This window comes from Streptomyces sp. AK02-01A (genome assembly GCF_033795305.1).
Classification (GTDB): Bacteria; Actinomycetota; Actinomycetes; order Streptomycetales; family Streptomycetaceae; genus Streptomyces.
Map to the genome: position 1 here is coordinate 344630 of NZ_JARBAE010000002.1, position 56823 is coordinate 401452.

Here is a 56823-nt window from a genome sequence, read left to right on the forward strand (position 1 = left end):
GCACGACGGGGTTCAGCAGCGGCTCGTCGCCCTCGGCATGCTGTTGGGCCGCGCCCGGCGCAGCAGCGACGCCGTACGCGCGGACGAACTGCTGCGCCAGGCCCACGAGCAGAGCCGTGAGGCCCTGACGGAGCTGCGTGAAGTGGCCTGGCGCGTCTATCCGACCGTGCTCGACGAGGCGGGACTCCGGGCGGCGCTGGAGACCGTGGCGGAACGCTCTCCGCTCCCCGTGCGGTTGAGATGTGTCCTCAAGACCGAGCCGACGAAGACCGCGGCGAACGTCGCCTATTTCGTGGTCGCGGAGAGCGTCACCAACGCCGTCAAGCACTCCGGTGCGCCACGTATCGAGGTTGAGGTCCTCGAAGAAGCGCGCACGCTGCGCATACGCGTAAAGGACTACGGTCAGGGTGGCGCGGACCCCGCGGGCAGCGGTCTCCTCGGCCTGGCCCGCCGTCGCCGCGCTCGACGGACTGCTTCACATCAGGAGTCCGCCCGGCGGCCCCACCACCATCACCGCGGAGATCCCATGCGAGTAATCCTTGCCGAGGACTCGACCCTGCTCCGGGAGGGGCTGGCACGGCTCCTCATGGAGGAAGGCCATGAGGTGATCGGATCGGTCGCCGACGCCGATGCGCTGATCGTCGCGGTCTCGAAGGAGCAGCCGGACGTCGTTGTGGCCGATGTCCGGATGCCGCCCTCACACACGGACGAGGGTCTGCGCGCCGCACTGGAGATCCGGAAGCGCTGGCCGGCCGTGGGCGTGCTTGTCCTCTCCCAGTATGTGGAGAAGCGCTATGCGACCGAATTGATGACCGGAGAGTCGGAAGGTGTGGGATATCTGCTCAAGGACCGCGTCGTCGAAGTGGACGAGTTTCTGGACGCGTTGGAGCGGGTCGCCGCCGGCCGGGCGGCCTTCGACTCGGAGGTCGTACGGCAGTTACTGGCCCGTTCCCATCGCACCGATCCGCTGTCCCGGCTCACCGACAGGGAGCAAGGAGTGCTCGCCGAGATGGCGCAAGGGCACACCAACGCGAGCATCGCGCAGCGGCTGCACATCTCCCAGAGCGCTGTCGAGAAGCACATCAATGCGATCTTCGAGAAGCTCGAACTGACCGGAAGCACCGGCTACAGTCGTCGGGTCCTGGCTGTACTGCGCTATCTGGACACGTGAGCCCTGTCCTGCCTGCCCGGCGGGTCAGCCGCAGCAGCCTCCGCCGCAGCAACCACCGCCACCACCGGCCGCCGGGGCAGGGCCCGGGGCGCCGCCCTTGGCGGTTCCGCCAACGGCGACGGTGGAGAGCAGCTTCACGGTGTCGTTGTGCCCTGCCGGACACGACGCGGGAGCGGCGGACTCCGACATCGGTCGACTGAGTTCGAAGGTGTCACCACAGGAGCGGCAGCGGTACTCGTAGCGAGGCATGGGGTCAGGCTATCCGAGGCAGGGATCAGCCATCCGGATTCCGACTATCCGACTCCCACCTGGCCTCTGCCGCCCCTGGCCCTGTGGAGCTGCTCGCGCTCCGCCTGCTCAGGATGGCGGGCCCGCCAGTACGGGTTGTCGTGCGGCAGGCTGCCGCTGACTCTCCCGTACATACCGAAAAACATCAGCATCACGCCGACCACAAAACTGAACAGCACATTCTGGATGCGGAAGGCGAGGAAATTGAAGCCGGTGTCGAGCAGCGCGAGATTGATGAAGCCGCTCGCGATAAAAAGGACGCCGAGGACCATATTCAGAGTCGAAGCGATATTTCCGCCGATCACCATGCCGATGAGAAGCAGGAGGCCCACACAGATGGAGAGCACGCTCAGCGACCCATTGGTGCTCAGGCCCGCGACTCGGGCGCCCCCGGTGTCAAAGAAGCCGATCTTGTCGATCAGTCCGAGGATCCCGAAAACGATGAGAATGAGGCCGGTCACTCCGGCCCCGATGCGGTACACCTGATTGAGCCGGTGATCGACGGGAAGCTGTTCGTCGAGCCTGACATGCCGGCGCCGAGGTGGCCGACGGAGCGCTTGGGTGGCCATGGGCGGCCTCCTTTGGCGGTGCACGGCTAGTGGTGATACGTACGTAGGTCCAGCATCCGTCCACAGCCGGTGGTGGACAACTCAGGCGCGATGCCCGGCCCCCGCTCCGCGCTCCTCGCGGATCTCCGAAACGACATGGGCCACGGTCTGGCGTACCGCCTCGGTCTCCGTCAAAAAATGCCAGTAGTCGGGATGGCGGCCCTCCAGCGCGGCCACCGCCCGGTCCAGCCTGGCCACGGACTCGTCCAGCGGACGGGCATGGCGAGGTTCGGGCGTATTCCGTCCGCTCATGGCCAGCCGTTGTGCGTCCCGGATCGCGAACCGCGTGCGGTCGATTTCCTGCTGCGGATCCTTTGAGACGGCATTGAGTCGTCGCAGCCTGTCACCGGCAGCGGAGACCGCCTCATCGGTGCTGTTCAGCAGGGCTCGTGCCGTACTGAGCAACGCCGTCGCGTCCGCCCATCGCTGCTCTTCCCGTGCCTTGCCGGCTTCCTTGAGTTTCTCCTCGGCCTGGTGCACGTTGCCGGCCGCCTCGTCGGGGACGTGCTGCAGATCCTGCCAGCACGCGGCGGTGAAGCGGCGGCGCAGCTCGCTGAGCACGGGCTCCACCGAGCCGGCACGGTTCGTCAGGGCTTGCGCGCGGGTGCGCAGCGACACCAGCCGTCGGTCGATCTCCTGGGCGCGCTCCGGGAGGCGTTCCGCCTCGACGCGTACGGACTCGGCGTCCCGGACGACCCGGTCCGCGCGCTGGAGTGTCTCCGCCACACCGTGCTGTCCCGCACCCTGGTTGAGTTTTGTCAGCTCGGGGCCGAGCACGGCGAGCCGGGCGGCGAGATCGTCCGCCCGCAGTCCGGAGCCGCGCACGACATCGAGAGCGTTGCTCGCGGAACGGAGTGCCTGCCGGGCCCGCTCCACCGAAGGCGCCAGCCGTGCCAACTGCGTCTCGGCCTTGTCGAGCAGCGGTCCCAGGCCTTGCTCGAACCGGTCCAGCTCGACCTTGACCCGCTCCAGCTCGTCCTTGGCCTTTGTCAGCTCGCCGCGCGCCTTCGACGCGGTCGAGGGCTCAAGATCGTCGCGGTCCAGATCGTGCGCGTCGACGGCGCTGATATAGCCGCGGCTCGCCTCGTCGATGCGCTGTCCCAGCGCCGCGAAGTCGTCCACGGCCTTGCGGGCTCCCGGCGAGCTGTCCACAGCGGTGATGGTCTCGATCGAGATCCGCAGATCGCGCTGGGCGGTGTCCAGCTCATAGAAGGCGGCGGCAGCGGCGTCCTTGGCGGCCTGTGCGTCGGCGCGCTGGCTCTCGCCGCGCCCGCCGAACCAGCGTCGCGTGCCCCCGCCGGCGAAGGCGCCCGGCAGCGCGGCAACGATCAGTGGCACCGGCAGCAGCATCAGCGTGAGGACATCACGGACGGCACTCGCCTTCGCTCCTGTGCGCGGCCGCGTGTGTGTCGCCGTCACATCCCTCTCCCGTGCTCGCCTGCCCGGTCCATTCTCCCACCAGGTAAGGACGAACACACGAGCCGGTTAGTTCGCACTTCGTACAGTGACTTGCCCGTTGTCGCTGCGCGCGTTCAGCACATGGGTGCTGCCGTCGTCGGTCGGAACGCCCACTTGGACCTGGCCGTTGTGGCTCGTCGCCCGCACGGCGTATGGAGTGCCTGACCTGGGCAGATCGATCTCGATCTTTCCGTTGTTACTCACGGTGTCCACCTGGTCGGCCATGCCGGTGAGCCGCGGCCGGACCGATCCGGGCGTGGCGGTCGCTCGCGACCTCCTCGCGGCGGACAGGGCGAGCGGACGCCTCGGCGGCCGATCCGGCCGCCCACCGTCTCGGTGCTGGGATACCCGCCCCTCGCCCCCTGTGCGCCGCGGCCGCATCTCTCGGCTGCTGTCCGGACCTGCGGTTTGCGGGCCTGCCCTCCTGGCCATGTACGCTGTTGCCTCATCCACGGGTGCGTAGCTCAGGGGTAGAGCGCTGCTCTTACAAAGCAGATGTCGGCGGTTCGAAACCGTCCGCGCCCACAGACGGACAAGCGCAGATGAGACCCCCTTCCTTGTAGATCAGAGGAAGGGGGTCTCCTGTGTGTGGAGGGTCCGTATGCCACATACGTTGCACATCGCGACGTGGATCACGCCCGTCCCGGCCGGACGATGCCGAGCCCGGAGCGCACGACGATCCGCTTCCTGTGGTCAGGTGTGAGAAGTCGGGTGTGAGATGTCAGGAGTTGGAGGCGCCGGTGATGTCGACGTCGACCTTGACGACGGCGTCGGCGATGGCCTGTTGGACGGCGGCGACGATGGTGGCCGTGTCGTCGTCTCCGCCGACCGCGGCGGCCAGCGCGGCGATGGCCGCCGTCTGTGCGGCGACGGTCTTCTCCAGGCCGCGGACCCGGGCGACGACGTCCTTGAGCAGGGACTGTGCCTGCCAGGTCGGGTTGGTCTTGACGTCGGGAGCGTCGGTCGGTGCGGCGATCGCGTCGGTGGACCAGACCGCGTCGAAAATGTCCTTCTTGGTGATGCCGGCCATGGTGTCTTCCTCTTCGGGTGGCGTGGTCGGGTTCCAGTTGGCGGGGTGGGTCAGGCGTTCGGCGATGTCGGCTCGCAGATCGACCATGGAGAAGCCACGCGGGTCGATCTTGTCGTTGGACCACTCCAGGTGGCCGATCGCCGACTTGGCCGTCCAGCCGTGCGCTCGGCAGATGGCCGCCTGGACGCGGACGATCGCGTTGTACTGGGCGGCGGGCCAGGGGTCCTTGCCGTCGCCGAGGTTTTCGCACTCCCAGCCGTAGAAACGGGAGTTGCCGTCGACGCCGTCCGCGTTGCCCCTGGTGGGCGGCGTCGGGCGGGAGCCGTAGGACTCGGCGATCACCTGCTCCAGCACCTTGGGATCGCCGCCGCCGGCGTGATTCGTGCGGCCCCAGCCGACCAGATGGACCCGGCCGTCCTTGGCGATCATGCCGTGGCAGAGCGGTCCTGGCAGGGAGCTGTAGCCGTCCCGGACGATCGCGACGCTGTTCGCGGTGCCCTTGGTGACGGTGTGGTGGACGACCGAGCCGTTCACCGGGCCCCAGGCGCCCACCGAGTTGCGGTTGTGGGTCCGCCAGGACCCGACCTCGACAACGACGACGCCTTCCGCCCGGAGAGCGGCGAGCGCCGCCGAGGCGGTCAAGGGTGTGGCCATCAGTTCGCTCCTCGTTCGACAGGCCGGGCGTCGCCGCGCCGACTGGGCCGGTACGTTCTGTTCGCCGGTACGAGCGCGCCCGTCCGACGCCCCGACGCGGCCGCGAAGGCATTCTTCGTCAACGACGCGGCGGCGCTCGCCACGCCGGATCCGTCGACGATGCCGGCGAAAGCGGCCTGGTCGGCTATGTCCGGGCCGCGGCCGATTCCGTACCGAATGGCGTGGTGAACAACCTTTTCCGTTCCGTCAGGCAGGGCCATCAAATGTTCCATTCGTACGTGGTGAGCAGGGAAGTCGGAGGCTCTCGCGTCGGCGAAATCGAAAGCCGGTCCGATATTCTCTGTGATCACCTACTCGGTCGCCGTAGCGGTGGACGCGGCGGCATGGGCGGTCTGTGTCGGCCCGGCCGCGTGGTTCGCGGTCCCGTGAGCATCGCCAGAATGCCCGGGCCCGTCGGGCCGGAGATTCTGGTTGAACTCGAACGAGTAATTCCCTGAATTCGGTGCCGGGAAGCGGAAGCTGTCGAACGGTGCTGGGCTGCCCGTGACGGCTTCCTTGTCTACTCTTACCTGAACTCAGTGTCCGCCACCGGGTGTTACCGGGATCCGGTGGCGGATTTCGTACATGCGTCCGGCCTGCTGAGTGAAGAGGATGACGACGCAGGCCAGTTCAGTATCCGTACTGGTGACTGGTGACTGGTGACTGGTGACTGGCGACCGGAGACCGAAGACCGGTGCCGGCGCGGGAGTCTCACGTCCCGCGCCGGACACGGCGACACGCGCCGGTGCGACGGCCGCACCGGCCATCTGTCAGGTGACGGGTCCTTCCGCCGTGTCCGGCGGCGGTGCGGACGGCGGCCACGGGACCTCGGCCAGCAGTGGAAGGAGCGATTCCTCCTCGTGGTCGAGGTGCGCGTTCAGTTCTCTCGACATCCGGTCCAGCTCGACGCGGAAACGCTGAGGATCGGCGGCGCCGATGTCGGCCAGCAGCGCGGCCAGTTCGCCCTGGACGCGCGCGATCGTACGGTGTTCGTCGCCGAGCCGGCCGAAAGTGTCGGCCAAATCCGGGTGATAGTGCGCGATCCCAGGGAAAAGGTGTGCGTCCTCGCTGGTGTGATGGAATTCCAGCGACTGACAGAACGCCAGACAGCGCTGACGGATCTGCAGTCCGAGGCGTGGCACCGGTGGCTCGCCGTGGCCGTCATACGCGGCGTGCGCGGCGAAATGCGCATCGACCTCCGCGCCCACGTGACGCAACTGGGCGCGCAGCCAGGTGTGGACCTCCATGAGCTTGTCGGCGAGAGTGCTGACCTCACGCGGTTGCTCCCAGGAGTCGGGCTCGGCGCGCTCCAGTATGACGACCGGCAGCGGCCGGGCGGTCCGGGCCTGGTAGTCGGCGTATCCGGGCGCGTCCCGCACAAAGCGCGCGAACAGTTCCTCGCGCCGCGCGCCCTCGGCAGGGACCGCGATGGCCTCGAACACTTCGCTGCCGATCTCCACCCGCACCACGGGATGGACGAGCAGGTTGTGGTACCAGTCCGGGTGGTGCGCGGCGCCGAGGTTGGAGCCGACGATCAGCAGCAGGCCGCCGTCGCGGACATGACCGAGTGGCGTGGTGTGTTCCGTCCCCGACCGTGCGCCGGTGGTCGTCAGCAGAAGGAGATCACCGTCCTTGAAGGGACCGCCGACCTTTCCTTCATGGGCGCGGAACTCATCGATGACCGATTGATTGAAAGACGTGGGCATACGGCTTCGGTTCTCCAGAAAAGGCATGGTCCGCGCCGAGCGCGGTGACGGGTGACGGCGGAATACAACGACGAGCGCGCCGCGCGCGGCGGGTGTCGATCGCGCGCGGATATTCGTCCGGAGACGGACACCGACTGGATACGCGCGGCGACAGACGGCTCCCGAGGTGATGGCCGTCAGGAGGCATGGCACGCCGAGGTCGTACGGGATGTCGGGACCGCGGACGCGCGGGACGACGCGCGGACGCGCTGACGTCAGATACGGGGTGCGGAGTATGGACTCAAGGCGAGATCCCCTGTGAGAGGTGTTCGCCCGATCACCGGCCCGCCCACTGCTCTTCGGCCGGCGTCACGCGACACCGGCTCCATTACATTCATCCGGCGGTTGGCTGTCAACGCGTGGCCCTGGCCGGGGGCGCGCGCCCGGACGCGGGTGGTTCCCGTATCAAGGAGCTCCTCCGCGCGGCACTCGGAGAGCGGCCGGCCTCGCGCAGGACGGTGCGGGATTTCGCGGGCCGGTGCGGAAGGAATCGCGCGGATCACGCGTTCTTCCTTCTATGGCTACTCTTGGACTCATCGGCAGCGGACATATCGGAAGCGCGCTCGCACGGCTGGCGGTTGGCGCCGGTCTGGATGTGGTGCTCAGCAACTCGCGAGGCCCGGAAACCCTCTCCGAGCTTGTCGCGGAGCTCGGTCCGCGAGCTCGTGCCGGCACCGCGCAGGAGGCGGCGGCCGCGGGTGACTGGGTGGTGGTGACGATCCCGCTCAAGGCATATCAGCAGGTCCCGGCGGCGCCTTTGGCCGGGAAGACCGTCATCGACACCAACAACTACTACCCGGACCGGGACGGGAAGCTTCCCGAGCTGGACTCGGGTGAGACGACGAGCAGTGAGCTTCTCCAGCGCCACCTGGAGCGCTCGCATGTCGTCAAGGCCTTCAACAACATCTTCTTCAAGCACCTCGCCGTCCTTCCGCGGCCGTCGGGCGCGGCCGACCGCAGCGCACTGCCGATCGCCGGTGACGACGCCACCGCCAAGGTGAACGCGGCGGAGCTGATCGACACTCTCGGCTTCGACACCGTGGACGCGGGTCCGCTCGCGGAAGGCTGGCGGTTCCAGCCGGGTACGCCGGTCTACGGCGTGCCCTACGCCGAGAAGTCGCCGTCCCAGTTCATGGACGCGCCGGCCGGCCCCGCTCCGGCGGACAAGATCGCCGAAGACCTGGCGGCGGCCAAGCGCTGACACACCGATGACGGATGGGGCCGCCGCGCCGCTGTGTCGCCGGACGCGGCGTTCATGACGGCGGTCCCCTCTCGGTGGACCCTCTTGGCGGGCCGGAAGGCGCACAGGGCCGCGTCGGCCGGCGTGGCGTTCCGCCGTCGCGGCACAGTGCGGCGCCGGCGCCGCTCGACTGGCAGATCATACGAGCGGCCTTGGCGGGAGCCGGGCCTCTTTGGGCGCACACTGGGCCCGTGAGCAACTACCAGGGGCCCGCGACTCTTGTCGCCGGCGACTCCGAGATCGAAGTCGAAGCCACACTGAGCGCGAGTCTCTCCGGCGCGGTGCGCCAGTGGGGCGGCAGCGTCCAGACCAGGGAAGCGGGTGAGGACTTCTACGCGGCTCTGGACAGCGCCGATGTGAAGATCCGTTTCCCCGACGGCCAGGAGGGCACCGTCGTGGCCACGCACACCGCCATCGGCAGCGGTCGGCTGCGGGTCTCGGGAACGGGCGCCATTCCGTTCTGATCCCGAAGACCGGGCACCGTCCCGTTCTTGATCCCACATAACGGAGCGTGCGTACGCGCACCGGCGGCAGCGACAGTACGCAGCCGCGAGACCGCGACAACAGCGACTTAAGCGACACCTTAAGTCGCTGTTGACTTTCTCCGTCCCGAAGAGCCCAATGACGAGGACAAAGGGCTCAATGGCGGCCAAATGGCAGGTTTGGCGTCATGAGCAGTAGCACGCAGTGATGAGCAGCACGCTGTCAGGAGACAGGCGCTGTCACGACCGGGACGACGTCATGAGAAGCATGAGAAGCGGGGGCGGGAAGAAGGACCGCTGATGCAGGTTCCCGCGCCGTTCGCGTACGAACGTGCCACCAGCGTCGACCACGCCATCGGGCTTCTCGATCGGCTGGGAGACGCGGCAAGGCTGGTCGCCGGCGGTCACAGCCTGCTCCCGATGATGAAACTGCGCCAGGCCAACTTCGCGTATCTGATCGACATCAACGATCTCGCCGCGGAGCTGCGTTACATAGAGGTGGAGCCGGACCGGATCCGTATCGGTGCCCTGACCCGCCATCGCGAAATGCTGGAATCCACCGCTCTCGCCGAGACGTTTCCGATCTTCGCGGACGCCGAGCAGATGATCAGCGACCCGGTGGTGCGCGAGCGCGGCACGCTCGGCGGCTCACTCTGTCAGGCCGATCCGTCGGAGGATCTGTCCGCCGTGTGCACGACCCTCGGCGCGAGCTGTGTGATCCAGGGCCGCGAGGGCCGGCGGCTGGTCGCGATGGAGGACTTCCACCGAGGACCGTACGAGACGGCCGTGGGCGACGCCGAGATGCTGATCGAGGCGCGCTTCCCGGTCCGGCCGTACGGTTCCAGCGCGTACGAGAAGGTCGAGCGGCGCGCGGGGGACTGGGCGGTGGCCTCGGCCGGCGCGGCCGTCTGGCTGGACGGTGTGGTCATCGCCGACGCGCGCGTGGGGCTGGCGGCCGTCGGACCGAACAGCATGGGGCTGCCGGAGATCTCGCGCGCACTGCGCGGGCGGCTTCCGTCGGAGGAGCTGTACACGGAGGCCGGTGCGATCGCCGCGGCGTCCTGCGAACCGGTCACCGACCGCCGTGGCAGCGCCGACTACAAACGCCATCTCGTCAGGGAACTGACCGCGCGCGTGCTGCGCCGCTCCGTCGCACGGGCCAGGAGCGACCGGATCGCGAAGAGCGTTCCGGCCGGCGCCTCCGATGATCCGTCCGCGCGGGACGGCGGGCAGCCGACAGCACCCGAAGGACCGGGAGACTGATCAATGCGGATCGACAACGAGTTCACCGTCGGAGTGCCGATCGACGAGGCATGGGAGGCGCTCACCGACCTGGAGGGCATCGCGCCGTGCATGCCGGGCGCGCACCTCACGGGCGTCGACGGTGCGGTCTGCAGCGGCGAGGTGGAGATCAAGGTGGGCCCGGTGATCAGCCAGTACGCGGGTACGGCGCAGCTCGTCGAGAAGGACGAAGCGGCGCACCGGGCCGTGATCCGCGCCAAGGGAAGCGACTCCCGGGGCGCGGGAAACGCGACGGCGCTGATCAACGCGGAGTTGCGGCCGGAGGGCGCGGCGACGGTTGTCACCGTCGCGACCGATCTGGATGTCACCGGCGAGATCGCTCAGTTCGGCAGCGGGATGATCAAGGAGGTCTCGGTGAGGCTGGTGGACCGGTTCGTCGAGAACCTGGAGGCCGAACTGCACCCGCTGACGACCCCGGACCACGGGCCCGGCATCTCCTCGGACGCGGCGAGCGAGCCCGGCCCGGTCGTCGGTACGGGCATGCTGTCCGGCATGGCGTCTCCGGCGCCCGGCGGTACGGGCGAGGTCCGCTCTCCCGGCGCCGCGGCGTCGAGCGGGACACCGGAGGCGGACGGAACCAGCCAGGTGCCGACACCGCACCATCCGGGGCAGCGGCAGCAGGTCGAGCCGCTTGATCTGATGAGCCTCGCGGGCACCTCCATCTACCGGCGTTCCATTCCGATCATCGCCGGCGCGCTGGTCGTCGCCGCGCTGATCGTCTACTTCCTGGTCCACTGACCGGCTACGGCGCGCTGCCGCGGCGGATCGGGTGCGCTCACCGATGGGGCCTAACTCCAGTGGGTCACATGGATCGCGGGACGGAAGCGCCCCGCCGTGACGCCAGCGCTCCGCTGCATCGCCTGGATCGCGCCTGGCGTCGTGAGGAAGCGGATCAGCTCGGACACGGCAGCCGGCGCGCTCGGTCCGTCCAGCGCGAGGCTGCTCCAGACGCCCTTCGCGGGAAGCGGTGGCGCCGTCAGCCGCTTGAGATCGCCGCGCGCGAGATCCTCCGCGACGGCGAAGGACAGACCCAGTGCCACACCCTTGCCGTGCTTGGCCTCCTCCAGTGCGGCGGCATGGCTCTGGAAGATCCGCTGGTGCTCCTCGTCCAGATTGAGCCGGCGCAGGACCGTGGGAACGATTCCGGTCCGGCCGGTGGCCGAAGGGCCGAGCAGCCAGGTCTGCTGCCGCAGCTCGCTCGTGCTCGCGTGCCTCGTCGCGAGCGGATGGCGCGCTCCGACGACGCCTACCACCTGGTAGTTGAGGAACGGCGCGGCGCTGATCGCTTTGTCGACTTCCGCCGGGCGTGGGCCGAGCGCCACATCGACCGCGCGGTTCAGCAGCAGCGTGCTGAACCGCTCCGGGCACTGCACACTCAGCTCGACGTCGAGATCGTCGGCGCGGCTCGCGAACAGTTCGATGAGGCCGGGCGCCGCGTGCTCGGCGAAGAGACTCGACGCGGCGACCCGCAGCAGCCGTCGGCCCGATCCCGCCTGGCTGACCTCAAGCAGGGTGCGGTCCTGGAGTCCGAGCAGTTCCGCGGCCCGGCCGGCCAGTCGCAGCCCGCCGGGAGTGAACGCCAGCCCGGCGCCGGTGCGCGCGTACAGTTTGTCGCCGAGTTCTCCGCGCAGACGCGCGATATGCGTCGAGACCGCGGCCTCGGAGACCGACAGATCCGCCGCGGCGGCCTTGACCGATCCGAGCCGGACGACCGCCGCGAAGGCTCGTAGCTGGGCGGGCGTCATATCTGCCTCCCAGCGAACCGAGCCGGCGGTCTTTCATGGCGACCGCGGCGACGTGCCCCAAATTATCCTCCGTGACGGTGAGCGGCCACAGGACCAGGGCCCGCACCCCGTCCCGGACGGAGTGGCGGGCCCTGGTCGCTGTCCGCGCTCAGGCCGGGACGTCCCGGCTGACGGTGAACCGGGCGTGCAGCTCGCGGGTGTGGTCCACGTGCCGTACCGGACCCGTCAGTACCGCTCCCGCGGTGAGCCGGATGTCGGTACTGGACGCGGCCAGCCGCAGCTCCAGCTCACCCGGCTCGACCACGCGCCGCCCGTCCCGGCCGGTGAAGGAGGCGAGATCGGCGGGTACGGTCACGCCGACCCTGACCCGCTCGTCCGGCTCCAGAGGAATCCGGACGTAGCCGATCAGCCGCTGCACCGGCTGGACGACCGAGGCGACGGGGTCGTGCAGATAGAGCTGCACCACTTCCGCGCCCGGCCGCTCTCCGGTGTTGCGGACGGTGAAGGACAGCTCCACCGAACCGTCCGTGTCCGCCCGGAGCGGGTCGCCTGCCTCCAGGTCCGACCACGCGAACGAGGTGTACGTCAGTCCGTGCCCGAAGCCGAAGGCCGGTGTGGGATCGATGCTGGAGACCTCGCTGACGCGGGCCAGCGTGGCCGCCAGATAGGTGGACGGCTGCGCGCCCGGGAGCCGTGGGACGCTGACGGGAAGGCGTCCCGACGGGTTGATCCGGCCGCTGAGGACTCCGGCGAGGGCCGGAGTGCCTTCCTGGCCGGGGAAGAAGGACTGCACGATGGCGTCGGCCTCGTCGGTGGCCCGGCCGAGGGCGTACGGGCGTCCCGCCAGCAGCGTCACCACCACCGGCGTACCGCTGTCGAGAAGCGCGTCGAGGAGCCGGCGCTGCACACCGGGCAGCTCCAGGGACTCCGCGTCGCATCCTTCTCCGCTGGTGCCCCGGCCGAAGAGTCCCGCCCGGTCGCCGAGGGCCGCGACGACCAGGTCCGCGTGGCGGGCCACGCGGACCGCCTCGGCGAATCCGTCGGTGTCGGCGGAGTCGATGCCCGCGCCCCGCACCGTGATGATCTCGCTGCCGGGAAACTCGGCGGCCAGAGACTCCCGGAGCGTCGGCAGTCCGACGCCGGCCGGTGTGCCCGGGTGCTGGGATCCGACATGGACGGGAAAGGAGTAGCAGCCCAGGACGGCCGTGGGAGTGTCGGCCTGCGGGCCGACGAGCGCGATCCTGCGGGGCCCGTCCAGCGGGAGCGTGCCGTTGTTGCGCAGCAGGATCACCGACTGCTCGGCGAGCCGGCGGGAGATGTCGCGGTGCGCGGCGGAGTTCAGACTGACGGTGCCGCGCAGCGCCTGCGGATCGTCGAGCGCGGCGCCGGCCAGGGCCGGTGGCAGAGGACTCCAGTCCGGATCGAGCAGCCCGAGCTGGGCTTTCTGCGTCAGGACGCGGCGCAGCGCGCGGTCGATCGTCTCCTCGGAGAGTTCTCCGGCGGCGAGCGCGTCCCGCAGTGGCTCTCCGAAGGTCTTCACGGTCGGCAGTTCCACATCGACGCCGGCCGTCAGTGCGGCGACTGCGGCGCCGCTCCAGTCGGCGGCCACGCCGTGCAGCGTCTTGAGGAAGGCGATACCGAAGTAGTCGGCCACCACCGTGCCGTCGAAGCCCCAGGTGTCGCGGAGCAGTCCGGTCAGCAGCTCCTCGTCGGCGGCGCAGGGCACGCCGTCGGTATCGGTGTACGCGTGCATGACGGACCGTACGCCGCTCTCCCGCACCGCCATTTCGAACGGCGGCAGCATCACATCGGCGCGCTCTCTGGCGCCCATGCTCACCGGAGCGAGGTTGCGTCCGCCCCGGGAGGCCGAGTAGCCCACGAAGTGTTTGAGCGTGGCCACGATCCCGGCGGACTCCAGGCCCTGGATATAGGCGGTGGCGGTGGTGCCGACGAGATACGGGTCCTCGCCGATGGTCTCCTCGACGCGGCCCCAGCGCGCGTCGCGCACCACGTCGAGCACCGGGGCCAGGCCCTGGTGGACACCGACCGACCGCATGTCGTGGCCGATCGCGCCCGCCATCCGCCGTACCAGGTCCGGGTCGAACGCGGCGCCCCACGACAGCGGGACGGGATAGGTGGTGGCGCCCCAGGCGGCGAAGCCCGCCAGACACTCGTCGTGCGCCATGGCGGGGATGCCGAAGCGGTTGGCCGCCACGATGCGCTGCTGGGTGCGCGCCAGGGACACGGCGCCCAGTGCGGGATCGACGGGGACCGTCCCGAAGGGCCTGGTGAGCTGGCCGAGGCCGTGCGGAAGCAGCTCCTCCAGAGACGGCGGCTTGTCCATGTCGTGCTGGTGCGGGGCGACTTCGGCGCCGTCGGCGGAAGCGCCCGCCCACAGGCCGTAGAGCTGTGCGAGTTTCTCCTCCGGGGTCATGGCGGAGATCAGTGTCTCGACCCGTTCGGCACGGTGGTCGCGGAGGCCGGGCGCCGGGGCGCCGGACGCGGGGATGTCGGAGGCCGGGGTGCCGGGGCGGGTATCGGCGGTCACGTTGTCGTTCACTTTCCTCCGACGCCCATCAGCCCCTGGACCAGGGCGCGGCGCGCGAACAGGTAGACGAGCAGGACGGGCAGCGTGGACAGGACCACGGCGGCCAGCAGCCCGGGGATGTTGATCCCGTACTGGGTCTGGAAGTTGTACAGCCCGAGGGTGAGCACCTTGGTGTTCTCGGACTGGGTCAGTACGAGCGGGAAGAGGAAGCCGTTCCACGCCTGGAGCGCGGAGAAGACGACGATGGTCGCCAGCCCGCTCTTGGACAGCGGTACGACGAGCTGGAAGAAGACCCGCCGTGTGTCGGCTCCGTCGAGGGCCATGGCCTCGAAGAGTTCGTCGGTGATGTCGCGCATGGTGCCGGTGAGGATGAGCGCGCAGACCGGCAGACAGAACGCGGCGGTCGGCAGGATGACACCGATGAGGTTGTCGTACAGGCCGGCCTGGCTGATGACATAGAACATCGGGACGATCACCGCCTGGGCGGGGATCGCCAGGCCCAGCAGAAAGAGCCGGAAGACCCGCGAGGTGGCCCGGCCCCGGTTGCGCACGATCGAGAAGGCCAGCGGCGGTACGAGGAGCAGCACGATCACCACGACACTCGTCGTGACGATCACGGTGTTGAGGAAGTACTGGCCGAAGCCGTTGGAGAAGTCCTGGACGTAGTTGGTCAGGCTGAAGGTCTTCGGGAACGCCAGCGGACCGTTGGCGCTGTACTCCGCGCGGGACTGTACGGTCGCGCCGAGCATCACATAGACCGGCAGTCCCACCAGGCACAGCCACAACAGGGCGCCGAGCCCGGCGAGATAGTTGGGGCGGCGCCTCATCACAGGCCTTCCTTCGTGCCGGCCATTTTGTCGTAGCCGGAGATCCGTACGACGATCAGCGAGATGGCCGTCGCCACGAGCACCAGCAGCAGCGCGACGGCGGCGCCCGCGCCGAAGTCGAAGCCCTTGAACGCCTTTTGGTACATGTAGTAGGCGCTGATGGTGGTGTCGGTGCCCGGTCCGCCCTGGGTGAGGATCAGCACGGTGTCGAAGGTGGTGAGTCCGCCGACGACCATGAGGATCACCGACGTGATGATCGAGTTGCGTAGCTGCGGCAGCGTGATGTGGAAGAACTGCCGTACGGTCCCGGCGCCGTCGATGGCCGCCGCCTGGTAGAGGACCGTCGGGATCGCCCGTGTCGCGCCCTGGTAGATCAGCGCGTGCAGCGGCGTGAACTGCCACGCGCCGACCAGTACGAGGACACCGATGGCGCCGGTGCGCGTGCCCAGGAGATTGCCGTCCCCGAAGAGCCAGCGCGCCTGCGCGGGCACTCCGAAGTTGGGGTCGAGCAGCGCCCGCCACAGCACGGACACCGCCGTGGCGGACAGCAGCAGCGGGATGAAGAAGACGGCCGACAGGACCGCCCTGTTCCGCTGGGGACCGGCGGCCCAGACGCCGAGCAGGATGCTCAGCGGCGTCTGGACCGCCACGCCCAGCACGGTGAGCAGCACGCTCAGCCAGAGACTTTTGATCATCACCGGGTCGTGGAACAGCGCGGTCCAGTTGTCGAACCCGGCGAATGTCGGCGATCCCAGACCGCTCCAGCTTGTGAAGGACAGCACGGCGACCAGTGCCAGCGGGACGATCGCGAACAAGGCGAAGAACAGGGTGGCGGGCAGGGCCCAGCCCAGGCCGGGGCGGGCGACTCCGCGCCCGCCCGGACCGGGCCGCTGTGACTGCCGCCGTTCGCCCTTCGCCGGGGCGGAGAGGGTAACCATGTCGGACGTCACTCTCAGTTCTGGTTCTCGGCTCAGGCGGTGGTCAGGGCCTGCATGGACGTGATGAAGCCGGCCGCGTCGAGCTGCCCGTTGAAGAACTGCTGGACCGCCACATAGATGGGCGTCATGTTCGCGGGCGGATACGCCTGGTCCCACGAGAGCTGGAACGCGGGAGCCTTGTCGACCAGGTCGAGCTGGTACTTCAGGTACTCCGGGTTGTCCGAGGAGTCCAGGAACTTACCGGTGTTCGTGGTGGTGGGCAGATTGCCGATGGCGAGCTGGGCCTTCACGAACTCGTCCGAATACATCAGCTTGAGGAACTTCGCTATGTCGTCGGCGTGCTTGGTGCTCTTGCGCACCGAGTAGAAGTTGTTGGTGTTGCCGACGAGGTCGGCCGCGTCGCCCTTGCCGCCGTCGACACTGGGGAAGGTGGTGTAACCCAGGTCGTTCTTGGCGAAGTCGGGGCTGGCGTCCTGGTGCGTGGAGTACGCCCAGGAGCCCATCAGCTCGAAGCCCGCCTTGCCGCCGGCCAGCAGGGCCGGGGAGCCGCCGTCGGTGAACTTCACGGAGTCGTAGTTGGTGCCGAACGCGCCCGCGTCGATCAGCTCCTTGAGCATGCTCAGCGCCTTCTTGCTGTCGGCGCTCTCCCAGGCGCTCTTGTCACCGGACAGCGCCTTCTCGAACAGCCCGGGACCCGCCACCCGGTCGTAGAGGTACTCGAACCACATCAGCGTCGGCCACTTGTCGCCGCCGCCGAGCGCGATCGGCGTGACGCCCTTCGCCTTGAGCTTCTTCACCGAGTCCAGCAGCTCGTCCCAGGTCTTCGGCGGCTGCACGCCGGCGTCCGCGAGCACCTTGCTGTTGTTGAACAGCAGGACCGGCTGGGTGCCGCGCATGGGAACGCCGTACGCCTTGCCGTCGACCATGGCCGTGTTGAAGACCGACGGCAGGAAGTTGGACTTCAGCCCCGGGTCCTTCTTGATCAGGTCGTCGAGCGGCATCAGCAGGTCCGCCTTGACGAACGGCTGGATGCTCCCGCCGCCCCAGTTGAAGAACACGTCCGGCGCCTGCGGAGTGCCGATGACGGTCTGGAGCTTCTGCTGGTAGTCCGCGCCCGGGACGGTGTCCAGGACGGCCTTGACCTTGGAGGTCTTGTTGAACGTCGCGACGATCTGCTTCTCCACCTTGTTCGCGGAGTCGCCGTAGACGAGTACGTGGAACTCCCCGGCACCGGAGGAGGAGGCGTTGCCGCCGCAGGCCGCCAGGCTCAGGCCCAGGACAAGCGTCGCGCCGCCGGCGACGGTGCGAAGAAACCGTGCGCGTGTCTTCATCGATCGACCTCTCGAAAGTATCGGCCACATTGCCGAAAGTCTTCTGTCGAGCGACCGTAGGTTTCTCTTCCGGGACGGTCAACAGCGCTGTCGCTGCGCTATCAAACCGTTACAAGCGGCGGTGCCCTATCCTTCAGTCCATGCGTGATGACAGGAGTACGGGCCGAGTCACCCTGGCCCAGGTGGCTTCGCAAGCCGGCGTATCCCTCTCGACAGTTTCGAAAGTCCTCAACGGGCGCCCCGATGTGTCGGCCCCTACCCGTGTGAAGGTCGAGGAGCTGCTGGAGGAGCACGGTTACCGGCGCTCCGCGCCCACGCCTCCGGAGTCACCGCTGGTCGAGATCGTCTTCCACGAGCTGGACAGCACCTGGTCGATGGAGCTGATCAGAGGCGTCCAGAGCGTCGCCAAGGAGGCAGGGCTGAGCGTGGTCCTCACCGAGACCGGCACCCGGCACTCACCGGGAGCCGACTGGGTCGAGGGCGTGTTGCGCCGCCGCCCGCTGGGCGTGGTCCTCGTCTTCTCCACGCTGCCGGACGATCTCAAGAAGAAGCTGTGGTCCCGGGCGATCCCGTTCGTCATCATCGACCCGGCCGGCGACCCGGAACCCGATGTGCCGTCCGTGGGCTCCGCCAACTGGGCGGGCGGGGTCGCGGCCACCCGTCATCTCATCGACCTCGGCCATCGCAGGATCGCCGTCATCACCGGCCCCGAGGACATGCTCTGCTCTCTGGCGCGGCTCGACGGCTTCCGCTCGGCCATGGGCATGGCCGGACTCGACACCGACCCGGCGCTGGTGAGATTCGGCGACTTCCATGTCCGCTCCGGCCATGCGCACGCGATGGAACTGCTGCGGGATCCCGACAGACCGACCGCGATTTTCGCGGGCAGCGACCTCCAGGCACTGGGTGTGCTGGAGGCGGCCCGGGTGCTCGGGCTCCAGGTCCCGCAGGACCTCTCGGTCGTGGGATACGACGACATCCCGCCCGCCCAGTGGTCCAGTCCGGCCCTGACCACCGTGCACCAGCCGCTCGCGCAGATGGCCGAGGAGGCCACCCGGATGCTGCTCCGGCTGCGCCACTCCGACCAGGCCGACGCCCGTATCGAATTCGGCACCCGGCTGGTCGTCAGAGACAGCACGGCGGCCCTGGAGGCCGGGACGGACCGTTAGCGGGACCGGCACGGAACCGGCGGCGCCTGCCGCCGGGTCTCGGTCACACTGGAGGCATGTGCCGCAGCATCAAGACCCTCCGCCCGCCCGTCCTCCCCGAGGAGGCCACCGAGGAGGACATCCGGGCCGCCGCCCTGCAGTACGTACGCAAGGTCTCCGGCTTCCGTGAGCCCGCAGCGCACAACCGCGTGGTCTTCGAACAGGCGGTCGACGAGATCGCCGAGGCGACCGAGAGGCTGCTCAAGGGCATCGAGGTACGCGGCTCGGCGAGGCCGGCGCCCGGGGAGGCTCAGGGAGCCTGAAGCGGCGCGGCCGGGAAAAGTTGGCCAACGGGGCAAGTTTTCTCAGAAGCAGGGGTTTTCCCGCCGGGAAAAGTGCTCCTCCGGGGCAAGTCCGGCCCGTGTGAGGGACAGCCGACGGTCCTCAGACCGGCTGCGCCGACGGACGGCGCATGATGTACGCGGCCAGCGTGCCCGCCGCGAACAGCGCCAGTACGGAGATCGCGGCGCCCACCCAGCTCGCGCCCAGCCACTGGCCGCCGAAGTAGCCGAGGCCCACGCTGTAGCCGGTCCAGGCCACGCCCGCCAGCGCCGACCAGGGCAGGAACTCCTTCACCGTGCGGTGTGCCGCGCCCGCGCCGAGCGAGACGACCGAGCGGCCCGCAGGAGCGAAACGGGCGATGACGACAAGGATTCCGCCGCCGCCGCTGAGTGCCGCGCCGAGGCGTTCCTGCGCGGTGGTGAGCCGGCGTGACCGGGCGATGGCCCGGTGCAGGCGTTCGCCGCCGCGCCAGGCCAGCCGGAAGGCGACGAGATCGCCGAGCACGGACGCGCCGGCCGCGCACAGCATCAGGATGATCAGCGACGGCACCTCGCGAGGCACGTGCGCCACCTTGTCGGCGGCCTCCGCGACCGTGGTCGAGCCGGCGGCGGCCGCCGTGGCGGCCGTGATCACCAGAACACCGCTGGGAAGCACCGGCAGAAACACATCGAGCAGTACGGAGGCGCCTACGACGGCGTATATCCATGGACTGCCCGTCAGCGACCCCAGACTCTCCAGCACCTTGTGACTCCCCGCCCCGTTCTCCGAAAACGCCGCGATGTCGCAAGGGAGCGGCAGGGGCGGCTGCAGCCATACAGCGTACGCCCGTGGGCGGCGGACAGATCGGCCAGGTGTGAAATGAAGCCAGCTCGGAGAGCGCGGCCGGATCATGGAATGTCATGGAATGAGGCCGGTCCGTGGCGCGAAGCCGGTCCGTGGCCCAGGACCGGTCCATGCGTGAACGGCGTGCCATGAAGGAGCGGCGGCCCGTGGGACGGACGGCGGCGCCGTGCGAGCGGCGCCCGGACCCCGGTCGCGGGTCCGGGCGCCGTCACATCGGCGCCGTCCGGTCGAATGTCAGGCGGCGACGGCCGTACGCGTCTCCTGCCTCTCCTCCTCCGAGCCTCCGCCGGAGGAGAACAGCCGGTCCACGGAGAGCGCGCCCGGGCCGGTGAAGACGATCAGCAGGAACGTCCAGGCGAATATCGCCGCCGCTTCACCACCGTTCTCCATCGGGAAGAGCCCCGTGGGCTGGTGGACATTGAAGTAGGCGTACGCCATGGAACCAGAGGCCACCAGTGCCGCGATCCGGGTCCCGAGGCCGAGGAGCACCAGGCCGCCGCCGACGAGCTGGATCACGGCGGCGTACCAGCCCGGCCAGGCACCGGCTGGAGTCGTGTCGTTGCCGAACAAGCCGAAGAGCGTGGCGGCACCGTGGCAGGCGAAGAGCAGCCCGACGACGATGCGAAACAGGCCCAGCGCGTACGGCTGGGCGTCATTGAGGCGTGTGGACATGGGGGGTTGTACTCCTTCGATCAATGGTCTGGACCGATGAGAAGCTCCCTCACGTTAGGCATCCCTAATCAATGCTTGCAAGTTCAACATCCTGTCGGGGATCAATTCGCGCCGAGTGCCGCGCCTGCCCTCGGACCGAGGTCCGCAAGGCGGCGCGTGCCACCGCGTCGGTGTCCGAGAGCATCACCGAATCGACTCCCGGCCGTGCTCCCGCGGCCGTCACCCAGTGCACCCCTTCCGTGGGCACACCGAGAGCGAACCTCCTGGAGTGGATTTCGCCCTCGCGGCCTATCAGGTGGTACGGACGGCGTGTTACATCCACCCCACCGGTTTCGTAACCACCGACGGCGTGCGGCCGGCACTGACCGGTCTTCAGGAGCCGTGACAGCAAGGGATCACGGCTGCGCCGCAGATCCGCCTCCGGCAGCCGGGCCTCCACCAGCGTCCTCGCCCTGACGGCGGATCCGGACACGTCCGGAGACTCGGCGACGAACACGCCGTCCCCTGTCCGTACGGTCATGCGCGGGCCGATCACATCCAGCACGCCCGCCTCGATCAGGGCCGCCATCTCCTCGATACGGCGGCGCGGCGGGCCGATGGAGAGAAAGGCGTTCAATGGTGTGTACCAGCGGTCGAGATGATCGCGGCGGGAGGTGCCGGAGAGACCCGAGTGGTCCACGATCTGCCGCAGCTCATTGCGGAGATCGCGCAGCACGTCCAGCGCGGCCTTGAGCGGACCCGCGACATTGCCGAGCGCCGCCTGTGCCGCGTCCTGGCGCAGATGTGCCATCAGCCAGGCGCGGTGATCCGCCGGATCCCGGAAGGTCCTCCCGCCGTACGGACGCGTGATCGCGTCCCAGGACCAGCGGTCCGCCGGACCGATCCCGGCCTCGTCGAGCGCGGCTGCCTCCTGCGTGCTGCCGTGCGGAGCCCCGAGGAAGCGGTCGAGGAAGCGCTCGCGGAAGCTCGGCGGCCGGCCGGCGGCCGTCATCGCCGTCCCGTAGAAGACCGCCTCCACCTCCTTGGCGACCAGTGGCCATATCTCGGTGAGGAAGTCCGGCGGGTCGCCCTCGCCCGCGCGTTTGCGGAACACCGCGATCACATCCGGGGTCAGCACCAGCGGCAGGTGCCGGCCGGACGGTCCCTTCGCGTTGTCCCCGCGCGCCTGGTACGGAACGCCGCGCCGCGATCCCGCGTAGAGCCGCGGCTCCCGCCCCGAAGGTTGGTATACGAGAACGCCGTCGCCGGTCCCGCGCGCGAAGGTGCCTCCCCGGCCCGCTGTCAGCAAGGCCATGTGGTCGAAGAAGTTGAGGCCGAGCCCGCGCAGCAGAATCGGTTCGTCCGGCTCGATCGCGGAGAGATCGACCTCCGCCGGGTTCGCCGGCGGCACATAACGCAGCCGATGACGGACGGCGTACTCCGCCAGGACCGCCTGGGTCTGTCCGGAAACCACCGGCAGATGACCCTGCGCGAGGACGACGGCGGAGAGGCCGGAAATCGTCGTGCCATTGTCGAGTGTGAGCGTCTGGGTCGGGTGGTGCGCCGAGGACAGAGCGGGCGAATCGAGCGAACCGGGTGTGGCGGGCGGGACTGCCGGGTCGAGGAACGCGCTGTCGGCGTCGTCATCGAGACGGATCGCGAGAGCCCGGTGGACCGTGACCGTCACATTCGCCGGAGCGCCCTCCACCGTCCGGCGAAACGCCCACTCCAGATAGCGGCCGTAGGCGGCGCGGCTCGGATAGTCGTCCGGACCGAGCCGCTCGGCCGGGCGGCTCGCGGCCCACTCGTACAGGCTCGGACCCGGGCGTATCGGACCCTCGCACTCGACGCTCCGGTCGGTGAAGACCGTCACTTGCGAGGCCACCGTGTTCATCAGCAGCTCGGCCGGCTGGTCGGTGCGCCAGACGCGGCCCGCGCCGGGCGGCGCCGGGTCGACGAGATGGACCGTCAGCGGTGTGCCGGCGGCCAGTTCGGGTACGGACGCACAGAGTCTTTCGAGGACCGAGGTGCCGCGGGGACCGGCGCCGACGACGGCGAGTGAGCGGGGCAGGTGCTGCCGTACATCGGACAAAGCTGTGACTCCCGGGGCATGTGGGGTGCGGGAAGGGGAACGGCCCGCCTCTGGAAGCGGAATGGTCCGCCTCATCATGCCGTTGGTGCCACGGCCGCCGAACCGTTGGGCCAAGGATCACGCCTTGTGGCAAGGATCACGGACGCGCGGACAAGGGCCACTGAACCGGTGTCCGGCCGCCGCTGACCCGCCGTCGGCAGATCAGTGGCCCGGTGTCAGCGTCCTCTCATGGACGGTCACCAGTTCCGCGGTCTCGCCGCGGGCGCGGGCATGGTCCAGCCGGAGCTCGGCCGAACGGCCGCGCATCGTCAGGGTCATGAGCTGATTTCCGAACCAGGGTCCGCCCGTCTTGCGCCAGTTGACCGACGGATCGGGCACCCGCCCGTGCCGTGCCAGGGCCTTGCCCAGATACCGGCTCAACCGGCTCCAGCCGAAGCGGAATCCGAACCTCATCGAGGCCGGGATGGAGTTGTGCACCGGCGAACAGGTGAGCTGGAGGACGCGCGCGTCCGGGTCGCCCGCCCGCCACGAGGGCTCGGCGACATACGCGTGGTGCACATCGCCCGACAGTACACACACCGTGGCCGGTGCCTCGGGCCCGCTGCCGGCCTCCGAGATCAGCGCCGCCAGCTTCTCGAAGGAGTCGGGGAAGGCCGCCCAGTGCTCCAAGTCGGCGGCCCTGCGCAGCCATTCACCGAAGCGCGCCCAGCGCGCGCCGCGTTCGCCGCGGCTGAGCGCGGAGTCCCAGGACTCCACGTCATGGATGAGCGGTGGCAGCAGCCAGGGCAGTGAGGTACCGACGAGGAGATGGTCGTACGAGCCGCGCCCGTCCAGCGCCTGCTCGCGCACCCACAGCGCCTCACCGTCGTCGAGCATCGCGCGGTGCTGCTCCTCCAGCACTCGCGCGGCCCGGGAGTCGACCATCAGCAGCCGCGTGCGGCCGAAGTCGCGCCGGTAGCTCCAGCGCGCGCACGCCGGATCGCGGTCGGCCTCGGAGGCGAAACGCCGCAGCAGGTCGGTGCCGTCGGGGTCGGCGCGTATCGCCGCGTACAGCTCGTCCGTCGCCAGTTCCGCGGGAGAGAGATTGCCGAGATGCTGATAGACCCAGTACGACATCAGCCCGCTGAGCACGCGCTCCTGCCACCAGGGCTTCACGCGCATGTCGGCCACCCAGGCGGCGCTGGTGTTCCAGTCGTCGACCAGATCATGGTCGTCGAAGATCATCGAGCTGGGGACGGTGGAGAGCAGCCAGCGCACCTGAGGATCGCCCCAGGACTCGTCGTAGAGATGGGTGTACTCCTGGTAGTCCGCGACCTCCTCGCCCGGCGGCTCGCTCAGATCGCGGCGCTGGGCCAGCCAGTGCTGTGTCTTCTTCGAGGTCTCGTCCGCGTACACCTGGTCACCGAGGAGCAGCAGTACGTCCGGGCGTACGGCGTCCGGGTCGGCGGAAATGCGGGTGGCGAGGGTGTCGAGCGCGTCGGGTCCGACCGGGTCCGGCTCGCCGTGCGGCGGCGAGGCCCAGCGGCAGGAGCCGAAGGAGACGCGCAGCTCGGTTCCGGGCGAGGAGGCGTCGGGCGTGCGGATCGTGCTCGGCGGGAAGGGAGAGTCCTCGGGCGGCCAGACGCGGCGGTCGTCGAGCAGTACCTCGTACGGAGTCGCGGTGCCCGGCGTCAGCCCGGTCACCGTGATCAGCGCGTAGTGGTGGCCGGAGATCTGGAAGGTACGCGTCGTGCCGTAGGCGCCGTCCTCGCAGCGGACCTCCGCCGTGCAGGGGCGGTCGGCCTCGATCCAAACGGTCGCTGTGCCGCCGCCGTCCCAGTCGACGTACCTCAGCAGTGGTCCCAGGCGCAGCCCGGTCATAGATGCCCTCCTCCGTCGCCCCGTACGGTACGGAACGACGGAGGGCGCGGGGAGGGCGGTCCGGTGTGATGAGCGTCCCGGTCCAGGAACCGCAGGTCAGCAGCCGTTGAGGACGCTCTGGAGCGCGCTCTTCTCGGCGGAGTCGACGCTCAGGTTGTAGTACTTCTTCACCTGCACCCAGGCGCGGACGTAGGTGCAGCGGTACGCGGTGCGCGGCGGCAGCCACTCCGCGGGGTCCCGGTCGCTCTTCGACTGGTTCACATTGTCCGTGACGGCGATGAGCTGCGGACGCGTCAGGTCGTTGGCGAAGGACTGCCGCTGCGCGGTGGTCCAGCCGCTGGCGCCCGAGGTCCAGGCTTCGGCGAGCGGCACCATGTGGTCGATGTCCACGTCGGACGCGGCGGTCCAGGTCGCGCCGTCGTACTCGGAGTACCAGCTTCCGCTCGTGGCCGAGCAGCTTGAGCTCTGCTGGACGTTCGAGCCGTCGCGCTTGAGGACGACCTCTCGCGTGTCGCAGGAGCCGGACTGCGTGATCCAGTGCGGGAACGCGTCACGGCTGTAGCCGCTGGAGGAACCTTCCGCCTTGACGGTGAGCTGGCCGAGGTAGGTGCGGGCGGTGGCGGCGCTGACCGGCGTCGGCAGAGCGGCCTGAGCGGTGGGAGCGGTGAGCAGCGTGGTCGCGGTGGCGAGGGCGGCCGATGCGGCGAGGACGGCTATACGGGGCACTCGACGCGCGTAGATACCGGACATGCGAACTCCCTTGGGATGGGGGGAACCTGACCTGACCGTGCGAGGCTGCGGGCCCGGCCGTGCGGGTCGTGGCCCGGCCGCCATCGTGTCGGCGGTGGGTTGCCGCGGAGTGGGTGTCAGGTAACAGCGTGACGACATGAGCACGTCACATCAAGAGGCCAAAGGTGGCGATCTCGCGCCTGGCGCAGGGGCAATTGGGGTGATTGAGCGCAGAGTTGCCGCGCGCGGCGGGGCGCGCGGCGGCGGTTGATGTCCTGACGTCGCGTCCGGTCGGTGACCTGCCGCGCGGCGCACCGGCCGTGGTGATGGTTACGATCCCCGGGATCATCAACCTGGGGAGGGGCCATGGCCGAGGGGCCGAGCATGGAACAGACGGTGGAGCTGATCTACCGGCCGACCGCGCGGGACTTCGCCGCCGCGCTGCGAGCGCGGCGCCGGGCGAGTCCGATGGCGCGCCGGCAGCGAAAGATCTTCGCCATCGGTCTGCCTTTCATCGCCTTCTGTGCGGTGATGGCCGTCATCACCGGAGGTGGCGTCAGTGACATTCCGGTGCCTCTCCTCGTGCCGGCCCTGTTCGCTCTGGTCGCCGTTCCGCTGATGCCCCGGCTCCAGGCCAGGGCTTTTCAGAAACTGGCGGAGAGGCAGGGAGAGTTGCGCACTGTGGTCGCAGCCGCTGGTCTGCACATCACAACGGATCACTCCTCCACGGCCATGGACTGGACAACGCGGCCACGTCTCGCCGAAGGCCCTGACGTCTTCGTGCTGTTGAGTCCCGACAAGCATGGGTTCGAATTCACCGTGCTGCCCAAACGCGCGGTGGCGACTCCGGCCGAGATGGAGCATCTGCGCTCGCTGCTCGACCGGCACACGACCCGCGCCTGAAGGCCGTTGCGTAATCCATCCCTGGCGGATCGGCGTCAACGCCCGGTGGACCGGCGCGATCCTTGGTGGACCGGCGTGCGACGGCGCGCGCGACGCGTCTTGACCTCAATCGAGCTTGAGGTCCTACCGTCGTCATGTCCGGTGATCGCTCGAAGGGGGCGCGTTGGCATGGCAATCAAGGAGTACTCGCGGGAGGAACTGGCCGCTCAGCCCATTGGTGCGTGGAGCGGTGAGGCATACCGCCGAGTGGTGGGAGCTCTTCGCGAACAGCTCGCGGCGGAGGATCTCACTCAGCCGCACTGGTGGACGCTCAACCATGTCGCCGGGCAGCCGGGCGTCTGGAGCCGTGCGACGCTGACGGAGCGGCTGACCTCGTACGACGACCTCGGCATCGACTTCGACGGTGTCTTCGAGGATCTGCTCGCTCGCGGCTGGGTCACGGAGAAGGCGGGACTGATGACCTTGACCGAGGCCGGAGAGGCCGGCCGCCTCCGGGCCAGGGAGCGCAACTGGCGTATCCACGAGCAGACGCATGAAGGCATCGACACAGCCGACTTCGTGACGACGATCAACGTCCTGCGTCGCATGGTGGCGAACCTGGGCGGCAACGGTGACTTGCCCGACTGACAGTTCCTCAAAGAGGCGTGCGGTGAGGTGATGGCCGGCCTCGCCGCTGCCGGTCAGGCCGTCACATAGAGGCGGATGCCGCCCTCCGCCGTCGGTTCCACCCGGAGCTGTGTCAGGTCCTCGACATGGGCGTCCGGAGACATCGCCTTGGCTCGCGGGCCCACGCCCACCACGCGCATGCCGGCCGCCCGGGCCGCCGTGATGCCCGCCTCGGAGTCCTCGAAGGCCACGCAGTCCGCAGGCGCGAGGCTCAGGGCCTCCGCGCCCTTGAGGAAGCCCTCCGGGTGGGGCTTGCTGGCCGTGACGCTTTCGGCCGTGACGCGGATCTTCGGCATCGGGAGGTCCGCCGCCGCCATGCGGGCGTCCGCCAGAGGTACGTCCGCCGAGGTGACCAGCGCGTGCGGGAGCGCGGCGATGGCCGCCATGAACGCCGGCGCGCCGGGGATCGGGACGACGCCGTCCGTGTCGGCCGTCTCCCGGGCGAGCATCAGGCGGTTGTCCGCGTAGTTGAGCTCCATGGGCCGTTCCGGGAGCAGTACGGCCATCGTGGCGTAGCCCTGGCGGCCGTGGACGACCTTCATGACCTCGTCCGGGTCCAGATCGTGGTCCACCGCCCAGCCGCGCCAGACGCGCTCGACCGAGGCGTCGGAGTTGACGAGGGTGCCGTCCATGTCGAGGAGCAGGCCCCGGGCGGTCAGGACGGACGTCGTGGGCGAAGCGGTGGCCGGCATCGGCGGACTCCAGAGGGCGTGAGCGGAGACAAGCGGCTCCGCCCGCCGGTCAGGGAGTACGGGCGAAGCCACTTTGTTTCGTCATTGTACAAAAGAGCTCAGTGTCCGCGACCCCGGCCCCTGGTTTCTGCCTCCAGGGCGCGCCGGGTGTTTGGACCGTAGACGCCTTCAGGATCTCCCTCGATGTGCTTGTACGACTGGTAGACGCGCACGGCGCCTTCCACGCGCTGGTCGTACTCGCCGTTCGAAGGCCCGCGATACAGCCAGATCTCCTCCAGCCGGTTCTGCAGCTCGACGACCTCAGGGCCGGAGTCACCGGGGCTCAGTGAGCCGCCCGCGGGCGGCTGGACCGGCTGCGGCGGAGGCTGGGTCGGAGGCTTGGCGGAGGCCGGGGCCGACGGCGCCCGCGGCGCGGTCGAGCGCGGCGCGCTCGCCGTCGGCGCCGGTGGCGGAGCCGGTTGTGAGGAGACCGTCGCCGGCGCGGAGTGTGACGCCGACGCGGTGACCGACGGCGTCGACGCGTCCGGCTCCACGAGGTTCGACGAAGGCAGCGGCGGGAGCGTCTCGTCCGGCAGCGCCCGCTCCTGCCGGTCGCCCGGGAACAGTCCCGCGACGATCACCGCGGTCCCGATCACCGCAATGGCCGCCGCGCCGATGACCACCGCCTTGAACGGCTTACGGCGGGACGGTGACGGTGGCGGCGCCGCCGGAAGCGGCTCCACGGCCGGTGGCCCGACGGGGCCGCTCTCCGTCGCGAGAGGCGGCAGCGGACCCGCCGTACGGAACGCCGTCGGCGCCTGCCCGTCCCCGGCGCCGAGCGTCACATACGGACGCAGGCGCAGCGGATCGAAGTCCTCCGCCGCCGCGATCTCCGCGGAGCGCCCGGCCTGTACGGCCTGTGTCGCGCGGTCGGCGCAGTCGCAGCCGGGTCTGCCTTCGGTGGCACGCGGCGTTTCGCACTCAGGACAGAGCTGTCCGGTCAACGTGGGTCCCCTCCCCTTGAACTGCCAGCGATTATGCAGGCCCTTTCCGAACGGCGTACGCACGCCCGTGGTCCACAAGGATGTTCGGCAGGCCATAACGGGACAGAGCGGACAGGATGGAGATTCGCAGACCCCGAGGAGATGTCCCATGGCTCAGGAAGTGCGCATCCCGGCTGTGAGTCCGGCCCCCGGCGAGGGCCAGACACCGCGCACCGTGATGCTCGCCATCAGCGCACTGCTGATGGGTTTGCTACTCGCTTCGCTCGACCAGACCATCGTGTCCACCGCATTGCCGACCATCGTCAGCGATCTCGGCGGCCTGGAGCATCTTTCCTGGGTCGTCACCGCGTATCTGCTGGCCTCGACCGCCGCCACCCCGCTCTGGGGCAAGCTCGGTGACCTGTACGGCCGCAAGAGGCTCTTCCAGACCGCCGTCGTGATCTTCCTCGCCGGCTCCGCACTCTGCGGCATATCCCAGAACATGGCCCAGCTCATCGGCTTCCGCGCGCTCCAGGGGCTGGGCGGCGGCGGCCTGATAGTCCTGGCCATGGCGATCGTCGGCGATATCGTCGCGCCGCGTGAACGCGGCAAGTACCAGGGCCTGTTCGGCGCCGTCTTCGGTACGACCAGCGTCCTCGGCCCACTGCTCGGCGGATTCTTCACCCAGCAACTGAGCTGGCGCTGGGTCTTCTACGTCAATCTGCCGATCGGTGCCGTCGCTCTGCTCGTCATCGCCGCCGCGCTGCGCATACCGGCGCGCTCGGCCAAACACACCATCGACTATCTCGGCACCTTCCTGATCGCGGCCGTCGCCACCTGTCTGGTGCTGGTCGCCTCGCTCGGCGGTACCACCTGGGCCTGGGGCTCGGTCCAGGTCATCGGTCTCACCATCCTCGGACTCGTCCTGCTCGCCGTCTTCATCCGGGTCGAGCGACGCGCGGCCGAACCCGTGCTGCCACTGCGGCTCTTCCGGGTCAGGACCTTCACACTGGTCGCGCTCATCAGCTTCATCGTGGGCTTCGCCATGTTCGGCGCGATGACCTATCTGCCGACATTCCTCCAGGTGGTGCAGGGAGTGACACCCACACTCTCCGGCGTGCGCCTGCTGCCCATGGTGCTCGGCCTGCTGATCACCTCCACCTTGTCCGGGCAGATAGTCAGCCGTACCGGCCGCTGGAAAGCGTTTCCCATCCTCGGTACCGCCGTGACCGCCGTCGGACTCCTGCTGCTCCATCAGCTCACTCCGGCCAGCGGCGCCTGGATGATGAGCGTCTACTTCTTCGTCTTCGGCGCGGGCCTCGGACTGGTCATGCAGGTGCTCGTGGTCGTCGTCCAGAACGCCGTCAGCTACCAGGACCTGGGCGTCGCCACCGCGGGCGCGACCTTCTTCCGCTCCATCGGAGCGTCCTTCGGCGTCGCCGTGTTCGGTACGGTCTTCACCAATCTCCTCATCGGCAAGCTCGGCGACGCCCTGGCCGGCCGGCGGCTCCCGCCCGACATGGGCCCGAGCCAACTGGCCGCCGACCCGAGAGCCGTCGAACGGCTGCCGGCCGAGCTGCGGCCCGCCGTACTGAACGCGTACGCGACCTCCATCACCGATGTCTTCCTGTACGCCGTGCCGGTCGTGCTCCTCGCCTTCGTCGTCGCCTGGTACATCAGGGAGGACAAGCTGCGGGGCTCGGTGACCGCGCCGGAGATCACCGAGACCCTGGCGTCCAACCCGGTCGAGCGCTCCTCCCGTGACGAGGTGGCCCGCGCCCTGTCGGTCCTCGGCACGCGTGAGGGCCGCCACCGGATCTACGAGACGATCACCGCGAAAGCCGGCTACGACCTGCTTCCGGCGGCCAGTTGGCTGCTGCTGCGCATCAGACGCCAGGGCTCCGTCAGGCCCGGTCTGCTCGCGGACACCATTCCCGTACCGCTCAAGTCCCTCACCGACGCGTCGCGGCAGGTGGAGGAGCGGGGGCTGGCCCATCGCGAGGGCCTGGAGCTGACGCTCACCGACCGCGGGGCGCGGACGGCGGACGCGCTGTCACAGGCGCGCGAGGAGTCGCTCACCGAACTGCTGGGTGACTGGTGGGGGCCCGACCGGCCCACCGATCTGGTGCGGCTGGTACGGGAGTTGAACAGCGAGCTGTGCGGCTCCGACGGCGAACGCCCGCACGCACCCGAGCCGCCGAGGGATCACGCGGCCTGAGAGCCTGTCGGGTGGTCTTCGGCCGGAGGTCATTCGACGGGCTCCGGGCCGCCGTACACGCGCTGCCGGAGTCCTGTCCGGCAGCGCGCGCCGTGAGCCGCTTGCCGTACCAGATCTCGCTGTACGGGCCTTTCTCGCCGTACGCCGGGATCTCCCGGAAGCCGTGCTTGGCGTACAGCCCCCGCGCCTCGACCAGATCGAGCCGGGTGTCAAGGACGAGCCGGCCGGCTCCCAGCCGCAGCGCGGCTTCCTCCAGAGCGGCCAGCAGAGCCCCGCCGCCCCCGGTGCCGCGTACGGCGGGACTCACATACACCCGCGTCAGCTCCGCCGTGTCCGCGTCCAGCAGCCGCAGCCCGCCGCAGGAGGCGGCCTCGCATCCGTACCGTCCGACGACTTCGTACCGTCCGACGACGAACTCGCCCGTGGGCGGGACGAGGTGATCGGGCGGATCATCGGCGAGCCCCCGGTCGATCTCGGCCGTCGTCGCCGCGCGTCTCCAATAGCGGCTCGCCACCTCGGCGTAGTAGGCGCGGCGCAGCCGGCGGGCGTCTGAGGTGTCGAAGGACTCGGGTCGGACGGACCAGTTCATGGTCATCTCTGTACCTCGGCACCGGACCGTTTGGCCACCGGATTCCGGGCAACCCGTGACGGTGAACGACCCGTTGCGAGCAGTACCGAAACGAGTACGAGCCGAGACGAGCCGAGAACCAGGAAGGCAACCATGTCCACAGTCCTGATCGTCGTCGCTCTGATCGTGGTGTTTGTGATCATTGTGGCCGCGGTCCTGTATCTCGGGCCCGGCAGGGCAAGCGGGCGAAGCGGACTGAAGCGCCGGTTCGGCCCGGAGTACGACCGTGTTGTCGCCCGCCATGACGGTGACAGCAAGGCCGCCGAGCGAGAGCTGACCGATCGGGTCCAGCGCCATGGCGACCTGCGGCCGGAGCCTCTCACCGCGGAGCAGCGCGAACAGTACGTGGCCCGCTGGGCCGGACTCCAGGAGCGTTTTGTCGACGCGCCGCGGGAAGCGGTCGCGGAAGCCGACCGGCTGGTCGCGCGGCTGGCGGAAGAGCGCGGCTATCCCGACGGTGCGCGGTACGACGAACAGCTCGACGCCCTCTCCGTCCACCACGCGCATCAGGTGGACGGCTACCGCAGGGTGCATCAGGTGGCCTCGGAAGACGGCCGCGGTGCGAGCACGGAGGAGCTGCGTGAGGCGATGGTCGGCGCGCGCGAGCTCTTTGAGCGACTGATCCTCGCCCGCCCGGAGGAGAGCGGCAGGAGCCGCCCCGGGAACGCCGGCCGGAACCGGAACTTCTCACTGCGGCCCAAAGGGAGTGGTGCGTGATGACATACGACGCGGAGAATGAGCGGAAGAACCAGGAGATACCCGTGGCCGACCGGACTGACCGGACTGACCGGACTGACCGGACTGACCGGACTGACCGGACCGACCGGGACGGAAAGGCGCGCGAGCGTTCCGCCGCGAGCCGCGAGGCCCGTGAGGTGCCCGGGAGCCGTGAGACCCGCGAGCAGGCCGGACCCGCCGGGACCCGTGACCAGGCCGGTCCCGTCGACAACCGGATGGCGGCCGTCAGGCCCGTGCGTCCTCCCGAGAGCGCGGAGACCGTCAGGCCTCTCCACAGCCGTCGGGCCGACGAGACGCGCGGACCGGCCAAGCCGTCGCACGCTCCGGACACGACTCCGGACGGGACCACGGCCACGACCGCCGGCGGAGCGTCGGGCCGTACGGAGAGCCGGACGGACGGCCGGACCGGCGGCAAGAGTCCCGGGCGCGGTACGGACCACACCAGCGGGCAGTTGTTCCCGCAGGACGAGAGCGACAAGCTGGCCCAGCGTCTCCAGGAGGCCCTCAACACCTTTGTCGACGGGCCGCGGCGCTCCGTCGAGGAGGCGGCCGGTGTGCTGGAGGAGGCCGCCGAGCGGCTGACGAACGCGCTTGCCGAGCGGCCCCGTTCGCTGCGCGCGAGCTGGGACGGAGACGCCAAGAGCGACAAGAACCGTACGGCGGACGGCTCCGACACGGAGGATCTGCGGCTCGCGCTGCGGAGCTACCGCGAGGTGACGGAACGCCTGCTCCGCATCTGACCGGAGTCGCGTCGGACCAGGAGGCGGTGGGCAAGGGACGGCCCGCCGCCTCCGTACGCGCGCCGCGAAGCGGTCAGTTGACGCGGGCCAGCGCGAAACCGTCGTATCCCTTGCTGCCCACCGTCTGGATCGCGGTCGCGGACAGCCGCGGATCGCCGGCCATCAGCTCGATCAGGCGCCGGGTGCCCCGCACCGAAGGATCGGTGCTGTCCGCGTCGGCAACCGCGCCGTTCCGTACGACGTTGTCGCCGATGATGACGCTGCCCGGACGCGTGAGCTTCAGCGCCCACTCCAGATAATGCGGGTTGTTGGGCTTGTCGGCGTCGATGAAGACGAGATCGAATGGGCCCGTCCCGGCCGCGACGAGATCGGCGAGCGTCTCCAGCGCGGGCCCCGTCCTGACCTCGACGACCTTGTCGAGTCCGGCGCGTGCCAGATTGGCGCGGGCCACGTCCGCGTGCACGGGGTTGTACTCCAGCGAGACGAGCCTGCCGTCGTCGGGCAGCGCGCGGCCCAGCCAGATGGTGCTGTAGCCGCCGAGTGTGCCGATCTCCAGGATCGTACGAGCGCCTTGGATACGGGCCAGCAGATGCAGCAGCTTGCCTTGGTTCGGAGCGACATTGATGGCGGGCAGACCGGCCGCGTCACTGGCGGCGAGCGCCGCCGAGAGCACATCGTCGGCCGGGACGAGCTGATCGGTGAAATAGCTGTCGACAGCGTTCCACTGCTCCTGGGACATGAGGGCCTCTCGTGGACGGCAGAGTTAGTTCCCGCTGGGAACATATCCTAGTCGGCCCGCTGTGACGGAGAAGCGCGTCCGGGACATGGAAATGAGCCGGTCCGGGAGCCCGTTTCCGCCGGATGTCATGGGCATTGAGACAAAACGCGGATGACGGTCAGGCGAAGAGGGGGTTGCCTGAGTCTTCCCGAAGGGGCAGTGCGAGGCTCTATGCCCCAAGGACGGCGGTTTCGGACGGAGGGTCGGCGCGGCGTGGTGAATGCGGAGCACAGCGTGCACGGCGGTGCGGCGGCGGGTACCGCGGGAGGCGGGTTCGGCAGAGCCCGCGCGGTTCTCTGGCTCGTCGCCGCGGTGCTGGCGGTCAGACAGACAGCGGCGGTGCTCCGGCAGCCGCCCGGAGAACGGCTCACCGATCTGGAGACCTGGATCGGCGACAACGGCGTCCTGCATGTGACGGGTTCGCTGTACGACACCGGGCTGTTCACCGGTACGCCGTTCGCCGGACTGGTCCTCAAACCGCTCGCACGCTCGGCGGAGCGGAGCCTCGGCATCGCGTGGACCTTCGGGACGCTGCTGCTTGTGGTGGCTCTCGGCCTGGTGTCGGCCCGCGCGCTGCCGGGTCGTATATCGCGCCGGACCGGACTGCTGGCGGCGCCGGTCGCGATCAGTCTGCTCATGCTGTCCCTGCCGGTACGCAACAGCTTCTATCTCGGCCAGACCAGCATCATTCCCGTCCTGCTGGTGCTGCTCGGCTGCTTTGTCATACGTGGCGAACGGAGCTCCGGCCTTCTGATCGGCGTCGGCGCGGCCCTCCAGCCCGCCGTTCTTCTCTTCGCGCCGCTCCTCTGGCTGACCGGCCGCAGAAAGGCCGCCGTGAGCGTGGCCGGGACCTTCGCCGCCTGCACGGCACTGGCCTGGGCCGCCATGCCCGCGGACTCCTGGACGTACTGGGTGCACCATGTGGCGGGCGCGGGTCTCGGCGAGCGCGCGGACAGCCTCGCCAACCAGTCCCTGCACGGAGCGCTGCTCAGGATCGGCCTGGAAGGGCCTCTGGAGATCGTGCTCTTCGGCGTTCTGGCGATCACGGTGGTCGTCGTCGGCCTGCGGCGCGCGGTCCGCTACGCCGAGGACGGACAGCTTCTGCTCGCCGTCGCGCTGACCGGCTGCGTCGCGGTCGCGGTCTCACCGACGGCCTGGCAGCACCAGCTTCTCTGGGTGCTGCTGGCGCTCGTCGGCCGGGTCGGTGTCCGGGCCAGGGACCGGCTGGTGTGGCCGGCCGTCGTGGTGCTGGCGATGACGCTGCCGGGAAGGATGCTGCTGCCGAACATGACGGCGCTCCATCCTCTGCGGGAGAACGTGCCGCTGATAGCCGCGCTGGCGGCGGCCTGCGTGGTGCCGTTCCTGCCGCGTGCCTCGCCGTACTTCGACAGACCGGTCCCGACCGCCTACGCGCGGCCCGTGCCCGCGCGCTGGAGCGCCGTCCCACTGGCGCCGTTCTGGCGGCGGCAGCTCAGCCGTCCCAATCTGCTGCTCGAACTGCTTGTCATACGCGTCGGATACTCGGTCTACTCCCATATCCGGCTCGCCGCGACGGGCGGCCGCGAGGCCGCCGAGGAACACGGCCGTCAGGTCATCTCCGTGGAGCGTGCGCTCGGCATCGACATAGAGCGCTGGGCCAACCACGCGGTCGTGAACGCGAAGTGGGCCGAGGACTTCTTCAACTTCTACTACACGTCCTTCCACTTCGTGGTGCCGCTGTCGATCCTCGGTGTGCTGTACGTACGCCGTCCCGCCGACTACCGCTGGGCGCGCTCCTCGCTCGGCTTCGCCACGGTCCTCGCGCTGATCGGCTTCTGGTTCTATCCGCTCGCTCCGCCACGGCTGATGCCGGGCCTCGACTTCATCGACACCGTGCACGGCCCGCAGGACCTCGCCAACCCGGACTACGGCGCGATGACGGCGGTCACCAACCAGTACGCGGCGATGCCCTCACTGCACTTCGGATGGTCGCTCTGGTGCGGTGTGGTGATCCTGGTCCTGGCACCGAAGCCGTGGATGAAACTGCTCGGTCTGCTGCACCCGCTCTTCACGGTGAGCGCGATCGTCGCCACGGCCAATCACTGGGTGCTGGACGCGGTGGGCGGCGCGACGGTGGTCGGCACGGGCTTCGCGCTGACGTATGTACTCGCGGGCCCGCGCAAGCTGCTGCCGCCGCCGCGCGTGAAGTCCGATCCGTTCCCGAAGGGCGGTCGGGCGGACGGCGAAGGCGGTCCGGCCGTCCCGGCCGGAGGAGTGGCGGGCGAGTCCGGATAGCGCGCGCGGCGCCGTCCGGCCGCCGCTCAGCTTTCCCGGTCGCCCGGCGGGCCCTCGAACGTGGCCGCCGCCTCGAACGCGGCCCGGCGCGTGGCCCGGCGCAGCGCCTTGAGCAGCGTGGCACCGATGGTGAGAGTCAGTACGACCGTGAGCACGGCCCGTCCCAGGTCCCAGCCGAACGAGGTCGCCGCGCAGTACGCGAGGAAGCGGACCAGGTTCTCGTGGACCGGATCGCCGGGCCGGAAGGAGACGCCGGACGAGAGCCCGCCGATATACGTCCAGCCCTGCAGATTCATGACGGTGCCGTACGCGAACGCCGCGCAGGCGCCGTACAGCGCGAGCATCAGCAGCTCAACCCGGCCGCGCAGCCGGTCCGGACCCGGCAGCAGTCCCGCGCCCATCGTGAACCAGCCCATCGCCAGCATCTGGAACGGCATCCATGGACCGACACCGCCGGTCAGCAGCGCGGACGCGAACATCGTGACCGAGCCGAGCACAAAACCGAATCCCGGACCGAGCACCCGGCCGCTCAGCACCATCAGAAAGAACATCGGCTCCAGCCCCGCCGTGCCCGCTCCCAGCGGGCGCAGCGCCGCTCCGACGGCGGCCAGCACTCCCAGCATCGCGACCGCCTTGGCATCGAGCCCGGAGTCGGCGATCGTCGCGACGACAACGGCCACAAGCAGCGGGAGCAGCACGGCGAAGAGCCACGGCGCGTCCCGCGAGTGCGCGAGTCCGGACGCGGAGTCGGCCAGCAGCGGCCAGCCGAAGGCGACCACGCCGATCGCGCTGATCAGAGCGAGAGCGACGACGGAGCGCGGCCCGAGCCGCACGGCGCGCGCCCGCGCGAGTCCGGCGGACGCGTCCTCCGGACCGCCGGTGATCTCCTTACCGCAGGCGGTCATCCGGGACCACCGGCCGCCGGGCCGCGCTCTTTCCGGCTCTCCGGTGCGCCGTCGCTCCGTATTCCTTCGGTCCCGGACGCCAGCGCCGCTCGTACCTGAGTCACCGTCAGCCATTCCTGAGGTGCCAGGATCTTCGCCACCTGCGGTGCGAAGGCCGGAGACGAGACCACCACGTGAGGCGTCGGGCCGTCCGCCACGATCTCGCCGTCGGCCAGGATCACCACTCGGTGTGCCAGCTCCGCGGCCAGTTCGACATCGTGCGTCGCCAGGACGATCGCGTGGCCCTCGGCCGCCAGCGCCCGCAGCACACCGACAAGACGCGCCTTCGCCGCGTAGTCCAGGCCGCGTGTCGGCTCGTCCAGAAGCAGCAGCGGCGGCCGGCCGGTCAGTACGACGGCGAGAGCCAGCACCAGCCGCTGTCCCTCGGACAGATCGCGTGGATGTGTCGTGTCCGGCACATCCGGCAGCAGCTCGCCGACGAGCCTGTGGCAGGTGCCGGGCGGCGCGTCCGCGTCGCCGTCCGCCGCCGCGCACTCGGCCGCGACCGTGTCGGCGTACAGCAGATCGCGCGGCTCCTGCGGTACGAGACCGACCTCGCGTATCAGCTCGCGCGGCTGTGTCCGGTGCGGAGTGCGGCCGCCGACCAGGACCGAGCCGGAGGCCGGTTCGACCATGCCCACCAAGGTGTTGAGCAGCGTGGACTTGCCCGCGCCGTTACGTCCCATCAGCGCGACGGTCTCGCCGGGCGTGATCGTGAGCGAGACCCGGCGCAGCGCCTCGGTCCGCTCGCGCCGTACGGCGAGATCCCTGACGACGGCGAGCGGTTCGGCGCGCTCCGCGGCGACGGCCGAGGTTTCGCCGACCGCGGCCGCGTCGGTCTCCTCAGGAGGAATACGCTCCGGCACCGCGCGGCGGCGCAGAAACGCGGCGAACGCGCCACGCGCGGCCCGCCGGTTCCGTTCCGTACCCGTACCCGGGCCCGTGTCCGCGCTCTTCGCGACCGCCACCGGCGGTGGTCCGGTCGGCCCGGCCGCGATCGGCGCGGGTTCCGTCCCGGCCAGCCGCTGTCTCAGACCCGCCGCGCCGCGCCGCGCGTCCCGCACGGACAGTGGCAGAGGCTTCCAGCCGGCGAGCCGGCCCAGCGCCACCACCGGCGGATACACCGGCGACACCGCCATGATCCGCTCCGGGTCGCCGACGACCGGTGTCTGACCGGGGCCCGGCAGCAGGATGACCTGGTCCGCGTACTGCACCACCCGCTCAAGCCGGTGCTCCGCCAGCAGGACGGTGGTCCCGAGGTCGTGCACCAGCCGTTGCAGTACCGCGAGCACCTCCTCGGCCGCCGCCGGATCCAGCGCCGAGGTCGGTTCGTCGAGCACCAGCACCGCGGGATGCGGCGTCAGTACGGAACCGATCGCGACCCGCTGCCGCTGGCCGCCGGAGAGCGTGGCGATCGGCCGGTCGCGCAGCTCGGCCAGGCCCAGCAGATCGAGCGTCTCCTCGACCCTGCGCCGCATCACATCGGGAGCGAGTCCCAGCGACTCCATGCCGTACGCCAGCTCGTCCTCCACGGTGTCGGTCACGAAATGCGCCAGCGGATCCTGGCCCACCGTGCCGACGAGATCGGCGAGTTCACGCGGTTTGTGCGTGCGGGTGTCGCGGCCGCCGACGGTGACACGACCGCGCAGCGTGCCGCCCGTGAAGTGCGGGACAAGGCCGGACACCGTCCCGAGCAAGGTCGACTTGCCGACTCCGGACGGGCCGACGAGCAGCACCAGTTCGCCTTCCGGCACGGTGAGATCGACGCCGCTGATCGCGGCCGTCCTGGCATCGCCGTACACCACCGACACCTGCTCGAAACGGATCACGGAGTCGTCTCCTTCCACGCGGCGGCCGTGGCCCGGGAATCCTTCGCCGGAGACCCGGACCCGTGCTTCGGTACGGGCGCGACGAACGCCGGCAGCAGGCCGATCAGCGCGCCGGCCGCCGGCCACAGCGGCAGCGCCGGCGCCACCAGCGGGACGACGCCCGGGTGCAGAGCCTCCGGATCGGCGGCGCCCGCCCGGATCATCAGCGCCGCCACGGCCGCGCCGGAACCGGCGACCAGCCAGGCGCGCGATCCCCAGCGGTCCGGGCGGTAGCGGGTACGGACGGAGCGCCGTCCGCCGAGCCAAAGCCCCGCCAGCGCGGCGGCGGCGCCGGCACCGAGCAGCGGCAGTCCGTATCCGGCGCCTCGCGCGGCGAGCAGCGCGTACGAACCGGCGCACACGCCCAGCAGCCCGCCGAGTGTGAGCGCGGTGGTGGTGTGCCGTACGACGGCCGGGACGTGGGCCGTGCGGCCGTATCCCCGGGCGTCCATCGAGGCCGCGACCGCGACCGACCGTTCCAGCGCGCCTTCCAGGACCGGCAGTCCGATCTGGAGAACCGCCCGGACACCGCCGGCCGGTCTGCCGCGCAGCCTCCGGGCGGTGCGCAGCCGCACCACGTCGGCGACCATGTTCGGCGCGAAGGTCATCGCCACGACGACGGCGACCCCCGCCTCGTACAGCGCGCCGGGCAGCGACTTGAGCAGCCGCGCCGGATTGGCCAGCGCGTTCGCCGCGCCGACGCAGCTCAGCAGCGCGGCCAGTTTCGCGCCGTCGTAGAGCGCGAAGACCAGTTGCTCGGCCGTCACCCGGCCGCCGAGGCGGATGCCCCGCACCCAGTCGGGCAGCGGCACTTCGGGCAGGGTCAGCACGGTGTGCGCGCCGGGCACCGGCGAGCCGAGGAGGACCGAGAACAGCAGCCGGACGGCGATGACGGCCAGGCCGAGTCTGACGAAGGCGCCGTACGAGCGGGCCCACGGCGCGTCGGTACGGCGGGCCGCCACCACATAGCCCGCGACCCCGACCAGCAGCCCGAGGAGCAGCGGATTGGTCGTGCGGGACGCGGCGACGGCCAGCCCGAGCGCCCACAGCCACCACGCGCCCGCGTGCAGGGCGTTGCCACGGTCGGCCTCGGGCGGACGCAGCGCGGAGAGCGCACGGCGGAGCGGAGTGCGGCGGCTTGCGGTGCGGCTCGTCGCGTACGGCGCGAGGCGGCTCATCGGCGCCGGCGGCGGGCCTGCCAGAACCCGGCGGCGCCCAGCAGGACCACGGCAGCGCCTCCGGCGAGCAGACCGACGGACGGCCCGCCGCCGTCCTGTGCTCCCGCGCTCCCCGCTGTGCTGGCGCCCTCGCCGGGACGCGCGGCCTCGGAAGGCTTCCGCGCGGGCGCCGACGACGCCTTTCCGTCGGACACCTGCTCACCGCAGCCCGACTCCGGATAACCGGCGATGGCGCAGAGCAGAGCGTCGCTGTTGTAGCGGAGCGGCTTGGCGACCGCCGCGAGGGCTTCCGCCGCGGTCGCGTCCTCGCCGACCAGCGCGCACTTCGCCCGCAGAGCGGGCGGTGTCCGGCCGTCCGCCGCGTCGGCGGACGTACCCGGGTCGACGACGACCGCGATCCGTTTGCCGCCGTCCTTCGCCGGTGTGTCGCCGCAGACCGCGTCGAAGCCGGGCGCTCTGCGAGGCTGGGCCGCCGCTCCGTTGTCCGCGCTCAGCGAGAAGCGAAAGCCGTTGACATCACCGTCGGCGGGCCGCGCCGTCGCCGGGCCCTGGGTGGCGTAGGTCCACTTCCCGCCGTCGCTCTCCCAGAACGACCAGTACCGGTAGCCGGCCGCCCGAGCCGTCCCGGCGCCGAGCACGAGGGCGAGGCAGGCGGAGACAAGTACAAGGCAGACAAGCGGAGGCAGCGGGACGCTGAGCCGATGGCGGATCACCGGTGCTGCGTCTTCCCGCGACCGCTGATCAGGAAGCCGGCCGCGACACAGATGACCAGAGCGATTCCCGCGAGCCACAGGACAGTGAGCCCACTGCCGGAGCCCGCGCCGCTCGCGTGGACGGCCGACGCACTGGCGGACGCCACGGACTTCGGGGCCGGTCCGGTCTCGTTCAGCCGCTGCACAAGATCGATACCGCCGAAGTTGCGCGGATCCGTGCCCGTCGCATGGGCGGCGAAGATCAACTGGGCGTAGGCGGCGGGCCCGTTCTCCTGGGCCCAGGCGCCGGAGTTCGCCTTCAGCCACTCCAGTGCGCCGGTCGCCTGGTTTCCGTATCCGGTGGCCATCAGAGCGACGATCGCGTCCGCGGTGTTCCCGGGATCGGGCACCGGAGCGCTGTCGGCCGCGCCGGGCATCGGCGGCTGGTCGAGATGTCCGGTCTTCGCGAGCGCCGCCGCCAGATAGGCGGCGCCGTTGCGCGCCGCCCGTTCCGGCGCGAGGTCCCTCATCGGCACGCAGGACGGCGCCGGGCCCGTGTCCACCGGGCCGGTCACCATGCGTTTGCCGACGCCGGCGAGGACGGCCGCCGCGGTGGCGTCCGCGTTGGCGGTCAACCGGCCGGACGTGTCCGGCTGATACGCGAAGGCTCCGGCGTCGTCCGAGCCGGCCGCCTCACCGTCCGCCGCACCCGGTGTCCCGGCGTCGCACGGGATCGAGAGACTCACCAGTGCGTCGTACGCGTTCTTCCCCGTGGCCGACCTCATCGAGCTGGGCCGTACTCCCGCGACCGTCAACGCGCCCGTCACGAGGGAGGTCGAGTTCGCGTCGCTGGGAGTGCCGGGAGTGTAGCCCCAGCCACCGTCCTGGTTCTGTACGGACCTCAGCCACTCGATCGCCCTGTCCATGGGCACGCGTTGACCACCGAGCGTGGAGAGCGCCTGCACGGCGGCAGCGGTGGAATTGGAGTCGACCGTCGTCAGCGCGTCGCACGCCGTGGCGGGATCGGCGCGGTACGCCGGAAAGGCGCCGTTGGCGCACTGCTGGCCCTTCAGCCAGGCCACGGCCTGGTCGGCGGGCCGCACACCGCCCGTGAACTGCCCGAGCAGCGCGAGCGATTGCCGCCACACGCCGTCGTAGGCCGGGTCCGTCTCGCCGTACAGCCCCGGCGGGATCACGACGGGCGCGGGCGTGGCGCTGGCCTCCGGCGTGGCGGTGGCCTCCGGCGCGGCAGGCGAAGGTGACGGGGTGGAGGAGGCGGACCGGGAAGGTGCGGCGGCGGGAGGCACATCGCCTCCCGCGACTGCGGCCGGAGCGACAGCCACGCAGAGCACGGCGGATGCGGCGAGCGCCGCTGCGCAGCGGCGGACGGTGGTCATGGCGGGCTGTGCCTCTCCTGCGGGAGCCGGGCGCCGGCACACTCAGGCACCAGACTCCGGCCCCGTAAAACTCGACGATGCCGGCCACCGGCGGTTTCCGATGGCACGAGCCGCTCACGACCGCGTACGGAACAGTCCGGTCCGCCGCCGGTGACGGCGGCTCACAGCTGTGGGCCTGCGCCGGTTTTGCACCGGCTTCTCACCGTACGGGCGTGATGACGACTCGCCCACTCTACCGACCCGTGGTCACCGGTCCCGTAGGCCCCGTCCGGAGCCGGAATTCCGGTGCGGGCGTCTCCGGCGTCTGCCATTCTCGCCGCATGCCCAGGTTCGAGGATCTTGTCGCCGAAGGCGCAGCCGTTCCTGTGGAGGGCTGGGACTTCTCCTGGTTCACCGGCCGTGCGACCGAGCAGCGTCCGTCCTGGGGATACGCGACATTGCTCGCGGGCCGGATGGCGGAGGCCGAGGACACTCGGCGGTCCTCCGGTCCGGCTCGACGGCACTCTCTTCCGCCAACCAGGTTAAATCCGGCGAACAGCGGGGAAACACTTGCCTCTTGAGTGGGGAAGCCTCTTGTTGGCGCGGTATCTACGCGCGTATCTTGAGCCGACTTCCGGCCCTCTCGCACCTCTCCTGCACGGCACGTCCACATGATTCACGCGAGGACACGCGAGGGAACCCGCGAGAGATTCACGCGAGATATCACGCGACAGAAAGAGTTCACCGTGCCTCCATCGATACCCTCGGCCCTGCGCGGCCGGCGGGCCAGGTTCCTGGCCCTGACGATCCCTGTCGGCCTGGCCGGATCGCTTCTCGCGCTCCCGATCAACGCTCAGGCCGCGTCTCCGGACGCGGTCATCGCGGAGGTCTACGGCGGCGGCGGAAACTCCGGTGCCACGCTCACCAACGACTTCATCGAGCTCGGCAACTCCGGCGACGGTGCGTTCGACCTCACCGGCTGGTCCGTGCAGTACCTCAGCGGGTCGCCCTCCTCCGGCTCCAAGTGGCAGGTCACCGAGATCAGCGGCGCCATCCCGGCGGGTGGCAGCTATCTCGTCGAGGAGTCCAAGGGCGCGGGCGGCACCACCGCACTGCCCACGCCGGACGCCGCCGGCACCATCCCGATGTCGGCGACCAGCGGCACCGTCGCACTGGTCCACTCCACGACTCCGCTGACCTGCCTCACCGCCGCCGACTGCGCGGCCGACCCCGGTATCAAGGACCTGGTCGGCTTCGGCACCGCCGTGGTCCGGGAGACCGCGCCCGCCACCGGCGCCGGCAACACCACCTCGGTCAGCAGGAACGCCGCACTCGGCGACACGGACGACAACTCCGCCGACCTCGCCGCGACCGCGCCGGCTCCGCGTAACAGCGCCGGCGGCGGTGGCGACGAGCCGTCGCCCACACCTTCGCCCACCGACACCACCCCGGGCGAGCTGCGCATCCACGACATCCAGGGCAGTACGCGGCTCTCGCCGAAGTCCGGCGCGACGGTCGCCAATGTGCCCGGAGTGGTGACCGGAGTCCGCTCCACCGGCTCCTCGCGCGGCTTCTGGTTCCAGGACTCCGAGCCCGACAAGGACCCGGCCACCAGCGAGGGCGTCTTCGTCTTCACCGGCTCGGCCACGCCGCAGGTACGGGCCGGCGACTCGGTCCTGGTCTCCGGCAAGGTCAGCGAGTACTACCCGGGCGGCGCGAGCGCCGGCGGACAGTCCGTCACCGAACTGACCGGCCCGACGACCATCGTGCTGTCCTCCGGCAACCGGATCCCGGCCGCCGAGCTGATCGGCGCCAAGACGCTCCCCGAGACATACGCTCCGGACGCGGACGGCGGCACCATCGAGCCGCTGCCACTGCGGACCGGCAAGTACGCCCTGGACTGGCTGGAGTCCCGCGAGGGCATGCTGGTGCGCGTCGGCGACAGCCGGGTGGTGGGCGCGTCCAACGAGTACGGCGAGACCTTTGTCACCACCAAGCCCCGGCAGAACCCGACCCCTCGCGGCGGCACCCTCTACGGCTCCTACGCCGATGTGAACTCGGGCCGTCTGCTGGTCACCTCACTCACCGGCGGCGCGCCCGTCGCCAACGTCGGTGACACACTCACCGGCTCGACCTCCGGCCCGCTGGACTACGCCAACTACGGCGGCTACAGCCTCCAGGCGACCACGATCGGCACGGTCAGGTCCGGCGGTCTCAAGCCGGAAGTCACCAAGAAGGCCAAGTCCAACGAGCTTTCCGTGGCCACGTACAACGTCGAGAACCTCGACCCGACCGACCCGCAGTCCAAGTTCGACCGGCTGGCCGTCGGCATCGTCAAGAACCTCGCGACGCCGGACATCGTGAGCCTGGAGGAGATCCAGGACAGCAACGGCGCCAAGGACGACGGTACGGTCACCGCCGACCAGACGCTCGCGCAGTTCACCGCCGCCATCAAGGCCGCCGGCGGTCCCTCGTACGAGTGGCGTTCCGTCGACCCGCAGGACAAGACCGACGGCGGCGAACCGGGCGGCAACATCCGCAACGTCTTTCTCTTCAACCCGAAGCGCGTCGGCTTCGTGGACCACGCGGGCGGCGACGCCACCACCGCGGTCGAGGTCGTCAGCAAGGGCAAGCACGGCAAGGACATCACGCTGTCCGTCTCGCCGGGCCGTATCAACCCGACCTCCGACGCCTGGCAGAACAGCCGCAAGCCGCTGGTCGGCGAATTCACCTTCCGTGGCGAGCAGTACTTCGTCATCGGCAACCACTTCAACTCCAAGGGCGGTGACCAGCCGCTGTACGGCCGGTTCCAGCCGCCGACCCTCAGCTCGGAGGTCCAGCGCCTGGCCCAGGCCAAGGAGGTCAACACCTTTGTCTCCGGCCTGCTCGCCAAGGACAAGAAGGCCAAGGTCGTCGTCCTCGGTGACCTGAACGACTTCCCGTTCTCCCCGCCCGTCGACGCACTCACCAAGGGCAGGGTCCTCACCGACCTGATGAGCACGCTGCCGAAGAACGAGCGCTACAGCTACGTCTACGACGGCAACTCGCAGACCCTGGACCACATCCTCGTCAGCCCGGCGCTCAAGAAGCCCGGCTACGACGTCGTCCACATCAACGCCGAGTTCGCCGACAAGGCGAGCGACCACGATCCCCAGGTGGCCCGCCTCCGCTGACCCCGGCCCGGCATGTGGCGTGTACGTACTCCGGACAGGAGCGCGTACACGCCACACGCGCGTCGAGGAAGCGCCGGGCCGGCCGCGATCACGACTCACGGTCCATGCGCTCGGCGAAGGTCACACCGTGCCGGCCAGTCGCGGTGTGCCGCTACCGGAGGCCGCTTTCCGGCCGGTGGCCCACCGCCAGCAGATGCGAACTGGCCGCCAGCAACTCCGGATACGGCTCCGCCATCCGCGCCGCGGCGAGCGCCGACTCGAACAGGCTCGACCCGACGACGGACTCGCCGGTGTGCTGCTCGGCGGCCTTCAGCATCCCCCACGCAGGGCCCTCGATCCCGTACACCGTCGTGTCGCCGAAGCCCGTCTCGCGCATCTCGGAGGCCAGTTCCTCGGCGCGGTGGAAGTAGGCGGTGGTGAATCCTCTTCTCCCGTCGTGGACGCTTGTGGCGAGGATCCTTCCGACGGCGCTTTGGAGCCGTTCGGTGTGCAGACGCGCGAAGGCGGTCTGCTCGAAGAGTGACGAATAGCGGTTGATCGCCGCCGCCGCTACGAGGCCACCGGGCCGTACGACGCGGTACGCCTCGGCCAGGGCCTGGTCACGCTCCTTCCGGCTGAGCAGGTGGTAGAGCGGGCCGAGGACCAGCACGACGTCATACGAATCGTCCTCGGCGCTCAGCGCTCCCGCATCGCCCAGTTCGACGGTGCAGCCGGCGGTTCGCGCCTGCTCGATGTGTTTTTCGACAGGGTCGACAAGATGGACCGTGTATCCGTCCTCGACCAGCCACCGGGCGTGCGTTCCGGGGCCGCCACCGACATCGAGGACACGCGCGGGAGCCGCTGGCAGAAACCGCCGGAGGAGTTCCCGCGTACGGATCATCTCCAGCACGCCGTCGGCCGAGCCGGTGAGCCGGTCGGCCTCCTCGATGGCGGTCGAATAGAACGCGACCACTTCCGGGGCTACCCGCTGAGGCGTCATGCGGCCATTGTGCTCCTCGCCATCGGAGGCTGTGCCGCGCTGCGACTTGGCTGATCTGGACGCCCGGGAGTCCCGCGGATCGCGTATGTCACAGCCGTGCCGGCCGGGTTCCGCTCCGACCGTGGCCGGTCACGGCCCCTACCGGGGCCCGGCCGTCCGGCACACGATCGGGCCCGCCGCGGAATAGCCGGACGCGGCCCGGGCTTGTGTATGTCGGCCGGTCGACGTGTGAGACGAGCGAGAGGTGTGCACAGCATGGGGGCAGCGGAGCAGGACGCCGAGCGGAAGTTCCTTTTCCTTCTGGCGAGTTCGCGCGGAGGCGGGAACACCGAGGAACTGGCCCGGCGCGCGGCCGACGGACTGCCCGACGGTGTGGCCCAGGAGTGGCTGCGGCTGAACGAACTGCCGCTGCCGCCGTTCGAGGACCTCCGGCACAGCGGAACCGGCCAGTATCCGGAGCCCGACGGCAACGCACGGCTGCTGCTCGACGCCACATTGGCCGCGAGTGATCTGGTGATCGCCTCGCCGCTCTACTGGTACAGCGTCTCGACGAGCGCCAAGCTCTATCTGGAGCACTGGTCCAGTTGGATGCGTGTGCCCGGTCTCGACTTCCGGTCACGGATGGCGGGCAAGACGATGTGGGCCGTGACCACGCTCGCCTCCGAGGACCGGTCGAAGGCCGACCCGCTCATCGGCACACTGCGCAACAGCGCGGAGTTCCTGGGCATGCACTGGGGAGGGACACTGGTCGGCAATGGAAGCGCGCCCGGCCAGGTCCTCAACGACAGCGCGGCGCTGGCGGACGCGGTGAACTTCTTCGCGCGGCGGCCCGCGTCCCTCGCGGTCTGACGAGGCGGCGCTTTCCCGGCGGAGCGGGACGGGCGGTCGCAAGCGGCACGGGTGTCGCGCGGGTTGCCGGCTTCCGGAGCGTGCCATGGGCCGATCCGGCGGACGGTCCCGCTCGGCCGCCGCCGGATCCGGCCGCGTCGCTTCCGCGCCTCCTCCGCGCCTCTTCCGGTCGAAGCGCGACAGGCGCGGGCGTACGGTGGTCTGTGCCGGTAAGTGCCTGAGATCTGTGAGGCCCACCGTGGGACCAACTGCGTCGAGCTACGACTACATCGTGGTGGGAGGCGGGACGGCCGGGTGTGTGCTCGCGTCACGGCTGTCCGAGAACGCGAACGTCCGGGTGCTGCTGCTGGAGGCGGGCGGCCAAGAACCCCTCAACGCGATGGCGGTGCCGGCGGCCTGGCCGACCCTGCTGGGAAGCGTGGCCGACTGGGCCGACACCAGTGTTGTGCAGGCGGCCACGGGAACGGTGATACCCGTGCCGCGTGGCCGGGCCCTGGGCGGTTCGTCCAGCATCAACGGGCTGAACTTCCTGCGCGGGCACCGTTCCAGCTATGACGTGTGGCCGGATTTCGGCGCGGCCGGATGGGGTTTTGACGACCTGCTGCCGTTCTTCCGGCGCAGCGAGACGGCGCCGGGACGCGACCCGGCGGTCCGGGGTGTGGACGGGCCGCTGACCGTGGCACCGGCGGCGGTGGCCAACCCGCTGGTGGAGGCGTGTGTCGAGGCCGCGGTGGAATCGGGGCATCGGCGGGCGACCGATATCAACGGCGGCCTGGAAACCGGATTCGGCTGGAGTGATGGCAACATCGTCGACGGTGCGCGGCAGAGCGCGGCCGACGCCTATCTCAGACCGGTCGCCGGACGGCCGAACCTCGACATCGTGACCGACGCGCGAGTGGGCCGTCTGCGGGTTTCCGGCGACCGGTGCACCGGTGTCGAGTACCGGAAGGCGGGCATGACCGTCTCGGCGAGCTGCACCGAGGAGGTCGTCCTGACGGCGGGCGCGATCGGTACGGCGCAGTTGCTGCTGCTGTCCGGGATCGGGCCGGAGGCCCAGTTGCGGCAGACGGGAGTGGAGGTCGCGCTGGATCTGCCCGGGGTGGGAAACGGTCTGCGGGACCATCCCATGTCGACCGTCACCTACAGCGCCGGACAGCCGGTTCCCGGGATCGTGGACAACCTGATGGGAGAGGCGCTCGGGCTCGTCAGGACCGATCCCGCTCTGGACATACCGGACGTGCAGATCCTCTTTGTCAGCGTGCCCTATCGCGCGCTCACGCTGCCGGGACCCGACAGTGGCTACACGATCGCGTTCTCCGCCATGAACCCACGCAGCCGGGGCTCGGTCCGCCTCGCGAGCGCGGACGCCGGAGTGCCGCCGCTGGTCGACCCGAACTATTTCGGGGACGAGGCGGACTTCGGGACGATGACCGCCGGTCTCCGGATCGCCCGGGAGATCGGCCGGGCCGCCGCGCTCAGCTCCTGGCGAGGTAAGGAGGCGCTGCCGGGACCCGGTGTCCGCGGTGCCGACGACAACACCGTGCGCGCGTATCTGCGCGAGAGCCTGCTGCCCTACTTCCACTACACCAGCACCTGCCGGATCGGCACCGACGCGACGGCCGTGGTCGACACCGACCTGCGCGTACGGGGCATCGGAGGGCTCCGGGTGGCGGACGCCTCCGTCATGCCCTCCCTCGTGTCCGCCAATACGAACGCGACGGTCTACGCCATCGCCGAGCGCGCGGCGGCCCTCATCGCGGCATAGAGCGTGCACGGCGGCCGGCCGCCGGCCAGGCGTCAGCGCGCCGGTGTCGCGGGCGTGGTCAGGTCGATCAGCCGGCAGACCGTCCCGATGTCCACCCGCACCTGGCCGGCCGACGCCCGGCCGGAGAGCCAGCCGATCAGTGCCGCGTGCCAGGTCTGTTCGATGACGCGGACGGCGGAGAGCTGCTCGGGCGTCGGGCCGTCGCCGCCGACGGCCCGGCCCATGGCGTCGAGGATGATCGCCGTCGTCTGCCGGGAGACCGTGTCCACCTCGCGGCTCGCGGACCGGTCGGCGAAGGTCAGCGCCCGCACCATCGCGTCCGCGAGCTGCGGATCGCGCTGGAGAGCGCGGAAGGCGCACATCAGCGTCTCGGCCACGCGTTCGGCCGGGTCCGCGCCGCCGGGCGGCCGTTCGCGCAGCGCGGTGTGCAGCCGCTCCAGCCGCTCCCGCGTAATGGCCAGCAGCAGATGGATCTTGGAAGGGAAGTAGCGGTAGAGCGTGCCGAGGGCGACGCCCGCCTCCTCGGCCACCTCACGCATCTGTACGGCGTCGAAACCGCCGCGGCCCGCCAGTTCGGCGGTGGCGGTCAGGATGCGGCGGCGCCGCGCCTGCTGGCGTTCCGTCAGCGGGGTGGAGGCCGGTTCGGCTTCCGCTGCCATATGTCCCACTCCATGCCCTTCGCCCGACGCACCCCGGGAGGGCTCCGGCCTCTCCGGGGTCGAGGGGGTGCCTCCGGACCGCACAGCATGGCAGACGCGTGTCGTGGCGCGAATCACCTGAGCGAGCCCGTACAGCGACGCTACCTGCCGGTAGATTCGAAGTCCGTGAGCGATCAACCGCGGCCGATCGCAGGCGAGCGGCCCCGGCCCGCCGGTCGACAAGAACTTGTTCTAGATTGGCGTCGGCGGTTACGCTCCGGCGAAAACGCGGAGTACGCAGTGAGAAGGGGGCCGAGAGTGACCGCTGAGGCCATAGAGGCGGGCACCGGAGCGGGGTCCCGAGGCGAGGACGACCGCCCGTTGCGTATCGCTCTCCTCAGTTACAAGGGCAACCCGTTCTGCGGGGGCCAGGGCGTCTATGTCCGGCATCTCTCCCGTGAACTGGCCCGGCTCGGGCACAGTGTCGAGGTGATCGGCGCCCAGCCGTATCCCGTACTCGACGAGGGCGTGCCGCTCACCGAGCTGCCGAGCCTCGATCTCTACCGCCAGCCCGATCCGTTCCGTACGCCGAAGCGGGACGAGTTCCGCGACTGGATCGACACGCTGGAAGTCGCCACGATGTGGACGGGCGGCTTTCCCGAGCCGCTGACCTTCTCGCTCCGCGCGCGCCGCCATCTCGCCGCCCGGCGAGGCGAGTTCGATGTCATCCACGACAACCAGACACTCGGATACGGGCTCCTCGGCGAGCTGGGCGCGCCGCTGGTCACCACCATCCACCATCCCATCACCGTCGACCGGCGGCTGGATCTGGACGCCGCCGAGGACTGGCGCAGACGCGCCTCCGTGCGCCGCTGGTACGGCTTCACCCGCATGCAGCGGCGCGTGGCGCGCCGGCTGCCGTCCGTCCTCACAGTCTCCGGCTCGTCGAAGCAGGAGATAACCGACCAGCTCGGCGTGCCGGCGGAGCGTATCGACGTGGTGCACATCGGCGCCGACACCGAGCGGTTCGCGCCGGATCCGGCCGTGCCGGAGATTCCCGGACGGATCGTCACGACCTCCAGCGCCGATGTCCCGCTCAAGGGCCTCGTCCATCTCCTGGAGGCTCTCGCCAAGCTCCGTACCGAGCACCCCGCCGCGCATCTCGTCGTCGTCGGCAAGCGCGCTGAGGAAGGCCCTGTCGCACAGGCCATGGAGCGGTACGGGCTCGAAGACGCGGTCCGGTTCGTCAAGGGCATCTCCGACGAGGAGCTGGTGGATCTGGTGCGCGGCGCGCAGATCGCCTGTGTGCCGTCGCTGTACGAGGGCTTCTCGCTGCCCGCCGCCGAGGCCATGGCCACCGGCACACCTCTGGTCGCCACCACCGGCGGCGCGATTCCCGAGGTCGCGGGCGCCGACGGCGAGACCTGTCTGGCCGTGCCGCCGGGCGACGCCGGCGCGCTGGCCGCCGCACTCGGACGACTGCTCGACGACGCGGAGCTGCGGGCCCGGCTCGGCGCGGCGGGCCGGGAGCGGGTGCTGTCGCGCTTCACCTGGGCCAGAGCCGCGCAGGGCACCGCCGAGCTGTACCGCGCGGCCGTCGCTCAGCGGGCCGGTGCCCGGCGTGGCCGCACCATCGCGGTCCATGGCGGCGCTCGCTGATGCCGCGTCCGCAGCCGCCGTTCCCGCGCGCCGCCGCAACTCGCCGGGTGCGCGCCCGAGTTCGTCTCCGTTCCCGCGCCCACTTCCTCGACCGCGAAAGCAGGACCCTGTGCTGACCGTGGACTTCACCCGCTTCCCGCTCGCCGCGGGCGACCGCGTGCTCGATCTGGGATGCGGCGCGGGCCGCCACGCCTTCGAGTGCTACCGGCGCGGCGCTCAGGTCGTGGCCCTCGACCGGAACGGCGAGGAGATCCGCGAGGTGGCCAAGTGGTTCGCCGCGATGAAGGAGGCCGGAGAAGCGCCGCACGGCGCCACCGCCACCGCCATGGAGGGCGACGCGCTGCGGCTGCCGTTTCCCGACGAGTCCTTCGACGTCGTGATCATCTCCGAGGTCATGGAGCACATCCCGGACGACAAGGGAGTGCTGGCGGAGATGGTCCGGGTGCTCAGGCCGGGCGGCCGGATCGCCGTCACCGTGCCTCGTTACGGTCCCGAGAAGGTGTGCTGGGCGCTCTCCGACGCCTACCACGAGGTGGAGGGTGGCCATATCCGCATCTACAAGGCCGACGAACTGCTCGGCAGGATGCGCGAGGCCGGACTCAAGCCGTACGGCACCCATCACGCGCACGCCCTGCACGCGCCGTACTGGTGGCTCAAGTGTGCCTTCGGAGTCGACAACGACAAGGCGCTGCCCGTCCGCGCGTACCACAAGCTGCTGGTGTGGGACATCATGAAGAAGCCGCGCGCCACCCGGATCACCGAACAGCTCCTCAACCCCGTCGTGGGCAAGAGCTTCGTGGCCTACGCGACCAAGCCCCACCTGCCCGCGACGGCCGCCAAGTGACCTTGCCCGGCCGCGGCCCCGAAGCCACGGAACATCTCGTCCTGCCCGGAGTCCTCACCGCCGGGCAGGCCGTCGAGACCGTCGCGGGCCTGCTCGCCGTACAGCGACCGGACGGTGCGATTCCGTGGTTCCGAGGACACCATCTCGACCCCTGGGACCATACGGAGGCGGCCATGGCGCTGGACGCCTCGGGCGAACACGAGGCGGCGGCCCGTGCGTACGAGTGGCTGGCCCGGCATCAGAACGAGGACGGATCCTGGTACGCCGGCTACGCCGACCTCGACGGAGAAACGGTCCTTCCCAGTGACCGCGGGCGCGAGACCAACTTCTGCGCGTATGTCGCCGTCGGCATCTGGCACCACTATCTGGCCACCGGCGACGACGCGTTCCTGGACCGGATGTGGCCCGTCGTGCACGCGGCGATCGAGTTCGTCCTGGTGCTCCAGCAGCCCGGCGGACAGATCGGCTGGAAGCGCGAGGCCGACGGCACACCGGTCGGCGACGCTCTGCTGACCGGGTGTTCGTCGATGTACCAGGCGCTGCGCTGCGCGCTCGCGATCGCCGAGGCACGCGAAGAGCCGCAGCCCGACTGGGAGTTGGCGGCCGGTGCGCTCGGGCACGCGATACGCGGCCATCCGGAGCGGTTCCTCGACAAGAGCCGCTACTCAATGGACTGGTACTACCCGGTGCTCGGCGGAGCGGTGACCGGAGCGCAGGCGAAGGAGCGGATCGAGACGGACTGGGACCGCTTCGTCGTGCCGGGCCTCGGAGTGCGCTGTGTGGTGCCGAATCCGTGGGTGACGGGCGGCGAGAGCTGTGAACTCGCGCTGACGCTCTGGGTGATGGGAGAGTCGGACCGGGCGCTGGAGATCCTCCAGTCCATCCAGCACCTGCGTGCCGACGGCGGAATGTACTGGACGGGTTACGTCTTCGAGGGCAACCGGGCCGTCTGGCCTGAGGAACTCACCACCTGGACCGCGGGTTCGCTGCTGCTGGCGGTGGCCGCTCTGGGAGGAGACGAGGCGACCACCGCCGTGTTCAGCGGCGAACGTCTGCCGCGTGTGCTGGAGCCCGACTGCTGCTGAGTTCCCGACCGGTCCACGCGGGCCGGTCAGATACGGCGCAGCCGGTTCGCCAGCCCATGGCCGACGAGCAGATAGACGACGGCGGCGAGGCCGTAGCCGCAGACCACGCGGGCCCATGCCTCGTCGAAGGTGAACAAGTCGTAGGACCAGCCGGCGAGCCAGCGGGCCGCGTCCTGGATGAAGTTGACCAGGTCGTTGGCGCGGTTGGCGTCCAGCAGGTACATCAGAATCCAGAGGCCCAGTATGAAGGCCATGATGTCCGCGATGACGATGATGATCGTCGCCGCGGAGCCACTTCCACTGCGATGACGTGAGGACATGCCGAACGTGTTGCCGGTTGTGCCCGGGTGAAACCGTCCGGGCGCGGCCGGGTTCCGGACGCGGGACGGCGCCTGCCGTTCGCGCGTTCTCTGACAGCACGCCAGATGAGCCGACACGGCCGCGGCCCTCGCCGGGAGGGCGAGGGCCGCGGTCCGTGGTGCTGAGGCGCGAGGTCAGCCGCGCTGGATGCCGGAGGTGTCCTGGAGGACACCGCGGCGGCCGTCCTGAGTCTGGGCCACCAGGCCGGGTCCGCGCTGCTCGACCGCGAGGTACCAGGTGCCGGGCGCCAGCTCGGCGATCGGCGACGGCGATCCGTCCTCGCCGTAGAGCGGACGGGCCACCGGCACGGCGAACCAGAACGGCGCGAAGTCGGCCGCCGGAGCGGCGCCCTGCTGCGGCTGACCGCCCGCCGACGGCCGGCCCGGCTGGGACTGGCCCTGCTGCCCGCCGAAGGAGCCGGGCTGGGCACCGTACGGCTGGGGCTGGCCCGGCTGTGTGCCGTACGGCTGCTGGCCGCCCGGGTAGCCGTAACCCTGTCCGGGCCCGCCCGGCTGTCCGGCGTACGGAGCCGGAGCCGCCGGCCTCGGCGTGCCGAGGAGAGGAGCCTTCAGAGGCGGCAGGAGCGGCGTCGCGACGGCGGCGGCCGCGAGGATCAGAGCGGCGATGAAGCCGAGGATCAGACCGCTGCCCGCGTCGAGGCCGTCCAGGCCGATCAGGGACCAGAGCGCGGTCCAGGCCGCGAAGACCGCCAGCGCGATACCGAACTGCCCGAGGTCGAGTCCCGCGATCTTGCGCGGCTGCGGCAGTGCGCGGGAGGCGACGATCAGTGCCGCGGCGATGACCCCGGCCAGGTGGATGCTCATCACGGTGCCCAGTGAGTCCCATGCGTTCGGGGCGTTCTCGGACCCGAAGGCACTGGACTCGTACAGATTGAGGAACGAGGCGATGAACAGCAACACCGCTGCTCCGATCACCACGCCGTCGCCTCGTGTGAGGGAGCGGATGTTCACGTGAAAAGTCCTTCGTCAGTTGTCTCGTCGGGGCGGTCGTCGCGGTCGCCGGTGCGGCGGTGCGCGGTGCGAAGCTCGGGGGCGGCTCCCTATCGTACGGATGAATGTATCGTCTGCCCGGTCGGGGCGTCTGCCGGGTATCAGGCCCGGTTCCGGCCTGTTACGAGGCGGCTGAACGGCCGGGTCCGCCCGGTCACTTCGCCAGAAACGCGCCGATGCCGTCCGCCAGACCCCGGGCCGCTTTCTGCCGCCATTTCGCGCTGGTGAGCAGAGCGGCGTCCTTCGAGTCGCGCATATTGCCGCATTCGACGAAGACCTTGGGCACGGTGGAGAGATTCAGGCCGCCGAGATCCTCGCGTACATCCAGCCCGGTGCCGCCGCCGAGGTAATTGGACGGCGCGCTGCCGGTGGCCCGCGCGAAACTGTCCACGACGCGTTCGCCCAGCTTCCGCGACGGGCCCACGATCGCCGTGGTGTCCGCGCCGCCGCCCTTGACCAGCGCGGGCAGGATCACATGGAAGCCGCGATTGCCGGCCGCGGAGCCGTCGGCGTGGACGGAGACGACGGCATCGGCCTTCGCCCGGTTGCCGATCCTGGCGCGCTCGTCGACACAGGGACCGAACGGGCGGTCGTTGTCATGCGTGAACGTGACCGTCGCGCCCTGTTTCTGGAGCAGTGTCCGCAGCCGGTGGGAGACATCGAGGGTGAAGCGGGCCTCCGCGTAGCCGCCGTTGGTCGCGGTGCCGGTGGTGTCGCATTCCTTGCTGCCCGTCCCGATGCGCACGGGCTTGTTGATCTCGGCGGTGTGATCGCGGTTGCGCGGATTGTGGCCCGGGTCGATGACCACGACCTTGCCCGCGAGCGGGCGGGCGGCGGGTGCGGCGGATTCGGTGGCGGCACGCGAACCGGTCGGTCCGGTGCCGCCGGGAGCGACATCGCCGACGCCCGGGGCCGCCGCCGCGGAGGTGCCGGTGGCCGCCGTCGCGGCGGCCGGACCTCCGCTTCCGGGACCGCTCGCTCCCTGCCAGACGAGCCATCCGGCCAGCGCGGTCGGCACCAGTACGGTGACCGCGACGGTGAGACTGCTCCGGCCGAAGCGGCGGCGGGCTGGGGGTTTGCTCTCGTCGTACGACACACAGCGATGCTATGGCCTGCGTGGCCGATCTCCGTGGACGACGGAGCGGCGTCCGGCGCCGGCCGGCACGGCACGGTCGGCCGGGACCGGCCGGTCAGATTCCCGGGGCCGTACGGCGCAGCACGCGCAGCGAGTCGGTCGCCGAGATCTCGGTGAAGGCGCCGGACGCGAGGGCTCGCAGACAGACGCGGTACGGAGCCTGGCCGCCGTGCGCCGGATCGGGAAAGACATCGTGGATGACGAGCAGCCCGCCCTCGGCGAGATGCGGCGCCCAGCCCTCGTAGTCGCCGTTGGCGTGCTCGTCGGTGTGGCCGCCGTCGATGAAGACCAGGCCGACCTGGCGGCCCCAGACCTGAGCCACCTGCGGCGACCGGCCGACGACCGCGATCACCTGGTCTTCGAGACCGGCCCGGTGAAGCGTGCGGCGGAAGGCCGGGAGCGTGTCCATCACACCGGTCTCCGGGTCGACCACGGTCGGGTCGTGGTACTCCCAGCCGGGCTGCTGCTCCTCGCTGCCGCGGTGGTGATCGACGGTGACGGCGACCGTCCCGGCCTCCTTGGCGGCGGCGGCGAGCAGCAGAGTGGAGCGCCCGCAGTAGGTGCCGATCTCCACAAGCGGCAGGCCGAGCGCGCCGGCGCCGACCGCCGCCGCGTACAGCGCCAGCCCTTCATGGACGGGCATGAATCCCTTGGCCGCCTCGAAGGCGGCGAGAATCCCGGCCGGCGGCTCCGGCGGCTCGGATGCCTGGACGGCGGGTGCCTGGGGTTCGGTCCCGACGGCCAACGCACTCTCCTCCCGCTGGTACGCGGTGTGGCCGCCCATGCTGCCGTACACCGACGGGAGCGAAGGCGCCGGGGTGTGGCCGAGGGCCGGAAGGACCACCGGAGCGGGCCCTGCGGGTCCGCTCCGGTGGTCCCTGGATCAGGACGGGACCACTGCCCGGCGCTCCGGAGCGCTCAGGGCCAGGACCAGATCGACATCGACCGGACGGCCGCCGCCGGGATACACCGCCGGGCACGCGTGCGGCGCGTAACCGGTGGCCGAGCCGGCCAGGACATAGTCACCGTCGGACGGCGGGAGCAGCGTGTAGCGGCCGTCCTCGTCGGCGACGGTCAGGCCGGCCTGCCGTCCCCGGCGGTCGATCAGCGTGATGTTCGCCCGCGGGACCGGCATGCCCTCGGCGTCCAGCACGCGTCCCCGGAAGCCGCCGGATCCGGCGACCAGCGTCGGATGCTGCCTGGTCTCGCCGGCCGGGGACTTGGCGGCCGCCGTCCTCGACGCCCGCTGCGACGGCAGGAACGACGCCAGCACCAGACCGCCGATCACCGCGCCGGTGGCGATGACGAACGAGATACGGAAGCCGCTCATCGTCGGTACCGCCATCCCGCCGGACTGGACCGAGGTGTGCGCCAGCACCATGCCGATGACGGCGCTCGACACCGAGGTACCGATGGAGCGCATCAGCGTGTTCAGACCGTTGGCCGCGCCCGTCTCCGACGGGTCGACGGCGCCGATGATCAGCGCGGGAAGCGAGGAGTACGCGAGGCCGATGCCCGCGCCCACGACCACCGAGATGATGATGGTCTGCCAGGCCGCGCTCATCAGGCCGAGGCCCGCTCCGTAACCGATGCCGATG

At 70.2% G+C, this 56823-nt stretch carries 50 protein-coding genes, 1 tRNA gene and 3 pseudogenes (2 of these 54 only partly in view); 22 read left to right on the plus strand and 32 right to left on the minus strand.

Translation table 11 applies throughout. The features are described from left to right. Both PV679_RS03935 and PV679_RS03940 read left to right on the plus strand, forming a co-directional pair. Positions 1–536, plus strand: a pseudogene (locus PV679_RS03935) (sensor histidine kinase) (it extends 602 nt beyond the left edge of the window). Next, entirely contained in the window at positions 527–1171 is a 645-nt protein-coding gene (locus tag PV679_RS03940; RefSeq protein WP_319678681.1) for a response regulator transcription factor, read from the plus strand. The pseudogene PV679_RS03935 and the gene PV679_RS03940 overlap by 10 nt, the downstream one beginning before the upstream one ends. 24 nt (positions 1172–1195) lie before the next feature. Here the strand turns inward: PV679_RS03940 and PV679_RS03945 are convergent, their stop codons facing one another. From PV679_RS03945 to PV679_RS03960, 4 genes are all read right to left on the minus strand, one after another. After that, the gene (locus PV679_RS03945) at positions 1196–1420 is read right to left on the minus strand and encodes a zinc ribbon domain-containing protein (protein ID WP_319678680.1); all 225 of its coding nucleotides are present in this window, start codon (positions 1418–1420) and stop codon (positions 1196–1198) included. Positions 1421–1464: 44 nt separating this feature from the next. Beyond that, positions 1465–2028, minus strand: a complete 564-nt coding sequence (locus tag PV679_RS03950) for a DUF4383 domain-containing protein (protein ID WP_319678679.1) — start codon at positions 2026–2028, stop codon at positions 1465–1467. Between the two features lie 81 nt (positions 2029–2109). Next, positions 2110–3486 (minus strand): hypothetical protein, encoded by a 1377-nt coding sequence (locus PV679_RS03955; protein ID WP_319678678.1) that lies wholly within the window; start codon positions 3484–3486, stop codon positions 2110–2112. A 66-nt stretch (positions 3487–3552) separates the two neighbouring features. Further along, positions 3553–3729 carry a hypothetical protein gene (locus PV679_RS03960; RefSeq protein WP_319678677.1) on the minus strand — a complete coding sequence of 59 codons (177 nt, stop codon included), beginning with the start codon at positions 3727–3729 and terminating at the stop codon, positions 3553–3555. A gap of 249 nt (positions 3730–3978) precedes the next feature. Between PV679_RS03960 and PV679_RS03965 the strand changes: the two genes are divergently transcribed. Beyond that, positions 3979–4050, plus strand: a tRNA-Val gene (locus PV679_RS03965). 196 nt (positions 4051–4246) lie between these two features. Here PV679_RS03965 and PV679_RS03970 read toward each other — a convergent pair. Continuing rightward, positions 4247–5209: an N-acetylmuramoyl-L-alanine amidase gene (locus PV679_RS03970; RefSeq protein ID WP_319678676.1), complete on the minus strand. Its 963-nt coding sequence runs from the start codon at positions 5207–5209 to the stop codon at positions 4247–4249. Between the two features lie 809 nt (positions 5210–6018). Then, positions 6019–6954, minus strand: coding sequence for a nitroreductase/quinone reductase family protein (locus PV679_RS03975; RefSeq protein WP_319678675.1), 936 nt, complete (start codon positions 6952–6954; stop codon positions 6019–6021). Positions 6955–7510: 556 nt separating this feature from the next. On the opposite strand from PV679_RS03975, the gene PV679_RS03980 reads away from it, so the two are divergent. The 4 genes from PV679_RS03980 to PV679_RS03995 all read left to right on the plus strand — a co-directional run bounded on the left by PV679_RS03980 (position 7511) and on the right by PV679_RS03995 (position 10755). Beyond that, complete coding sequence (locus PV679_RS03980) at positions 7511–8194, plus strand: NADPH-dependent F420 reductase (protein ID WP_319678674.1); 684 nt, start codon at positions 7511–7513, stop codon at positions 8192–8194. Positions 8195–8424: 230 nt separating this feature from the next. Next, positions 8425–8697 (plus strand): DUF4873 domain-containing protein, encoded by a 273-nt coding sequence (locus PV679_RS03985; RefSeq protein ID WP_319678673.1) that lies wholly within the window; start codon positions 8425–8427, stop codon positions 8695–8697. 318 nt (positions 8698–9015) lie between these two features. Continuing rightward, positions 9016–9978 carry a xanthine dehydrogenase family protein subunit M gene (locus PV679_RS03990; protein ID WP_319678672.1) on the plus strand — a complete coding sequence of 321 codons (963 nt, stop codon included), beginning with the start codon at positions 9016–9018 and terminating at the stop codon, positions 9976–9978. Positions 9979–9981: 3 nt separating this feature from the next. Beyond that, positions 9982–10755, plus strand: coding sequence for an SRPBCC family protein (locus PV679_RS03995; RefSeq protein ID WP_319678671.1), 774 nt, complete (start codon positions 9982–9984; stop codon positions 10753–10755). Between the two features lie 50 nt (positions 10756–10805). Here PV679_RS03995 and PV679_RS04000 read toward each other — a convergent pair whose 3' ends face one another. The 5 genes from PV679_RS04000 to PV679_RS04020 all read right to left on the minus strand — a co-directional run bounded on the left by PV679_RS04000 (position 10806) and on the right by PV679_RS04020 (position 17406). Further along, a complete protein-coding gene (locus tag PV679_RS04000; RefSeq protein WP_319678670.1) occupies positions 10806–11762 on the minus strand; it encodes a LysR family transcriptional regulator in 957 nt (318 codons plus the stop codon). 148 nt (positions 11763–11910) lie between these two features. Continuing rightward, on the minus strand, positions 11911–14271 hold the full coding sequence (locus tag PV679_RS04005) for a glycoside hydrolase family 3 N-terminal domain-containing protein (RefSeq protein WP_416069651.1): 2361 nt from the start codon (positions 14269–14271) through the stop codon (positions 11911–11913). A gap of 47 nt (positions 14272–14318) precedes the next feature. Beyond that, positions 14319–15137 (minus strand): carbohydrate ABC transporter permease, encoded by an 819-nt coding sequence (locus tag PV679_RS04010; protein ID WP_319678669.1) that lies wholly within the window; start codon positions 15135–15137, stop codon positions 14319–14321. Next, positions 15137–16075, minus strand: a complete 939-nt coding sequence (locus tag PV679_RS04015; RefSeq protein WP_319678668.1) for a sugar ABC transporter permease — start codon at positions 16073–16075, stop codon at positions 15137–15139. The genes PV679_RS04010 and PV679_RS04015 overlap by 1 nt, the downstream gene beginning before the upstream one ends. Before the next feature lie 32 nt (positions 16076–16107). After that, on the minus strand, positions 16108–17406 hold the full coding sequence (locus tag PV679_RS04020; protein ID WP_319678667.1) for an ABC transporter substrate-binding protein: 1299 nt from the start codon (positions 17404–17406) through the stop codon (positions 16108–16110). A 128-nt stretch (positions 17407–17534) separates the two neighbouring features. Between PV679_RS04020 and PV679_RS04025 the strand changes: the two genes are divergently transcribed. Continuing rightward, a complete protein-coding gene (locus PV679_RS04025) occupies positions 17535–18575 on the plus strand; it encodes a LacI family DNA-binding transcriptional regulator (protein ID WP_416069650.1) in 1041 nt (346 codons plus the stop codon). A gap of 56 nt (positions 18576–18631) precedes the next feature. Further along, a complete protein-coding gene (locus PV679_RS04030; protein WP_319678665.1) occupies positions 18632–18877 on the plus strand; it encodes a DUF2277 domain-containing protein in 246 nt (81 codons plus the stop codon). Positions 18878–18998: 121 nt separating this feature from the next. On the opposite strand, the gene PV679_RS04035 is transcribed toward PV679_RS04030, so the two are convergent. The 5 genes from PV679_RS04035 to PV679_RS04055 all read right to left on the minus strand — a co-directional run bounded on the left by PV679_RS04035 (position 18999) and on the right by PV679_RS04055 (position 25092). Then, positions 18999–19637 (minus strand): DedA family protein, encoded by a 639-nt coding sequence (locus tag PV679_RS04035; RefSeq protein WP_319678664.1) that lies wholly within the window; start codon positions 19635–19637, stop codon positions 18999–19001. Between the two features lie 336 nt (positions 19638–19973). Next, positions 19974–20411 carry a DoxX family protein gene (locus PV679_RS04040; protein ID WP_319678663.1) on the minus strand — a complete coding sequence of 146 codons (438 nt, stop codon included), beginning with the start codon at positions 20409–20411 and terminating at the stop codon, positions 19974–19976. A 64-nt stretch (positions 20412–20475) separates the two neighbouring features. Next, positions 20476–22557: an FAD/NAD(P)-binding protein gene (locus PV679_RS04045; protein WP_416069649.1), complete on the minus strand. Its 2082-nt coding sequence runs from the start codon at positions 22555–22557 to the stop codon at positions 20476–20478. Positions 22558–22683: 126 nt separating this feature from the next. Further along, positions 22684–24342, minus strand: a complete 1659-nt coding sequence (locus tag PV679_RS04050) for an alkaline phosphatase D family protein (protein WP_319678661.1) — start codon at positions 24340–24342, stop codon at positions 22684–22686. A gap of 96 nt (positions 24343–24438) precedes the next feature. Further along, positions 24439–25092 carry an HNH endonuclease family protein gene (locus PV679_RS04055; protein ID WP_319678660.1) on the minus strand — a complete coding sequence of 218 codons (654 nt, stop codon included), beginning with the start codon at positions 25090–25092 and terminating at the stop codon, positions 24439–24441. A 363-nt stretch (positions 25093–25455) separates the two neighbouring features. On the opposite strand from PV679_RS04055, the gene PV679_RS04060 reads away from it, so the two are divergent. Both PV679_RS04060 and PV679_RS04065 read left to right on the plus strand, forming a co-directional pair. After that, on the plus strand, positions 25456–25974 hold the full coding sequence (locus PV679_RS04060) for a hypothetical protein (RefSeq protein WP_319678659.1): 519 nt from the start codon (positions 25456–25458) through the stop codon (positions 25972–25974). A gap of 168 nt (positions 25975–26142) precedes the next feature. Beyond that, the gene (locus PV679_RS04065) at positions 26143–26601 is read left to right on the plus strand and encodes a MarR family transcriptional regulator (protein WP_319678658.1); all 459 of its coding nucleotides are present in this window, start codon (positions 26143–26145) and stop codon (positions 26599–26601) included. Positions 26602–26654: 53 nt separating this feature from the next. Here the strand turns inward: PV679_RS04065 and PV679_RS04070 are convergent, their stop codons facing one another. Together PV679_RS04070 and PV679_RS04075 are read right to left on the minus strand one after the other, a co-directional pair. Next, a complete protein-coding gene (locus tag PV679_RS04070; RefSeq protein WP_319678657.1) occupies positions 26655–27332 on the minus strand; it encodes an HAD-IA family hydrolase in 678 nt (225 codons plus the stop codon). Between the two features lie 98 nt (positions 27333–27430). Further along, on the minus strand, positions 27431–28315 hold the full coding sequence (locus PV679_RS04075; RefSeq protein ID WP_319678656.1) for a peptidoglycan-binding domain-containing protein: 885 nt from the start codon (positions 28313–28315) through the stop codon (positions 27431–27433). Between the two features lie 148 nt (positions 28316–28463). Between PV679_RS04075 and PV679_RS04080 the strand changes: the two genes are divergently transcribed. Continuing rightward, positions 28464–30512, plus strand: a complete 2049-nt coding sequence (locus PV679_RS04080) for an MDR family MFS transporter (RefSeq protein WP_319678655.1) — start codon at positions 28464–28466, stop codon at positions 30510–30512. A gap of 94 nt (positions 30513–30606) precedes the next feature. Here PV679_RS04080 and PV679_RS04085 read toward each other — a convergent pair. Continuing rightward, positions 30607–31101, minus strand: a pseudogene (locus PV679_RS04085) (GNAT family N-acetyltransferase); the annotation flags it as partial. Positions 31102–31233: 132 nt separating this feature from the next. Here PV679_RS04085 and PV679_RS04090 point away from each other — a divergent pair. Together PV679_RS04090 and PV679_RS04095 are read left to right on the plus strand one after the other, a co-directional pair. Further along, positions 31234–31857 carry a hypothetical protein gene (locus tag PV679_RS04090; protein WP_319678654.1) on the plus strand — a complete coding sequence of 208 codons (624 nt, stop codon included), beginning with the start codon at positions 31234–31236 and terminating at the stop codon, positions 31855–31857. Continuing rightward, entirely contained in the window at positions 31857–32618 is a 762-nt protein-coding gene (locus PV679_RS04095) for a hypothetical protein (protein WP_319678653.1), read from the plus strand. The genes PV679_RS04090 and PV679_RS04095 overlap by 1 nt, the downstream gene beginning before the upstream one ends. Before the next feature lie 73 nt (positions 32619–32691). Here the strand turns inward: PV679_RS04095 and PV679_RS04100 are convergent, their stop codons facing one another. Next, positions 32692–33357, minus strand: coding sequence for an O-methyltransferase (locus tag PV679_RS04100; RefSeq protein ID WP_319678652.1), 666 nt, complete (start codon positions 33355–33357; stop codon positions 32692–32694). Between the two features lie 210 nt (positions 33358–33567). Between PV679_RS04100 and PV679_RS04105 the strand changes: the two genes are divergently transcribed. Beyond that, the gene (locus PV679_RS04105; RefSeq protein WP_416069641.1) at positions 33568–35670 is read left to right on the plus strand and encodes a bifunctional glycosyltransferase 87/phosphatase PAP2 family protein; all 2103 of its coding nucleotides are present in this window, start codon (positions 33568–33570) and stop codon (positions 35668–35670) included. A gap of 26 nt (positions 35671–35696) precedes the next feature. On the opposite strand, the gene PV679_RS04110 is transcribed toward PV679_RS04105, so the two are convergent. Genes PV679_RS04110 through PV679_RS04130 form a run of 5 tightly spaced genes read right to left on the minus strand, consistent with a single transcriptional unit; the run spans position 35697 to position 41749 of the window. Then, the gene (locus tag PV679_RS04110) at positions 35697–36575 is read right to left on the minus strand and encodes an ECF transporter S component (protein WP_319678650.1); all 879 of its coding nucleotides are present in this window, start codon (positions 36573–36575) and stop codon (positions 35697–35699) included. Then, positions 36572–38443, minus strand: a complete 1872-nt coding sequence (locus tag PV679_RS04115) for an ABC transporter ATP-binding protein (RefSeq protein ID WP_319678649.1) — start codon at positions 38441–38443, stop codon at positions 36572–36574. The genes PV679_RS04110 and PV679_RS04115 overlap by 4 nt, the downstream gene beginning before the upstream one ends. Beyond that, entirely contained in the window at positions 38440–39660 is a 1221-nt protein-coding gene (locus PV679_RS04120) for an energy-coupling factor transporter transmembrane protein EcfT (protein ID WP_319678648.1), read from the minus strand. The genes PV679_RS04115 and PV679_RS04120 overlap by 4 nt, the downstream gene beginning before the upstream one ends. Beyond that, positions 39657–40373, minus strand: coding sequence for an SCO2322 family protein (locus PV679_RS04125; RefSeq protein ID WP_319678647.1), 717 nt, complete (start codon positions 40371–40373; stop codon positions 39657–39659). Before PV679_RS04125 ends, PV679_RS04120 begins: the two co-directional genes overlap by 4 nt. Further along, on the minus strand, positions 40370–41749 hold the full coding sequence (locus PV679_RS04130; RefSeq protein WP_319678646.1) for a prenyltransferase/squalene oxidase repeat-containing protein: 1380 nt from the start codon (positions 41747–41749) through the stop codon (positions 40370–40372). Before PV679_RS04130 ends, PV679_RS04125 begins: the two co-directional genes overlap by 4 nt. Before the next feature lie 320 nt (positions 41750–42069). Here PV679_RS04130 and PV679_RS04135 point away from each other — a divergent pair. Further along, positions 42070–42216, plus strand: a pseudogene (locus PV679_RS04135) (SAM-dependent methyltransferase); the annotation flags it as partial. Positions 42217–42474: 258 nt separating this feature from the next. Beyond that, a complete protein-coding gene (locus tag PV679_RS04140; RefSeq protein WP_319678645.1) occupies positions 42475–44901 on the plus strand; it encodes an endonuclease/exonuclease/phosphatase family protein in 2427 nt (808 codons plus the stop codon). 151 nt (positions 44902–45052) lie between these two features. On the opposite strand, the gene PV679_RS04145 is transcribed toward PV679_RS04140, so the two are convergent. Then, the gene (locus PV679_RS04145; protein ID WP_319678644.1) at positions 45053–45880 is read right to left on the minus strand and encodes a class I SAM-dependent methyltransferase; all 828 of its coding nucleotides are present in this window, start codon (positions 45878–45880) and stop codon (positions 45053–45055) included. 255 nt (positions 45881–46135) lie between these two features. Between PV679_RS04145 and PV679_RS04150 the strand changes: the two genes are divergently transcribed. Next, positions 46136–46729, plus strand: a complete 594-nt coding sequence (locus PV679_RS04150) for a flavodoxin family protein (protein ID WP_319678643.1) — start codon at positions 46136–46138, stop codon at positions 46727–46729. Between the two features lie 238 nt (positions 46730–46967). Beyond that, positions 46968–48494 carry a GMC family oxidoreductase gene (locus PV679_RS04155; protein WP_319678642.1) on the plus strand — a complete coding sequence of 509 codons (1527 nt, stop codon included), beginning with the start codon at positions 46968–46970 and terminating at the stop codon, positions 48492–48494. A gap of 32 nt (positions 48495–48526) precedes the next feature. Here PV679_RS04155 and PV679_RS04160 read toward each other — a convergent pair whose 3' ends face one another. After that, positions 48527–49153: a TetR family transcriptional regulator gene (locus PV679_RS04160; RefSeq protein ID WP_319678641.1), complete on the minus strand. Its 627-nt coding sequence runs from the start codon at positions 49151–49153 to the stop codon at positions 48527–48529. Positions 49154–49450: 297 nt separating this feature from the next. On the opposite strand from PV679_RS04160, the gene PV679_RS04165 reads away from it, so the two are divergent. From PV679_RS04165 to PV679_RS04175, 3 genes are all read left to right on the plus strand, one after another. Further along, the gene (locus PV679_RS04165) at positions 49451–50791 is read left to right on the plus strand and encodes a glycosyltransferase family 4 protein (RefSeq protein ID WP_319678640.1); all 1341 of its coding nucleotides are present in this window, start codon (positions 49451–49453) and stop codon (positions 50789–50791) included. Positions 50792–50900: 109 nt separating this feature from the next. After that, positions 50901–51635, plus strand: coding sequence for a class I SAM-dependent methyltransferase (locus PV679_RS04170; RefSeq protein WP_319678639.1), 735 nt, complete (start codon positions 50901–50903; stop codon positions 51633–51635). Next, positions 51632–52720, plus strand: a complete 1089-nt coding sequence (locus PV679_RS04175; RefSeq protein WP_319678638.1) for a prenyltransferase/squalene oxidase repeat-containing protein — start codon at positions 51632–51634, stop codon at positions 52718–52720. Before PV679_RS04170 ends, PV679_RS04175 begins: the two co-directional genes overlap by 4 nt. A 26-nt stretch (positions 52721–52746) precedes the next feature. On the opposite strand, the gene PV679_RS04180 is transcribed toward PV679_RS04175, so the two are convergent. From PV679_RS04180 to PV679_RS04200, 5 genes are all read right to left on the minus strand, one after another. Continuing rightward, complete coding sequence (locus PV679_RS04180) at positions 52747–53040, minus strand: hypothetical protein (protein ID WP_319678637.1); 294 nt, start codon at positions 53038–53040, stop codon at positions 52747–52749. A 174-nt stretch (positions 53041–53214) separates the two neighbouring features. After that, the gene (locus PV679_RS04185) at positions 53215–54051 is read right to left on the minus strand and encodes a DUF5336 domain-containing protein (RefSeq protein WP_319678636.1); all 837 of its coding nucleotides are present in this window, start codon (positions 54049–54051) and stop codon (positions 53215–53217) included. Between the two features lie 193 nt (positions 54052–54244). After that, positions 54245–55186 (minus strand): N-acetylmuramoyl-L-alanine amidase, encoded by a 942-nt coding sequence (locus tag PV679_RS04190; protein WP_319678635.1) that lies wholly within the window; start codon positions 55184–55186, stop codon positions 54245–54247. Between the two features lie 94 nt (positions 55187–55280). Beyond that, positions 55281–55868 (minus strand): class I SAM-dependent methyltransferase, encoded by a 588-nt coding sequence (locus tag PV679_RS04195; RefSeq protein ID WP_319678747.1) that lies wholly within the window; start codon positions 55866–55868, stop codon positions 55281–55283. Positions 55869–56108: 240 nt separating this feature from the next. Then, positions 56109–56823: the 3' portion of an MFS transporter gene (locus PV679_RS04200; RefSeq protein ID WP_319678634.1), read on the minus strand. Its footprint extends 1064 nt past the window's final position; only the last 715 of its 1779 coding nucleotides appear in the window; its start codon lies off the right edge, out of view; its stop codon occupies positions 56109–56111.

Coding starts and splice junctions, on each gene's coding strand:
- PV679_RS03940 (WP_319678681.1), top strand. CDS start 527: ATGCGAGTAATCCTTGCCGAGGACTCGACCCTGCTCCGGGAGGGGCTG.
- PV679_RS03945 (WP_319678680.1), bottom strand. CDS start 1,420: ATGCCTCGCTACGAGTACCGCTGCCGCTCCTGTGGTGACACCTTCGAA.
- PV679_RS03950 (WP_319678679.1), bottom strand. CDS start 2,028: ATGGCCACCCAAGCGCTCCGTCGGCCACCTCGGCGCCGGCATGTCAGG.
- PV679_RS03970 (WP_319678676.1), bottom strand. CDS start 5,209: ATGGCCACACCCTTGACCGCCTCGGCGGCGCTCGCCGCTCTCCGGGCG.
- PV679_RS03975 (WP_319678675.1), bottom strand. CDS start 6,954: ATGCCCACGTCTTTCAATCAATCGGTCATCGATGAGTTCCGCGCCCAT.
- PV679_RS03980 (WP_319678674.1), top strand. CDS start 7,511: ATGGCTACTCTTGGACTCATCGGCAGCGGACATATCGGAAGCGCGCTC.
- PV679_RS03990 (WP_319678672.1), top strand. CDS start 9,016: ATGCAGGTTCCCGCGCCGTTCGCGTACGAACGTGCCACCAGCGTCGAC.
- PV679_RS03995 (WP_319678671.1), top strand. CDS start 9,982: ATGCGGATCGACAACGAGTTCACCGTCGGAGTGCCGATCGACGAGGCA.
- PV679_RS04000 (WP_319678670.1), bottom strand. CDS start 11,762: ATGACGCCCGCCCAGCTACGAGCCTTCGCGGCGGTCGTCCGGCTCGGA.
- PV679_RS04010 (WP_319678669.1), bottom strand. CDS start 15,137: ATGAGGCGCCGCCCCAACTATCTCGCCGGGCTCGGCGCCCTGTTGTGG.
- PV679_RS04015 (WP_319678668.1), bottom strand. CDS start 16,075: ATGGTTACCCTCTCCGCCCCGGCGAAGGGCGAACGGCGGCAGTCACAG.
- PV679_RS04020 (WP_319678667.1), bottom strand. CDS start 17,406: ATGAAGACACGCGCACGGTTTCTTCGCACCGTCGCCGGCGGCGCGACG.
- PV679_RS04030 (WP_319678665.1), top strand. CDS start 18,632: ATGTGCCGCAGCATCAAGACCCTCCGCCCGCCCGTCCTCCCCGAGGAG.
- PV679_RS04040 (WP_319678663.1), bottom strand. CDS start 20,411: ATGTCCACACGCCTCAATGACGCCCAGCCGTACGCGCTGGGCCTGTTT.
- PV679_RS04045 (WP_416069649.1), bottom strand. CDS start 22,557: ATGAGGCGGACCATTCCGCTTCCAGAGGCGGGCCGTTCCCCTTCCCGC.
- PV679_RS04050 (WP_319678661.1), bottom strand. CDS start 24,342: ATGACCGGGCTGCGCCTGGGACCACTGCTGAGGTACGTCGACTGGGAC.
- PV679_RS04055 (WP_319678660.1), bottom strand. CDS start 25,092: ATGTCCGGTATCTACGCGCGTCGAGTGCCCCGTATAGCCGTCCTCGCC.
- PV679_RS04060 (WP_319678659.1), top strand. CDS start 25,456: ATGGAACAGACGGTGGAGCTGATCTACCGGCCGACCGCGCGGGACTTC.
- PV679_RS04065 (WP_319678658.1), top strand. CDS start 26,143: ATGGCAATCAAGGAGTACTCGCGGGAGGAACTGGCCGCTCAGCCCATT.
- PV679_RS04070 (WP_319678657.1), bottom strand. CDS start 27,332: ATGCCGGCCACCGCTTCGCCCACGACGTCCGTCCTGACCGCCCGGGGC.
- PV679_RS04080 (WP_319678655.1), top strand. CDS start 28,464: ATGGCTCAGGAAGTGCGCATCCCGGCTGTGAGTCCGGCCCCCGGCGAG.
- PV679_RS04090 (WP_319678654.1), top strand. CDS start 31,234: ATGTCCACAGTCCTGATCGTCGTCGCTCTGATCGTGGTGTTTGTGATC.
- PV679_RS04095 (WP_319678653.1), top strand. CDS start 31,857: ATGACATACGACGCGGAGAATGAGCGGAAGAACCAGGAGATACCCGTG.
- PV679_RS04100 (WP_319678652.1), bottom strand. CDS start 33,357: ATGTCCCAGGAGCAGTGGAACGCTGTCGACAGCTATTTCACCGATCAG.
- PV679_RS04105 (WP_416069641.1), top strand. CDS start 33,568: ATGCCCCAAGGACGGCGGTTTCGGACGGAGGGTCGGCGCGGCGTGGTG.
- PV679_RS04110 (WP_319678650.1), bottom strand. CDS start 36,575: ATGACCGCCTGCGGTAAGGAGATCACCGGCGGTCCGGAGGACGCGTCC.
- PV679_RS04120 (WP_319678648.1), bottom strand. CDS start 39,660: ATGAGCCGCCTCGCGCCGTACGCGACGAGCCGCACCGCAAGCCGCCGC.
- PV679_RS04130 (WP_319678646.1), bottom strand. CDS start 41,749: ATGACCACCGTCCGCCGCTGCGCAGCGGCGCTCGCCGCATCCGCCGTG.
- PV679_RS04145 (WP_319678644.1), bottom strand. CDS start 45,880: ATGACGCCTCAGCGGGTAGCCCCGGAAGTGGTCGCGTTCTATTCGACC.
- PV679_RS04150 (WP_319678643.1), top strand. CDS start 46,136: ATGGGGGCAGCGGAGCAGGACGCCGAGCGGAAGTTCCTTTTCCTTCTG.
- PV679_RS04160 (WP_319678641.1), bottom strand. CDS start 49,153: ATGGCAGCGGAAGCCGAACCGGCCTCCACCCCGCTGACGGAACGCCAG.
- PV679_RS04180 (WP_319678637.1), bottom strand. CDS start 53,040: ATGTCCTCACGTCATCGCAGTGGAAGTGGCTCCGCGGCGACGATCATC.
- PV679_RS04195 (WP_319678747.1), bottom strand. CDS start 55,868: ATGCCCGTCCATGAAGGGCTGGCGCTGTACGCGGCGGCGGTCGGCGCC.